The organism is Vibrio minamisatsumaniensis, assembly GCF_050337445.1.
GTDB classification, from domain to species: Bacteria; Pseudomonadota; Gammaproteobacteria; order Enterobacterales; family Vibrionaceae; genus Vibrio; species Vibrio artabrorum.
The window spans coordinates 1-57671 of the sequence record NZ_JAKJSY010000016.1 but is presented as its reverse complement, the minus strand read 5'-3'; the positions used below and the strand labels follow the sequence as shown (position 1 = coordinate 57671).

Here is a 57671-nt window from a genome sequence, read left to right as displayed (position 1 = left end):
TGCCTGAAGATAAGCCTCGTTACCTGATGGGTGTAGGCAAACCGGAAGATTTAGTTGAAGGTGTTCGTCGTGGTATCGACATGTTTGACTGTGTAATGCCAACGCGAAATGCTCGTAACGGCCACCTATTTGTCACTGAAGGTGTGATCAAGATCCGCAATGCGAAGCATAAAACGGATACAACACCACTAGATTCAGAGTGTGACTGTTACACTTGTCAGAACTACAGCAAATCTTACTTACACCATTTGGATCGTTGTAACGAAATCCTAGGCGCTCGACTGAACACGATTCACAACTTGCGTTTCTATCAACGAGTTATGTCTGACATTCGTCAGTCTATCGATGACGATCGTTTTGAAGAGTTCGTTGCGGAGTTCTATGCAAGAATGGGACGTGAAGTGCCACCACTAGGTAAAGAGTCTTAGTATTGCTTTTTTGCGAGGCCCATCTCTCTTCCGAGCGTTGGGGCTTGAAAATAAAGGGATGCAACCCAATTAGACAATCAATTACAAAAATATAATAGAGGATGTTTTAAATGTTTATTATTTCTCAAGCTCACGCAGCAACAGAAGGTGCACCAGCAGGCGGCGGTTTCGAAATGCTAATCATGCTAGGTATGTTCGCTGTGATCTTCTACTTCATGATCTACCGCCCACAAGCTAAGCGTGTTAAAGAGCACAAGAACCTTATGTCTTCAATGGGTAAAGGTGATGAAGTTCTGACCAGCGGTGGTCTAATCGGCAAGATTACTAAGATTGCAGAAGACAGCGACTACGTTGCTATCGAACTGAACACAAGCAATGAAGTTGTGATCAAAAAAGACTTCATTACAGCAGTGCTACCAAAAGGTACTCTGAAATCTCTATAAACAGCTAGAGGATCCTCGCTGTGCTAAACCGTTATCCGTTATGGAAGTATTTAATGGTGATGTTTACCATCGCTATTGCTGCGTTGTACGCACTTCCAAATATATACGGTGAAGATCCAGCAGTTCAAGTTACAGGGGCGCGCGGCGCCTCTGTAGATCTGTCTACGCTGGATGCTGTCACCGATGCTCTTAAAGCAGAGAGTCTTTCTACTAAATCCGTTGCTCTAGAGAACGGTTCAATTCTTGTTCGCTTTAACGATACAGATACGCAAATTAGCGCTCGTGATGTCATCACAGAAGCGTTAGGCGATGATGTTATCGTTGCTTTAAACCTTGCGGCTTCAACGCCCGATTGGCTTGAATCTATTGGTGCTGCACCAATGAAACTCGGTCTTGACCTACGTGGTGGTGTTCACTTCTTAATGGAAGTGGATATGGATGCTGCAATGGAAAAACTGGTTGGCCAACAAGAGGAAGCGTTCCGTAGTGAACTTCGTGAAGAAAAAGTGCGTTATCGTGCGATTCGCCCATCAGGTAAAGATGCGGTTGAAGTGATCTTACGTAACGAAGAGCAGCTCGCGCAAGCGAAATCGCTACTGCAATCGAAACACCAAGATATGACGTTCGTCGATTCTGCATCTAATGGTCGTTTCTCTTTGGTTGCGAACTTCACAGAGGCTCGTCTTCAAGAAATCCGTAACTACGCAGTAGAGCAAAATATTACTATTCTACGTAACCGTGTTAACGAACTGGGCGTTGCAGAACCTTTGGTTCAGCGTCAAGGTGCTAGCCGTATCGTAGTGGAATTGCCTGGTGTTCAAGACACCGCTCGCGCTAAAGAAATTTTAGGTGCTACGGCAACTCTTGAATTCCGAGAGGTGGACAGCAGTGCCGATTTGGCTGCCGCTGCTTCTGGACGAGCGCCTGCGGGTAGTGAAATCAAGCAAGATCGTGATGGTCGCCCTGTGGTACTTAAGAAGCGCGTTATCTTAGGCGGTTCTAGCATCACAGATGCAAGCTCAAGTGTTGATGAATATGGGCGCCCGCAAGTTAACATCTCGCTTGATAGCGAAGGTGGTAGCAAAATGTCGACATTCTCTCGTCAAAATATCGGTAAGCTAATGGCGACCGTATTTGCAGAGTATAAAGACAGCGGCCGTAAAACACCTGAAGGTCGAGTTATCTTAAGTAAACACGAAGAAGTGATCAACCAAGCCACGATTCAATCTGCACTTGGCCGTAACTTCCGTATTACAGGTATCGACTCAACGGCTGAAGCTCATAACCTGGCGCTTCTACTTCGTGCTGGTGCACTGATTGCACCTATCTCGATTGTTGAAGAACGTACAATTGGTCCATCTATGGGTCAACAAAACATCGATATGGGAATCATGGCGATGGTTTGGGGTATGGCTGCGGTAATGCTATTTACACTGCTTTACTACCGTACTTTCGGTCTGATTGCGAACGTTGCGCTGATGGCGAACTTGGTGTTGATCATTGGTGTGATGTCGATGATTCCTGGCGCGACCATGACGCTACCCGGTATCGCCGGTATCGTATTGACGGTCGGTATGGCTGTCGATGCCAACGTGCTTATCTTTGAGCGAATACGTGAAGAGCTTCGAGATGGACGCAGTCCACAACAAGCGATTCACCAAGGTTATGCAAACGCATTTAGCACCATCGCCGATGCCAACATCACCACGCTACTAACAGCCATCATTCTATTCGCTGTGGGTACGGGTGCGATTAAAGGCTTCGCGGTAACGTTATCTATTGGTATCTTGACTTCAATGTTTACAGCTATTGTCGGAACACGTTGTATCGTGAACCTGATGTACGGCAGTAAACGCGTTAAGAAACTGTCGATCTAAGGCTAGGAATTAATATGTTTCAGATTCTAAAAGCAGAAAAAATGATCGACTTTATGCGTTGGTCAAAGGTTGCCTTTCTATTTTCTATCTTGATGATTGGTACTGCTATCTTTACCTTAACAACGAAGTCGTTGAACTGGGGTCTAGACTTTACTGGCGGTACTTTGATTGAGGTAGGTTTTGAGCATCCTGCAAATCTACCGGATATCCGTAGTGCACTAGAAGCTGAAGGTTTCGGTGATGCAACGGTACAGAACTTTGGTTCTGCACGTGAAGTAATGGTTCGTCTGCGTCCACGTGAGGGGGTTGCTGGTGAAACGCTTGGTAATCAAATTCTGTCTGCAATTAAAGTCGGTACTGGTGAGCAAGTTGATATGCGCCGTATCGAGTTCGTTGGTCCAAACGTAGGAGACGAACTCACGGAAGCGGGTGGCCTTGCTATCTTGGTTTCTCTTATCTGTATCTTGATCTACGTTTCGGTGCGATTTGAATGGCGATTGGCAGCAGGTGCGGTATTAGCACTGGCACACGACGTTATCATTACACTGGGTGTCTTCTCTCTAATGCAAATTGAGGTGGATCTTACCATTGTGGCAGCCTTGCTGACCGTGGTTGGTTACTCCCTCAATGATACCATCGTTGTATTTGACCGGATTCGTGAGAATTTCCGTAAGATACGTAAAGGTGAAGCCGCAGAAGTATTGAACAGCTCAATCACACAAACATTGAGCCGGACATTAATCACTTCTGGCACGACGCTATTTGTAGTTATAGCTCTGTTCGCACAGGGCGGCGCTATGATTCACGGCTTCGCGACTGCACTTCTATTGGGTATTACGGTAGGTACTTACTCTTCTATCTATGTTGCATCTGCACTGGCGATGAAGTTGGGTATTACGCGTGAGCACCTCATGCCACCAAAAGTGGAAAAAGAAGGTGAGGAGTTTGACGAAATGCCTTAAGCCTCGGCTCAACAAGTTTCGTTAAACAAAAAAACCGCTAGGCAACTAGCGGTTTTTTTATGTCGGTATTTTATGGGCAAGTTTATGTATCTGAACGATGCTGCCCACTCTTTCCAAGATGAATCAAATCACATGAGTGGATGTTCTAAATGGGACAGATCTCCGTAGTGAACGAATGTTGAGTCGCAGATACAAAAAAGCCTCGCAATCGCGAGGCTTTGAAAGTCTTTGGCTCTTAATTAAAGAGCATTAACATAAGGTCTGAATTACTTCAGCATACCTTCGTTTGAGTTCTCACGAACATGCTTAAGAATTGACTTAACACCACGAGCGCTTGAAGCAACAACATTGCCAGACGTCATGTAGTCAGTACCGCCAGCAAAGTCAGTCATGATAGCACCAGCTTCACGAGCGATGAGATCACCAGCAGCTAGATCCCATGGCTTAAGGCCAAGTTCTAGGTAACCGTCAACACGGCCAGCGGCTAGGTAACATAGATCAAGAGCTGGAGAACCAGTACGACGGAAATCAGCACAATCTACGAATAGTGCTGAGATGATCTTCATGAAAGATTCAGAGTGTTGTTTTTGCTTGAATGGGAAACCAGTCGCTAGAACCGTACCTTGAAGGTCTTTAAGTTGAGTGACACGCATACGAGCATTGTTAAGTTGAGCGCCAGCGCCACGTTGAGCTGTGAATAGCTCGTTTAGCATTGGGTCATAAACACAAGCCACTTCTGTGCGACCGTTCATGCGAACAGCGATAGAAACAGAGAAGTGAGGGAAACCTTTTACAAAGTTGTTGGTGCCATCTAGTGGGTCAACGATCCATTGTACGTCAGAGTCTTTACCTTCAGTTAGGCCTGACTCTTCAGAAATAATGCTGTGCTCTGGGTAAGATGATTTGATTGTCTCAATGATCATGTACTCAGCTTCTTGAGCAATGTTCGTAACGTAATCATTGTTACCTTTTAGAGACGATTCGATCTTATCAGTTGTTTCTAGAGATTTAGCAATATGGTTGCCAGCTTTACGCGCAGCGCGTATCGCAATGTTTAGCATTGGATGCATATGGTTTTTCCCACAAGATGTTAAAGAACAGTTTAAAGCGGCGGCGAGTATACCAAAGTTTCCGCAAAAAGGAAGTGGTTATTTTTTGAACTCTTGGTTTCACATTCCGTTAAGGGTCTGACCATTTTACTTTGCTATGTGTTAATATCTCGCGATTATTTTTAAAGTGGTGTCATATAGCATGTTAGACAATGTAAAAGTCGTTCTGGTCGGTACGTCTCATTCGGGAAATATCGGTTCAGCAGCTCGCGCAATGAAAGTGATGGGTTTAAGTCAATTAGTTCTTGTCGACCCTCAATGTGAAGTTGACGAGCAGACCTTAGCACTGGCAGCGGGTGCGGGTGACATCGCAGAAAGTGCAACCATCGTTTCAACGCTTGATGAAGCGGTGAAGGATTGTGGTTTAGTGGTTGGTTCAAGTGCTCGCTCAAGAACACTTGAATGGCCAATGCTTGAGCCTCGTGAGTGCGGACAAAAGTTTGCAATTGAAGGTCAAAAGCACCCAGTTGCATTAGTGTTCGGCCGTGAACGTACTGGCTTGACTAACGATGAACTTCAAAAGTGCCACTTCCATGTATGTATCCCAGCTAACCCTGAATACAGCTCGCTAAACCTAGCGATGGCAGTACAGACTCTGAGCTACGAAGTGCGTGTCGCTCACCTTGATATGGTGGCGAGCCAATATCAGCCACAGCAACAAGATGAGTACCCTCGTCACGAAGAACTAGAAATGTTCTACGAGCACCTTGAAAAAGTGATCATTGATACCCAATTTATCTCTAAGGATAAGCCGGGTCAGGTGATGAATAAACTACGCCGTTTATTCAGCCGTGCTCGCCCAGAGTTACAAGAGATCAATACGTTGCGCGGTATTTTGACGTCGATTGAGAAGCGTCAAAAAAGCCAATAAATGCCGCATAAAGCTTAGGGATAAATACCTGACCAATATAGTCAACTAAATACTTGACCAATTTGGTCGGGTATGGGAAGATTCCATCCACATAAACAATGTGGATACGGCGTGATATGAAACTTACATCTAAAGGAAGATATGCGGTAACAGCTATGCTAGATGTAGCACTGCATTCGCAAAAAAGCCCGGTTCCTCTGGCAGACATTTCAGAGCGACAAGGCATCTCGTTATCTTACTTAGAGCAACTCTTTTCTAAGTTGCGTAAAGCGGGCTTAGTGGCTAGTGTTCGCGGACCTGGTGGTGGTTATCGCTTAGGCGCTGAAGCGCACGATATTGCTGTCGGAACAGTGATTGCTGCAGTCGATGAATCTGTTGATGCAACTAAGTGTCACGGTCGAGCTGATTGCCAAGGTGGCAGTCGTTGTTTAACGCACACTCTGTGGCGTGATTTAAGCTCCCGTATTAGCAGTTTCTTAAACGACATTACGCTCGGTGAGCTAATGAAAGATAACGAAGTTTTACAAATTTCGGATCGTCAAGATATCGATCTTGCGGTCAATAATGGTTTTGCACATAGAAATACGAGCACTACAACGATTAGTGCAGCACCTCACGGTGTTAATGCCCGCTCTTAGCGGTCAGTTTTTACATTGGAGTAGAAAATGAAACTGCCTATTTACTTTGACTATTCAGCTACATGTCCAGTCGATCCACGTGTTGCTGAAAAAATGGTTCAGTGTATGACGATGGACGGTAACTTCGGTAACCCTGCATCTCGTTCACACCGTTACGGCTGGCAGGCAGAAGAATCAGTAGATAATGCTCGTGAGCAAATTGCCGATCTACTAAATGCAGACCCACGTGAGATTGTTTTCACGTCAGGTGCTACAGAATCAGACAACCTTGCGATTAAAGGTGCCGCGCACTTTTACGAGAAGAAAGGTAAACACGTAATCACGTGTAAAACCGAACACAAAGCGGTTCTTGATCCCTGTCGCCAACTAGAGCGTGAAGGTTTTGAGGTGACTTACCTAGAGCCTGAAGCCAATGGCATCATCGATCTAGACAAGCTACAGGCAGCAATGCGTGAAGATACGGTTCTTGTTTCTATCATGCACGTAAACAACGAGATTGGTGTCATTCAAGATATTGCTGCAATCGGCGAACTGTGTCGTTCACGCAAGATCATTTTCCACGTTGATGCGGCGCAATCTGCGGGTAAAATCCCTCTAGATGTAAAAGAGATGAAAGTTGATCTTATCTCTCTTTCTGCGCACAAAGCATATGGCCCTAAAGGCATTGGTGCTTTGTACGTTCGTCGTAAGCCGCGTATTCGTCTTGAAGCGCAAATGCACGGTGGTGGCCATGAGCGTGGTTTCCGTTCTGGCACGCTTGCGACTCACCAAATCGTGGGCATGGGTGAAGCGTTTGCTATCGCCAAACAAGACATGCAGAAAGATTACGACCACGCACTCGCACTTCGCGAACGCCTATTGAAAGGTGTTCAAGATCTAGAAGCAGTAACAGTAAACGGCGACTTAGACCAACGAGTACCACATAACCTTAACGTGAGCTTTGCTTTTGTTGAAGGTGAGTCTCTGCTTATGTCTTTGAAAGATCTAGCGGTATCATCGGGTTCTGCATGTACATCTGCAAGCCTAGAGCCTTCATACGTTCTACGCGCTCTTGGTTTGAACGATGAACTGGCACACAGCTCAGTACGTTTCTCATTCGGCCGTTTCACAACGGAAGAAGAAATCGACTACGCGATTGCACAAATTCGTGTAGCGGTAAATAAATTACGCGACATGTCTCCTCTATGGGATATGTATAAAGAAGGGATTGATTTGAACACGGTTGAGTGGGCTCATCACTAATCTCACGGAAATAGAGGATTCGAGGTAACTATCATGGCATATAGCGAAAAAGTAATTGACCACTACGAAAACCCACGTAACGTAGGTTCGTTTGATAAAGAAGACCCAAGTGTAGGCAGTGGCATGGTTGGCGCTCCAGCTTGTGGTGACGTAATGAAACTGCAAATCAAAGTATCTGCAGAAGGGATTATTGAAGACGCAAAATTCAAAACTTACGGTTGCGGTAGTGCAATCGCTTCTAGCTCACTCGTCACCGAGTGGGTTAAAGGTAAAAGTATTGATGAAGCTGCGGCAATCAAAAACTCTGAAATCGCAGAAGAGCTTGAGTTGCCACCAGTGAAAGTTCACTGTTCAATTCTTGCTGAAGATGCAATCAAAGCGGCGGTTGCGGATTACAAGAAGAAGCACTAATCGCTTCGACGAACGTAATCACTTTTAAAAAATAAGTAATATTTGGGAGCACCCTTTGTGCTCCCCCTGAGTTCTCAATTTATATAAAACACAAGGTTGTAGTATGGCCATCACCATGACAGATACGGCAGCGAGCCGAGTTCAAGCTTTCCTAGATAACCGTGGTAAAGGTATCGGGTTGCGCTTAGCGGTAAAAACGACTGGCTGTTCGGGTATGGCGTACGTACTAGAATTCGTTGATGAGCTTAACGAAGAAGACCAAGTGTTCGAGCATTCGGGGGTTAAGGTCATTATTGATTCAAAGAGCCTCGTTTACCTAGACGGTACTGAGCTTGATTACGTAAAAGAAGGCCTAAACGAAGGTTTTGAATTCAACAACCCTAACGCGAAAGGCGAATGCGGTTGTGGTGAGAGCTTCAATGTTTAAACGCCTCGCTCGTTAAGCGTTGTAAGCGAAGAATAAAATTAGGCTCTGGAACAAGAGCCTAAACTTAGGACCACCGTTACATGAATCATTTCGAATTATTTGGGCTACCACTTCAGTTTCAACTGGATGGTAGCCTTCTTTCTTCTCAATTTAGAGATCTGCAACGCCAATTCCATCCTGATAAATTTGCTACGGCTTCTGAGCGCGACCGCTTATTGGCCGTACAAAAAGCGGCACAAATCAATGATGCGTATCAGGTATTGAAGAATCCACTCAGCCGAGCTGAATACCTGTTAGTGCAACATGGTGAGGATATTCGTGGTGAGCAGCAGACCCTGCAAGATCCTATGTTCCTAATGGAGCAAATGGAATTGCGTGAAGAGCTTGAAGACATCGCCGACAGTTCTGATCCTGAAGATGCTTTGTTTGCATTTGAAGGAAAGGTTAGCAAGATGTATAAACAACAATTAACTGCTATCCAACAAGAACTCGATAGTGAGGCTTGGTTAGAAGCTGCAGACCGAGTGAGAAAGCTTAAATTTATTGCAAAATTAAAGAATGAAATCGAATTAGTTGAAGATCGTCTGATCGGCTAGTTTGTATAACAAGGACACCATCCATGGCACTACTTCAGATTGCAGAACCAGGGCAAAGCGCCGCTCCTCACCAGCATAAGCTTGCTGTGGGTATTGATTTAGGGACAACAAACTCGCTGGTTGCGTCAGTGCGCAGTGGCAAGGCGAGTACACTCAAAGATCCACAAGGTCGAAGTATTTTACCTTCCGTTGTTCACTACCAGTCTGAATCTTATACGACTGGCGATGAAGCGCGTGCAAATGCGCAGACAGATCCTAAAAATACCATTATCTCAATAAAGCGATTAATTGGTCGCTCATTGTCGGATATTCAACAGCGATACCCGTCTCTGCCTTATCAGTTCGAAGAGAGTGATAATGGTTTGCCAGTGATTCGTACAGAGCAAGGCAATAAAAACCCAATCCAGGTTTCTGCCGATATTCTGCGAGCGCTCGGGCAACGTGCTGAGTCTACCTTAAGTGGCGAGTTATCTGGGGCTGTGATTACGGTTCCTGCGTATTTTGATGATGCACAACGTGCGGGCACCAAAGACGCGGCGCAACTGGCTGGACTTCACGTGTTACGTCTTCTCAATGAACCCACTGCCGCTGCGATTGCTTACGGTTTGGATTCTGGTAACGAAGGCGTCATCGCTGTTTATGACTTAGGTGGTGGTACGTTTGATATCTCTATCTTGCGTTTATCGAAAGGTGTCTTTGAGGTGCTGGCTACGGGCGGAGATTCAGCATTAGGCGGCGACGACTTTGACCATTTAATTGCGGAACATTTCCAAGAGAAAATGGGCTTATCAGCACTAACGGCGGAACAGAACCGTATTCTTCTCGATGCAGCAACAGAAGCGAAAGTTGGCTTATCTGAAGATGAAAGTGTTGATGTTGACGTGTTAGGTTGGTCTGGTTCATTAACTCGTGAAGAGTTTGAAGAGATCATCAAACCGCTGGTTAAGAAAACACTGCTTTCTTGCCGTCGTGCACTTAAAGATGCGCAAGTTGATGCGGATGAAGTACTAGAAGTCGTGATGGTCGGCGGTTCAACTCGCACATTACTTGTACGTGAAATGGTCGGTGACTTCTTTGGTCGTACGCCACTAACCAGTATTAACCCTGATGAAGTGGTTGCGATTGGTGCATCGATTCAAGCGGATATCTTAGTCGGTAATAAGCCTGACTCTGAAATGCTACTACTGGACGTTATCCCGCTGTCTCTTGGCATTGAAACCATGGGGGGATTGGTTGAAAAGATCATCCCACGTAACACGACAATCCCTGTTGCTCGCGCACAAGAGTTTACCACGTTCAAAGACGGCCAAACGGCAATGACAGTACACACGGTACAAGGTGAGCGTGAAATGGTCGACGACTGTCGTTCACTGGCTCGTTTTGCCCTCAAAGGCATTCCACCAATGACGGCTGGTGCTGCACATATTCGTGTGACTTACCAAGTGGATGCTGACGGTCTGCTATCGGTTACCGCGATGGAGAAGAGCACCGGCGTACAAGCTGAAATTCAAGTTAAGCCTTCTTACGGCCTAAGCGACAACGAAGTTGCTAATATGCTGAAAGATTCGATGACGTTTGCAAAAGAAGACATGCAAGCACGTGCTCTTGCTGAGCAGCGTGTAGAAGCGGATCGCGTGATCGAAGGCCTGATTGCTGCCATGCAAGCCGATGGCGATGAACTGCTTGATGAGCAAGGCAAGCAACAACTGGTTCAAGCGATTGAAGCTCTGATTGAAGTGCGTAATGGCGACAATGCTGATGCCATTGAACTCGAAATTAAGAACACCGACAAAGCAAGCCAAGACTTTGCTTCTCGTCGTATGGATAAATCAATTCGTGCTGCGCTGTCAGGTCAGTCAGTCGATAATATTTAATAGTTAGAGAATAGATAAACATGCCAAAGATTATTGTTTTACCTCACGAAGATCTATGTCCAGAAGGCGCTGTTTTAGAAGCAAAAACTGGTGAGACGGTTCTTGATGTTGCACTGAAGGCCGGTATTGGTATTGAACACGCATGTGAAAAATCGTGTGCATGTACAACATGTCACGTTGTGATTCGTGAAGGTTTTGATTCTTTAGAAGAGAGTGACGATCTAGAAGACGACATGCTAGATAAAGCATGGGGCTTAGAGATGGAATCTCGCCTTGGTTGCCAAGCTAAAGTCGCTGATACCGATCTTGTTGTTGAGATTCCAAAGTACACGTTGAATCTCGCGTCTGAAGATCATTAATCATTTAGCTAACTAAGCTAAATGTGTGAGTAAAACTGGCAGAGAATATAGATCATCACAGATAAATATAAGGAAATATTATGAGTTTGAAGTGGATTGATTCGCGAGATATTGCGATTGAGTTATGTGATTTATATCCAGATACGGATCCTAAAACCGTACGTTTTACCGATCTACATCAATGGGTACTGGACCTTGAAGAATTTGACGACGAGCCGAACCACTCGAATGAAAAAATTTTAGAGGCTATTATTTTGTGCTGGATGGATGAGATGGATTAGTCATGACTTCTCATGATTTGGTCGCAAGGTGGCATCAAGCCAAGGTAAAACGCAGCCAAGTTAACAATTTTTGTCAAAAAAAGCGGACCTTATGGTCCGTTTTTTTATCAACGTGACATTTTACGCCTACATAATGGTAACATCGGAGGATGGTAAAGAAATATAATCAGAATCACTCACACAGGGTGGTTCATGACAAGGAGAAATCATGTCTACACAGATGTCAGTATTTTTAAGTCAAGAAGCTGCCCAGCCTCAGTGGGGAGCAAGAGCTATTTTGTCGTTTTCTGAATCGGGCGCGACAATTCACATTGGTGAAGGCCACGATTTAGGCGCAGTTCAACGTGCCGCTCGTACGCTTGATGGGCAAGGCATCGCATTCGTTTCACTTCGTGGTGAAGGTTGGGATTTAGAAAGCGTTTGGGCTTTTTACCAAGGCTACCGTGGACCAAAGAAAAAGAATGTACTGGAATGGGATACACTTCCAGAAGTCGATCAAACTGAGCTTGAATCTCGTATTCGTGCGACGGATTGGACACGTGACATTATCAATAAAACCGCTGAAGAAGTCGCCCCTCGCCAACTTGCGGCAATGGCGGCTGAATACATCAAGTCAGTGGCGCCAGCTGGCACCGTTACAGCGAAAATCGTTAAAGATAAAGATCTCCTCACCGAAGGTTGGGAAGGCATCTATGCGGTAGGCCGCGGCTCTGAGCGTACTTCTGCAATGCTGCAACTGGATTTCAACCCAACCGGCGATGAAAACGCCCCTGTATTTGCTTGTTTAGTCGGTAAAGGTATCACTTTCGACTCAGGCGGTTACAGCATCAAGCCAGGTCAATTCATGACAGCAATGAAATCGGACATGGGCGGCGCAGCAACGATTACCGGTGGATTGGGTCTGGCGATTGAACGTGGCCTGAACAAGCGCATCAAGCTTATCTTATGTTGTGCAGAGAACATGATCTCTGGTCGAGCCCTGAAACTAGGCGACATTATTACCTACAAAAATGGTAAGACGGTTGAGATCATGAACACTGATGCGGAAGGTCGCTTGGTGCTTGCTGATGGCTTAATGTACGCAAGTGCACAAAACCCAGAGCTGATCATCGATTGTGCAACGCTAACAGGTGCGGCTAAAAATGCACTAGGTAACGACTACCATGCACTATTAAGCTTTGATGATGAGTTATCTCACCAAGCGCTAACGGCGGCAAATCAAGAGAAAGAAGGCTTATGGCCACTGCCACTTGCTGATTTCCACCGTGGCATGCTGCCTTCAAACTTTGCTGATCTTTCTAACATCAGCAGTGGCGATTACACTCCGGGTGCAAGTACGGCTGCTGCCTTCCTATCTTACTTTGTTGATGATTACAAAAAAGGTTGGATTCACATGGATTGCGCAGGGACTTACCGTAAGTCTGCAACGGATAAATGGGCAGCGGGCGCAACGGGCATGGGGGTTCGTACATTAGCTCGTCTTCTTATTGACCAAGCAAAATAATAATAAGAATAAACGGCATTTCGATGCCGTTTATTCACAAACTCAGATTGAATGATCTCAGTATTTAATAACAAAAATGAAGTGAAGGAATCCCTATGGCTCTAGAAAGAACGTTCTCAATTGTTAAGCCGGATGCAGTTAAGCGTAACCTTATTGGTGAGATCTATCACCGCATTGAAAAAGCGGGCTTAGAAATTATTGCCGCGAAGATGGTTCGTCTTAATGAAGATCAAGCGAGCGGTTTCTACGCAGAACATGAAGGTAAAGAATTCTTTCCAGCTCTTAAAGAGTTTATGACTTCTGGTCCTATCATGGTTCAAGTACTTGAAGGCGAAAACGCAATTGCTCGTTATCGTGAACTCATGGGTAAAACAAACCCTGAAGAAGCGGCATGTGGCACAATTCGATCTGATTATGCCATCAGCTTGCGTTATAACTCAGTACACGGCAGTGACAGCCCTGAATCTGCGGCTCGTGAAATCGAGTTCTTTTTTCCTGAGTCTGAAATTTGCCCGCGTCCAGCTCAATAATCGGCACTGCAAATTATTCCAAAGGCTTCACTTCGGTGAGGCCTTTTTCGTATGTGGACTTTGCATTCTCGATAATCAACTTAGTCGTCATTCCCGAGAGCAACGGAGGAGCGTAGTCGGGAATCTGAGTTTGTTATTGGAGATTCCAGATATCTCGTTCCTCGATTCTGGAATGACGAGCAAGTCGTGTTAGTTGGAAGGCGGGGGAAGGTAACGGGTAGCGTTAGTTGGAGAGCGGAGAAAGGCTCGAATATTCGGTGGTTAAAGCCCGTCATTCCCGAGAGCAACGGAGGAGCGTAATCGGGAATCTTTTCTTTAATTTAGGTATTCTCAGACCGAACAAAACAATTGTTCAAGTTTTAACCGCTTAACTTTGAATGTCTTAGTAAACTCAGGCTTTACAGAGCTTGTTGAAGTTGCGTAAAGGCTGTACAATTCGCGCCCTTAATTATTGTTCCGTCATTGAGAGGCATCATGACCACAGCTAAAGTCAATCTACTCGATTTTGATCGTAAAGGTCTTCGTAAATTTTTCACAGAAGAACTGAATGAGAAAGCGTTTCGAGCAGAGCAAGTGATGAAGTGGATTTATCACTTCGGTGTCGATGACTTCGAAAAAATGAACAACATCAACAAGAAGCTACGCGAGAAACTGCAGCATCGCTGTGAGATTGTTGCACCGACGGTTTCTGAAGCACAGCACTCAGCAGATGGCACCATTAAATGGGCGATGAGCGTGGGTGACCAAGACGTTGAGACGGTATACATCCCTGATGGTGACCGTGCGACGCTATGTGTCTCTTCGCAAGTCGGTTGTGCTCTCGAATGTAAATTCTGTTCAACCGCGCAACAAGGCTTCAACCGTAACCTGAAAGTTTCAGAGATCATTGGCCAAATCTGGCGTGCTGCACGTGAAATTGGTTTAGAGAAAGAAACCGGTCGTCGCCCAATCACTAACGTGGTCATGATGGGAATGGGTGAACCTCTTCTCAACATGAAAAATCTCATACCATCATTAGAAATTATGCTGGATGATTTAGGATTTTCACTGTCTAAGCGTCGTGTGACGGTATCAACGTCTGGCGTGGTTTCCGGCCTTGATCAAATGACAGACAATATCGATGTGGCATTGGCTATATCTCTACATGCGCCTAATGATGCACTACGTAGCCAAATTATGCCGATCAATGATCGTTGGGATATCCAAGACTTCCTTGCGTCTGTTCGTCGTTACATTGCATCGTCAAATGCTAACCGCGGTAAAGTAACAGTTGAGTACGTGTTATTGGATCATGTGAATGATGACATGGATCACGCTCGTGAACTTGCAGAGCTAATGAAAGAGACACCTTGTAAGATAAACTTGATCCCATTTAACCCTTACCCAGGGTCGCCTTATAAGAAGCCAAGTAACTCTCGCATTGATCGTTTCCAAAAAACACTGATGGAATATGACTACACAGTCACAATTCGTAAAACTCGTGGTGACGATATTGATGCCGCATGTGGCCAGTTGGTTGGTGATGTTATTGACAGAACCAAGCGTACCAAAATGTTGAAAGCCGCTTCTGAAGCTAACTTAGTCGCAGGTGATGTGATTCAAGTTAAAGCGGTTTAAATACCCTTTCGATCTAAACAAGCCAGAGGGATTCCTTCTGGCTTGTTGCTTTTCTGGAAGGTGCATTTCCAATAATGGGATTTTTTTCCTCCGCTTTTTTACATTTTTCGTTAAATTTTGGACAAAACCATGAGCTGACGGTAAATTTTGTTTAAAGTGTTTTTGCCTTGCAACGGCATTCGCTTATGATTGACTCATCTTAAATTAACTTAAGTGCTCGCTTGCTACTGATCATCAACCGGTCTATTTAGGTCGACGATTTGATAAACTGGCTTCCTGATAATATTGCTCGTAACACGATGACTGATATTTGTCTTTAAGGGTTGATGATTCAAGTAGCAGAAATAATTTCATATAAAGTAGGTTGCTAGATTGAGCTTAAATGATAATAAGAAAATGCTCTCATTAACCTACGATAATACATTAGAAGTTCACCCTCTATGAACACAGAACAGAAGACACAAACACCAGAAATGGTTGTACCGGCTTTGGAAGCTGGAACATTGCTTAAAAATAAACGTAAATCTCTTGGGTTAACACAAAAACAGGTTTCTGACCGTTTGAGGTTACGCGTTACTTTGATTCAACAAATTGAAGAAAACCAATTTGAATCAGATCAAGTGGCGACGTTTATGCGCGGCTACGTTCGTTCATACGCAAAATACGTTAACCTTGATGAGAAAGTGGTGTTGAGTGCGCTTCATCATACTGGTGATGCTCAGCATCAAGAGCAAGAAATGCTAAGCTTTTCAGGCAAGACAAAAACTCAAAAGCACAACAGTCGTATTATGCTTCTAACTTGGAGTATTTTTGCGGTTATTGCTGGTATCTCTTCACTTTGGTGGTGGCAGAATCAACAGCAAGATACCTTATCTCAGTCTTTGGTTAATACTGAAAGTTCAGAAGAACAGTTGCTAGAAAAAGCGATTGATCCTGAATTAACTTCGGTAGAGGTGATTGAAGCCGATCAAAACACAGAGGCCGCTCCAATTACTGAAAATACGACTGAAGATTCCAGTACGCTTGAGCCAGAGAAAGAGACGACAGAGATTGCCCCTGTTGCGACACAATCAGAGCCAGCAACGACTGAATCTGTGACCAACGAACTCGTGATGCAGTTCTCTGCAGATTGTTGGATCCAAGTGAAAGATGCAACGGGCAAAACCTTGTCGACAGGCATCAAAAAAGCGGGTCAGTCGCTAAATCTATCAGGAACTGCGCCATACAAAGTGATTCTGGGAGCACCAGAGGGCGTATCAATGACATTTGCAAGTGAACCTGTTGACCTTTCTGGGTATACTTCAGGCAAAGTCGCTAGAATAACCTTACCTTAGAGTTTATATGCAACACGAATCTCCTATTATTCGTCGCAAATCAACCCGTATTTATGTGGGTGATGTGCCGATCGGTGATGGTGCACCTATTGCTGTGCAATCCATGACCAACACAAGAACAACCGACGTCGCCGCGACCGTTGCTCAAATTAGAGCGTTAGAAAAAGTTGGCGCTGATATTGTTCGCGTATCTGTACCGACTATGGATGCCGCTGAAGCCTTTAAGCTAATCAAACAGCAGGTCTCTGTTCCTTTGGTTGCCGATATTCACTTCGACTACCGTATTGCCCTTAAAGTGGCAGAGTACGGCGTAGACTGTCTGCGTATCAACCCTGGTAACATTGGTAACGAAAGCCGCATTCGCTCCGTTGTGGATTGTGCTCGTGATATGAATATTCCGATTCGTATTGGTGTTAACGGCGGTTCTCTTGAGAAAGAGATCCAAGAGAAATACACAGAACCGACAGCTGAAGCGCTTGTTGAATCCGCAATGCGTCATGTCGATATCTTAGATCGCCTGAACTTTGATCAGTTTAAAGTCAGCGTTAAGGCTTCTGATGTATTCCTTGCCGTTGGCTCTTACCGTTTGCTGGCTAAGCAGATTGATCAACCTCTTCACCTGGGTATTACTGAAGCAGGCGGTGCGCGTGCTGGTTCAGTGAAGTCCGCTGTCGGTTTGGGCATGTTATTGTCTGAAGGTATCGGCGATACATTACGTATCTCGTTAGCGGCCGATCCTGTTGAAGAGATCAAAGTTGGCTTTGATATTCTCAAATCTTTGCGTATTCGCTCACGTGGTATCAACTTTATTGCTTGCCCAAGCTGTTCTCGTCAAGAGTTTGATGTAATCAACACCGTTAATGCACTTGAAGAGCGCCTAGAAGACGTGATTACCCCAATGGATGTATCGATCATCGGTTGCGTGGTTAACGGCCCTGGTGAAGCTGAAGTGTCTCATTTAGGTCTAGCTGGTAGTGCTCGTAAAAGTGCTTTTTACGAAGATGGCCAGCGTCAGAAAGAACGCTTCGACAACGATGATCTTGTCGACAAACTTGAAGCTAAGATTCGAGCAAAAGCATCCGTGCTCGATAAAGCAAATCGCATTGATGTCGAAAACTTAGAAAATTAATACAACGCGATGGGGTGTGATGGTCTATTCGCACTAACACCTGGTCGTGAGAAATTATGGAATAAATACTGTGGCTAAAAATATCCAAGCAATTCGAGGCATGAACGACTGCCTTCCAACTCAATCACCCCTGTGGCAGAAAGTAGAAAGCGCAGTTAAAAAAGTGGTGAGTGCATACGGCTACAACGAAGTACGTATGCCTATCGTTGAAGAAACGAAGCTATTTAGCCGTGCGGTTGGTGAAGAGACTGACGTTGTTTCAAAAGAGATGTACACCTTTGATGACCGTAACGGTGATAGCCTATCGCTGCGCCCGGAAGGCACAGCCGGTTGTGTTCGTTCATGTATTCAAAATAGCCTTATCAACCGTGATGAACAGCGCCTATGGTACATGGGGCCAATGTTCCGTCACGAGCGTCCTCAAAAAGGTCGTTACCGTCAATTCCACCAATGTGGTGTTGAGGTGTTTGGCCTAGACGGTCCAGACGTAGACGCTGAGCTTATTATGATGACAGCACGTTTATGGCGTGAACTCGGTATCGATAAGCATGTTCGCCTAGAGCTAAACTCAATTGGTTCCCAAGAAGATCGCGTAAGCTACCGCGCTGCGCTAGTGGCTTTCTTAGAGCAACACATTGATGTGCTGGATGACGACTGCAAGCGTCGCATGCACACGAACCCTCTGCGTGTACTTGATACTAAGAACCCAGATGTTCAAGCTATTTTAGGTGATGCACCTCGATTGTCTGAATATCTAGGTGAAGAATCAAAGCAACATTTTGCGGGTTTGTGTGAACTTCTTGACGCAGTTGGTATCGAATACCAAGTTAATGAGCGTCTAGTCCGTGGCCTAGATTACTACAACCGCACCGTATTTGAGTGGATCACGGATAGCCTAGGTGCGCAAGGTACAGTCTGTGGTGGCGGCCGTTACGATGGTCTTGTCGAGCAACTAGGCGGTAAAGCGACCAATGCTGTCGGTTTTGCAATGGGGTTAGAACGTCTGGTTCTGATGATGGAAACACTCGAGCTAACAGAGGTTCGCCGCAGCGTTGATGTATACGTAGTTGCTGCTGGCGAAGGTACGATGCTCGCGGGCATGCAGTTAGCGAATCAATTACGCGACACCGTTGAAGGTGTGCGTGTTATGAACCACTTTGGTGGTGGTAGTTTCAAGAAGCAATTCAAACGTGCTGATAAAGTCGGTGCTGTTGTCGCGCTGGTACTGGGTGAGAACGAAGTGGCTGACAATACCGTTGTATTAAAAGATCTGGTTGGCGGCGAGCAAGAGACCGTGTCTCAAACGGAAGTTGCAGAGAAAGTTGCTGCGCTAATCTAATCCGCCATTGAGCAAACCACAATAAATACTAACGTCAGCACTATGCTGACGTTTAAAGAATTAAAGAGGACAGGAAGTGGAACTTTACGATAGCGAAGAGCAACAAGTTGAAGCCATTAAAGATTGGTGGAAAGAGAACGGCAAAGCCGTCATCTTTGGTGCGGTTATTGGTCTGGGGGGGCTATTTGGTTGGCGCTACTACCAAGATTCCGTTGTTGAAGCACGCGAAGCCGCTTCAGAAAACTACACCTCTGTTATTTCGACTCTTGCTGCTAAAGGCGTTGATGCTCAATCTGATATTCAAGCTTTCATCGACGCAAACAAAGACGCTGAGTACTCAGTACTTGCTGCGATGCAATTAGCAAAAGTACAAGTACAAGCGGGTGAGCTAGCGGCTGCACTAGAACAGCTTGAGTGGGCAAAATCGGCCACTAAAGATGTGGCACTTGAGCCACTGCTGACTTATCGTGTCGTTCGTATCAAAGCTGAGCAAGGTGAATTTGATGCAGCATTGAAGGATCTAGAATCGCTTAAGGATGAATCTTGGAAAGGCCGAGCAGCAGAACTGCGTGGTGATATCTTACTTCGTAAAGGTGACACCGCTGCAGCTTACACCGCTTACTCTGAAGCACAGCAAGCTGCTGATGCGAGCCAAACGCTTCAAATCAAACTTGACGACCTAGCTAAATAAGGCACTTGGCATGAAGAAGATCTTTCCAAAAGTGGCGTTGTGTGCGATTGCTCTTAGCTTATTAGCTGGCTGTGCGAGCGAAGAAGACACGGTTATCATGGCTCCCTTACCAACAGTCAATAGTGAGTTCACGCCTCAACAGGAGTGGTCTACATCGGTTGGTGATGGAGTAGGTCATTATTTTTCAAAACTAACGCCAGAATTGGCTTACGGCAAAGTGTTTGTTGCAAGCCGTGAAGGTATGGTTAAAGCGCTTGACCCTGAAACAGGCAAAGAGCTGTGGAAAGTCGATCTTGAGAAAGAAGTACAGGCTCGTTTATCGGGAGGCTTAACAGCAGCATACGGTAAAGTGTTTGTTGGTTCTGAAAATGGCGAAGTGATCGCGATGGATGAATCAACGGGCGAAGAGCTGTGGCGTGTACCAGTAAAAGGCGAGGTGCTTGCCTCTCCCGCGACCGATAGCAATATGGTACTCGTTCACACGAGTCGCGGTATGATGATCGCATTAGATCAAGAGAGCGGTGAGCAAAAGTGGACAATCAGTACTGAAGTGCCAAGCTTAACACTGCGTGGTGACAGTACACCTGTTGCGGTTTCTGGTGGTGTATTCTGGGGGACAGCAAATGGTCGTTTAGCTGCTGCTATCATTGACCATGGTCAGTTAATTTGGCAACAGCCTGTCGGTACACCTAAAGGGGCAACGGAAATTGATCGCTTGGTTGATGTTGATGCATCTCCCGTCGTTCTTGGTGGTACTTTGTATACCGTTGGCATCAATGGGCAGCTGATTGCTATCGACCTTCGTTCTGGTAAGCCGATTTGGAAACGGAACTATTCGTCTGCAATCGATCTTGCCAGTGATGGTAGCCGTTTGTTTGTCGTGACAGATAAAGATCATGTGGTTGCCGTTGATGCTCGCAGTGGTACTGAACTTTGGAGTACTTCATTGCTAGAAAATCGCTTACTGACAGCTCCTGTTATCATTAACGGTTATGTCGTTGTGGGCGACAGTGAAGGTTATCTGCATTGGTTAGATCGTTCATCTGGCGAGTTTGTTGCTCAACAATTCGTTGATGATAGCGGCTTTTCAGTTGCGCCAATTGAATTACCGGAAGGCTACTTAGTGACAACTCGCAATGGCGATGTGAAGAAACTGACGATTAGCCAATAAAAGCGTGATATAATTCACAGTCGGCTCCTGGTTGGTAACAGTCAGGAGCCGTTTTGTTGTTAAAAATTAATAAACCGTGTGGTTATAGGTAAGAGTTTAAACTTGCGAACAAGTGCTTACCTATAACTACATTTAGAGAAAAATTGTAGAGGTTGTTATGGTACCTGTTGTTGCTCTAGTAGGGCGTCCAAACGTAGGAAAATCTACGTTGTTTAACCGATTGACTCGAACTCGTGATGCATTGGTTGCGGATTTCCCTGGCTTAACGCGTGACCGTAAATATGGTCACGCTCATTTCAGTGAGCATGACTTTATTGTTATTGACACTGGTGGTATCGACGGTACTGAAGAAGGCGTTGAAACGAAAATGGCTCAACAGTCGCTAGCAGCGATTGATGAAGCTGATGTCGTTCTATTTATGGTCGATGGCCGTGCAGGTCTAACACCGTCTGACGTAGCGATTGCAAAGCACCTACGTCAACTAGAAAAGCCTTCAATGCTTGTCGTAAACAAAGTTGATGGTATCGACCCTGATGCAGCAAGTGCTGACTTTTGGCAACTTGGTGTAGAAGACATGTACCAAATCGCTGCGGCGCACGGTCGTGGCGTTACAGCACTCATCGACCTTGCGCTTAATCCATTCGCAGAAGCACTAAAAGCTGAGAATGGCGAAGTAAGCGATTTGACTGAGTTTGAAGACGAAGATGAAGAAGAGCAGGTTGAATTTACTGAAGAAGAAGCTGAAGAAGAATTCAAGCGCCTTCAAGATCAACCGATCAAACTCGCGATCATTGGCCGTCCTAACGTAGGTAAATCAACGTTAACAAACCGTATTCTTGGTGAAGAGCGTGTGGTTGTTTACGATATGCCAGGTACGACTCGTGACTCTATCTACATCCCAATGCAGCGTGATGAGCGTGAATACGTTCTAATCGATACTGCGGGTGTTCGTCGTCGTAAAAACATCAACGAAACGGTAGAGAAGTTCTCAGTGGTTAAAACACTGAAAGCGATTGAAGATGCTAACGTTGTATTGCTGCTTATCGATGCTCGCGAAAACATCTCTGATCAAGATCTAAGCTTGTTAGGCTTTGCGTTGAACGCTGGTCGTTCAATTGTTATTGCCGTAAACAAGTGGGATGGCCTAGATAACGACGTTAAAGAACGCGTTAAGAAAGAGCTAGACCGTCGCTTAGGTTTCGTTGACTTCGCACGTATTCACTTTATCTCGGCACTTCACGGTACCGGTGTGGGTCACTTGTTTGAGTCTGTACAAGAAGCTTACAAGTCAGCGACGACTCGTGTTGGTACTTCGGTTCTCACTCGTATCATGAAGATGGCGACGGATGATCACCAACCGCCGATGGTTCGTGGCCGTCGTGTCAAACTGAAATACGCACACGCTGGTGGCTACAACCCACCGATTATCGTTATCCACGGTAACCAAGTTCGTAACTTGCCAGATTCATACAAACGATTCTTGATGAACTACTACCGTCGTTCACTAGAAATTATGGGTACCCCTATTCGCATTCAATTCCAGAACAGCGAGAACCCATTTGAAGCTAAGACAAACAAGCTGACAATTTCTCAAGAACGTAAACGTAAGCGTATGATGAGCATGGTTAAAGGTCGTAAGTAAACCTTTCCAATAGATTTGATACCCGAGCCTGCCTCGGGTATTTTTTTAAGCAAAATTCACGTTAAGCCATAACAATATTTTTTTATCATCATGGCTTAACGAATCCGACTAGATTCCAAAAGAAGAACGATATGACAACTAGCGATTCAATAACCTCAACGACTGCCGTCACCCCAACTATCACTCAGTTTTGCCATCAAACTTGGCAACTTGATGCTAAGGTATTGCATATTGACAGCGATGAGAGCAAAACTTATCTGATCACAGATATGACTCCTTTTCATCCTGTAAGCCATATTTGGCCAGATCATCCAGCAGACAAAGGTGTTGTGAGTATGGGTGACACGCACTACCAAGTCGAAGATTGTCTGGTTGGTGCAGTAGAACAATCCACTGGAAAACTTTTTGTATCAGCAGATATCTCTGTTAAGCGCGATACGGAAGGTTGGGCGTTCGTGGTTGTCCATCAGTTACCGCCATCCGCTTCTATGATTCATGTTAACGACGAAGTCATGTTATCCGTTGATAAAGCGTATCAAGCCAGTTTGAGCCGTGGTCATAGTGCTGGCCACATCGCTTTCTTAGCATTGAATAGAGTATTGGCTGAAAGCTACTGGCGTAAAGATGCGGACCGAAAAGATCCGTTAGGTAACTATGACTTTAATAGTTATGCGCAAGTGACCAGTTTTGTAACACCAGATCTGTGTACCGATAAGTATCGTTTAGGCAAAACTTTGAAGAAACGTGGTTTGAATGTCGCTAATATGCTGGAAAACCTTGCAGGTATTGAAGCGAATGTGAATCAAGTGATTGCTGACTGGCTTGCCGAATCAACGTCAGTCGCAATGAAGTTAGAGGGTCAGGCACTGACCGATTCTCGTTACTGGGAATGGCAACTTGATGCTGACACTTTGGTCTCCATTCCTTGTGGTGGAACCCATATTGAGCGCATGTCAGAACTTAAAGCACTATCGGTAAGGTTAACCCAGTTAGATGAGCAGCATATTGAAATGCTCACGCATGTAATTCGATGATTCAACGTATCACTCGAAATTACTTATTCTGTTTTTGTGGTTTTTAACTAATGTTTTTAGTTTAAAAGTCTGTTAAAAATTGAAATGCAGCACATGTAACTTATGCTTTCGGTGAGTGGTGATATAAATGTTCTTTTTGGAGTAGATCGCTGATCAAAATAGATAAAGCAAAAGATCAACCAATGATCTTCGATCTAACATGCCACTTATTTCGTGTGTTATTATTAACCAATAACAAGTTTGCATCAGAACAAGCATGAATCCATTGACACAATTGAAAGCTTTAGCCAATGAAACAACAATTTTTATTAGAAGGACATCGCGCGGTAAACAGTTTACTTCGAAAGCTTGCTCTTGGAATGGATCGTCAGGATTTAAACCATAAGATCATTCAGCTTACCGAACAACTTTTTGGGCAACGTGTTGCTTCAATATTACTGCTCAACTCAGAGTCGAATACCTTGCACCTCGAATGTGCTCCTAACTTGCCCGATTTTTATAATCAGCAGATAGAAGGGATCGAAATTGGTATTGGGGTCGGTTCTTGTGGAGAGGCGGCAGCACTTAAGAAAGGCGTTATTGTCTCAAATATTAATACCCATCCAAACTGGGCACCTTTTTTAACCCTAACCAATCAAGCAAACTTACACGCTTGTTGGTCAGTGCCCATAATCTCATCCCATGGCCAAGTGTTGGGTACATTCGCGATTTACAGTCGCACTCCCTCTAACCCTCATGAGTTTGAATTAGAGATCTTGGAGCTACTGGCTTCCTTGTATTCGGTAGCGTTAGAGAAGTATGAACTTGAGAACCAGCTTAATTTTTTTGCTAACCATGACTCTCTAACCCATTGCTTGAATCGCCGTGCACTGCTAAGTGAAGTTGAGAAAGTTTTAACGAAACGGTGTTTTGCGAATAAAGAGTTGGCGTGCTTGTTTGTTGATGTCGATAAATTCAAATCAATAAACGATACATTTGGTCATAGTTTTGGTGATAGGGTGCTATTGATTATCGCTAAAGTTCTTGATGAGGAAACCTCAACATGTTCTAAAATTGGCCGTTATGGTGGGGATGAGTTTGTGGTGTTTTCTTGTTTTGATAATCAAGCCAGCGTAGTTAACTTCTATCACGGCCTACAGCGAGCCTTGGAGCAAGCACTCTTTATTAACGGTACTCAGTTTACAGTCAGTATGGGTTTTTCTTATACGAAGGATCCGGAGTCGTTAGAAGCTTTGATCGCACAAGCGGATCAGAGCATGTACCAAATCAAGCAAGCTAAATCTCAGCAGCCGTAGGTTGTAACAATAGTAATGAATTAGGAAATGCTAATGAGTGAAAATATCTGCCCTAAATGCCAGTCGGAATTAGATTGGGATGGTAAGTACCATTGTGGAAATTGTCAGGTCCACTTTAATAAAATTGGTTTTTGCCCAGAGTGCAACGATCAATTAGAGAAGCTTCAAGCTTGTGGGGCTGCAAGCTACTTCTGTAACGGCGATTGCAACGAACTTAAATCTAAGTCGCGAGTAAAATTCGAATTTCAACAAACTGAGTAGTCTTATCTAGCGATTGCAGGACGATAATCAGTGATGCTTTTTGAGGCCCAATATCAAGTTACTGGGCCTTTTTGGTATTATTCTGGTTGCGCTGGTATTCATGTGCACATTGTTTGTACGTTTACATGTGTCTGTTGAATTGAGAGCTAGGCCTTGGCAACTCTTGCTGTCACTTGCGATTCAATCACACCGTCTTCAACTTGGGTCGTGATCACTTCACCCACCTCCACATCGTTGATGGATGACACTGTCTTGCTCGATGCCGAATGAGTAATGCTGTAGCCACGCTTGAGGGTTGCCAGTGGGCTCACCGTCTCTAACTTCTCAGCGGCCATGGCTAAGTGGTGGCGAGTAGTCAATAAGGTCTTATCCATCGCATCCAACAGCTTTTGCTCAGAGCGTTGCAAATGCAGCTTTTGTTCACCAAGGCGTTTTACTGGCGAGTTTAACTGAAGCTGATGTTGCTTGCGCTCAACACCTTGTGCATGTTGCTTTAGGTATTGAGCCATACCACGACGCAAACGCATGTCTAAGTCATCAAGCTGCTGACTCTGCTTTTGCAGTTGATAGCTCGGGTGTTGTTTTTCTAAGCGGTATTTCAACGTTTGAGTGGATTGCGCTTGTTTGATTAACAGATGACGAATCGCACCAACTAAGCAAGCGCGTTTCGAGGCAAAGGCTTGCTCTTTATGACTGTTGTCACGGCTAACCAATTCAGCAGCGGCTGACGGCGTTGGCGCACGCATATCGGCAACGAAATCAGCGATAGTGACGTCCACTTCGTGGCCAACCGCACTGATAATCGGGATCTGGCTTGCTGCCATTGTGCGAGCAACGATCTCATTATTGAAGCACCATAAGTCTTCTAATGAACCACCGCCACGACCCACAATCAACACATCACACTCATTGCGCTCATTGGCACGTCCAATCGCTTGAGCAATCTGAATGGCCGCTTCTTCGCCTTGAACCATGGTTGGGTAAATCACAACTGGTAATGAAGGATCGCGTCTTTTCAGGACATCAAGAATATCAAACAGCGCAGCGCCTGTTTTTGAGGTGATAACACCAACGCGTTTTGGGTGTTCAGGAAGCGGTTGTTTACTCGATTGAGCAAAGAGTCCTTCTGCTGCCAAGCTCATCTTCAGCTTTTCAAACTCTTGCTGAAGCTTACCGTCACCTTCTGGCTGCATGCTTTCGATGATCAGTTGATAGTCACCGCGTGGCTCATAAAGAGACAGACGAGCTTTAACGAGAACTTGATTGCCGTTCTGGGGCTTAAAAGTGACACGGCGGTTATTGCCACGAAACATCGCGCACTTAACTTGAGCGCGAGAGTCTTTAAGCGTGAGGTACCAGTGACCAGAGACCGGTGCCGAGAAGTTTGAGATTTCACCAACGAGCCAGACTATCCCCATTTCGTTTTCTAATAGGAGACGAACCTCTGAGTTGAGGCGAGAAACAGTGAAGATGTTTGGATTAGTCATAGAAGCACTATCTTTCCTTGAAGGAGGCTCTTTCTTGGAATCTCACAGGGCGTGAGTATGGAAGATAGCGGCAATATAATACATAGCAAGGGGGTAAATGCAAATTAAAAATACAAAAATGTGTAGCCAAGCGATTTCGCCGTGCGTATAATCCGTCTGCAATATCAAATCCAAATCACTTTATTATGCGAAACGATAAAGTTGGATTTACTCCTTTTAACACCTTTGTTGTGAGATATTGCAAATGCTACGAATCGCAAAAGAAGCTTTAACTTTTGATGACGTTTTACTCGTCCCAGCACACTCAACCGTTCTTCCGAACACCGCTGATCTTCGCACTCAGTTAACGAAAAACATTTCTTTAAACATCCCAATGATCTCTGCATCAATGGATACTGTTACGGAAGCGCGCCTAGCAATTGCCCTTGCGCAAGAAGGTGGTATTGGCTTTATTCATAAGAATATGTCAATCGAGCAGCAAGCTGAAATGGTTCGCCAGGTTAAAATTTACGAAGCGGGTGTGGTCTCTCACCCAGTAACCGTAAGCCCTGACGCGACAATCGCTGATGTTATCGCCCTTACTCAAAAACACGGCTTTGCCGGTTTCCCTGTTGTTACTGAAACAAACGAACTTGTCGGTATTATTACTGGCCGTGACGTTCGCTTTGTGACTGACCTTTCTAAGAAAGTGGATGTTGTAATGACACCTAAAGCTCGCCTTGCTTCTGTTAAAGAAGGTGCAACTCGTGAAGAAGTTCAAGAGAAAATGCACGAAGCGCGTGTTGAAAAAGTGCTTGTTGTCAATGATGACTTCCAACTGACTGGAATGATCACTGCAAAAGATTTCCACAAAGCAGAACGTAAACCAAACGCTTGTAAAGATGAGCGCGGCAGCCTACGTGTTGGTGCAGCTGTTGGTGCTGGTGCTGGTAATGAAGAGCGCGTTGCTGCTCTTGTTGAAGCGGGCGTAGACGTTCTACTTATCGACTCTTCACACGGTCACTCTGAAGGCGTACTTAACCGTATCCGCGAAACTCGCGCTGCATACCCTGATCTACAAATCATCGGTGGTAACGTCGCAACTGGCGCTGGCGCTCGTGCTCTTATCGAAGCGGGTGTTAGTGCGGTTAAAGTTGGTATCGGCCCGGGTTCAATCTGTACGACTCGTATCGTTACGGGTGTTGGTGTTCCTCAAGTAACAGCAATCGCAGACGCGGCTGAAGTGGCTAACGAATATGGTATTCCAGTAATCGCAGATGGCGGTATCCGCTTCTCTGGCGATATCTGTAAAGCGATCGTTGCTGGCGCATCTTGTGTGATGGTTGGTTCTATGTTCGCGGGTACGGAAGAAGCACCGGGTGAAGTGATTCTTTACAACGGTCGCTCGTACAAGTCTTACCGTGGTATGGGTTCTCTTGGCGCTATGTCTCAAGGTTCTTCTGACCGTTACTTCCAATCTGACAACGCTGCAGACAAGCTTGTTCCAGAAGGTATTGAAGGTCGTATCGCATACAAAGGTCGCCTCAAAGAGATCGTTCACCAACAGATGGGCGGTCTACGCTCAAGCATGGGCCTAACCGGTTCTGCAACGATTGAAGATATGCGTACTAAAGCTGAGTTTGTTCGTATCTCTGGTGCGGGTATGAAAGAATCTCACGTACACGATGTTCAAATCACAAAAGAAGCACCTAACTACCGTTTAGGTTAATAATACGTCCAAACGTTTGAATAATGTGCTGATTTAGTCGGCACATTATTTTATCTACCGCCTGTTTTGTTTAGAGAGTGATTTTTGCAAAACATCGCTTTACAGATAACCTAAGAAAACGTTTGCTTTATATCTTGAAGAGTTAATCTGAGGTGAGTAAACTCGCCTCCGTTTTATCACATAGCCAATAAGACTGCTTACAATGACTAAAAATATTCATGACCAACGTATTCTAATTCTGGACTTCGGTTCTCAATACACACAGCTAGTCGCTCGTCGTATTCGTGAGATCGGTGTTTACTGTGAACTTTGGAGCTGGGACGTAGAAGAAGCGGATATTCGTGAATTCAAACCAGACGGTATCATTCTATCTGGTGGCCCTGAAAGTGTAACGGAAGAGAACTCTCCGCGTGCACCTCAGTACGTATTTGATTCTGGTGTTCCTGTTTTCGGTATCTGCTACGGCATGCAAACCATGGCTGAGCAACTTGGCGGTAAAGTCGCAACGTCTACCGAGCGTGAGTTCGGCTACGCAGCGGTACAAGTGACGGGTGAATCGGCACTTTTCGCTGACCTTGAGTCGACTCAAGATGTTTGGATGAGCCACGGTGACAAAGTGGTTGAGATCCCTGCTGATTTCACAAAGATCGCTGAAACAGAGACTTGCCCATACGCAGTTATGGCAAATGAAGAGAAGAAGTACTACGGCGTACAATTCCACCCAGAAGTAACACACACTAAGAACGGCCTAAAAATGCTTGAGAACTTCGTTCTTAACATCTGTGGTTGTGAAGGTCTGTGGACTTCAGCTTCTATCATTGAAGATGCCGTTGCACGTATTAAAGAACAAGTTGGTGACGACGAAGTTATCCTTGGTCTTTCTGGTGGGGTTGATTCATCTGTCGTTGCGATGCTGGCTCACCGCGCTATCGGCGACAAATTAACATGTGTATTTGTAGATAACGGCCTTCTTCGTCTGAACGAAGCTGAGCAGGTTATGGAGATGTTCGGCAACAAGTTTGGCCTAAACATCATCAAAGTCGATGCAGAGCAACGCTTCCTTGACGCTCTAGAAGGCGAAGCTGAACCAGAAGCTAAGCGTAAGATCATCGGTCACGTATTCGTTGATATCTTCGATGAAGAGTCTAAGAAACTGAAGAATGCTAAATGGCTTGCTCAGGGTACTATCTACCCAGACGTCATTGAGTCTGCTGCATCTAAGACCGGTAAAGCACACGTAATCAAATCTCACCACAACGTTGGTGGTCTTCCTGATGATATGGAAATGGGCCTTGTTGAACCTCTACGTGAGCTATTCAAAGATGAAGTACGTAAGATCGGTCTAGAGCTTGGTCTTCCATACAACATGCTTTACCGTCACCCATTCCCAGGTCCAGGTCTAGGTGTTCGTGTACTTGGCGAAGTGAAGAAAGAGTACTGTGATTTACTGCGTCGTGCTGATGCTATCTTCATTGACGAGCTTCACGCTGCTGACCTTTACCACAAAGTATCTCAAGCATTCACGGTATTCCTACCAGTACGTTCTGTGGGCGTAATGGGTGATGGCCGTAAGTACGATTGGGTTGTCTCTCTACGTGCTGTAGAAACTATCGACTTCATGACTGCTCACTGGGCACATCTACCATACGATTTCCTAGGTAAGGTATCTAACCGTATTATCAACGAAGTTAACGGCATTTCACGCGTTGTTTACGATATTTCTGGTAAGCCACCAGCCACTATCGAGTGGGAATAATCTCTTAGAGATTTAACCAACTTTGACTAAGATCTTAAGCCTCGAACTCAGTTCGGGGCTTTTTTTATTAGGACTCAAAGCATGAAGGGGCGGTAACTGACGATCAGAAAATCAATCGTTCGGAAACTCGATATCGCTTTAAGAAAACATGAGATGTACCGTTGCGTTGAACGAAACATAAAACTATCACTCGCACTTTTTATAAATTCATATCGCAACGACTAGGCCATTTCACATGTGCGGCATACTCTTTAATGGACTTATTAAGGACAGATAAGAGAATCCATCATGTTAAAAATCAAATATTTGGCAACAGTGGTTGGCTGCACATTGGCAGCACACAGTTACGCGTCTTTGAATATCCAACCTGATCCGCAAAATCCGAATGGTTACCTTGTTGAAAAGTCAGCCCTACAAGCGGCTGAACAAGCGAAAACGTCCGATCCTATGTATGCGATTTGGTCACAAGCACTGCAGACTCGCCCCAACAGTATTGTTGAAGCGATTGAGCCTGGCTTAGCCTCTAACCCCGAAAACGTGAAACGAGTCGAGCGTGTATTCCCTCAATCTGAATGGGATTTTCTCACTCAGATGGCAGCACCAGAATATACTTATACTCGCTTTTTACGTGCGATTGGTAAATTTCCCGCCTTCTGTGGAGAGTATACCGATGGCCGTGATTCCGACGCCATTTGTAAGAAATCCATTATCACGGCCTTTGCTCATTTCTCACAAGAGACGGGCGGCCATATCGCGATAGACAACACCTCTGATAACCCATTAGCTCTCGAAGAGTGGCAGCAAGCGCTAGTGCATGTTCGTGAAATGGGTTGGTCGGAAGGCCAAGAAGGTTACACCACAGGTTGTGGTCAGAACGATTGGCAGAATACTCGCTGGCCATGTGCTGCGGGGCAGGGTTACTTCGGACGTGGTGCTAAACAACTTTCTTACCATTTTAATTACGGCGCGTTCTCTGAAGTGATGTTTGATGGTGATGCGACGGTGCTTCTCAATAATCCGGGCTTAGTGGCGGACTCTTGGTTGAACTTAGCTTCTGCTATTTGGTTCTTCCTTACCCCTCAAGCCCCTAAACCCGCTATGCTGCATGTTATTGACCGCACATGGGCGCCATCTCAACGCGAATTGGATGCCGGCATTGGTTATGGGTTTGGTACCACAATCAACGTGATTAATGGTGGTATCGAGTGTGGGGAGCAGAACAAAGATAAAGGCCAACCCGTTAACCGCATTCGTTACTGGGAAGGCTTAGCAGCGCACTATGACATCCCTATAGAAGCGGATGAAGTCAATACTTGTTGGCAGCAAACGCCTTACGGAAGCTTGAACCTCAACGGTGCAACCGATGTGCTATATACCAACTGGGATGGCAACTGGAAATACTATGCAGATCGTCCTGAAGGTTATTCGTTTGAGTGTGATCTTGTTGGTTTCCAAACGGCATACTCCGCCCTGGTGGCTGGCGATTACGAGAAGTGTGTGACCAATTTTTATGGGTCACATGCGAGTTGGCCGGAAGTGAAAGTGGTCGATAAGCTGGATCCGGTAGACCCTGGAACGGATCCGGGTGGTAATGGTTGGAGTGCGACCAAGGTTCACAACGCGGGTGACCAAGTGACTCATAATGGCGCAACCTACGAAGCGAAATGGTGGACACAAGGGGATGACCCTGCCAACGGCGGCCCTTGGAAATTAGTGGCGGGTGAGCTACCACCGCCAGTTGTAACAGACCCCGATCCTGTCGAGCCGAATCCGGTAGACCCAACACCTGTTGACCCATCGGTGTTTATCACTTGGCAAGCGGGTGTTAGCCAGGTGAGTAACGGGGACAAAGTGACACATAACGGTAAGTGCTTCGTGGCTAAAAACGGCCCGGGTGTATGGGAAAGCCCAGTTCAATCGAATTGGTTTTGGGATGAAATCAGTTGTCATTAATGCCTGAACTCACAGAGTTTTTGCGCCATTAGTTTCTACTTTGAGTTATCTGACGCATTTTTAAATTAGCAAAAGCCGGAAGTATTCAACTTTCGGCTTTTTGGTCTACGCATCGAGCTGCAAATGTTGTGTTTAAGCGGGATATAACATTACCTATTATTCCGTTAGACAATATTGATGCCATCGTCGGCGGAGTGGTTATATGCTTCACGGATATCATCACGGTATAGCGATAAATAAAGGGGGCTAGGGCACGGGTCATCAAAAAAATGCCGCTATTAGGGCGACAGTCTCGTCAGCCTTCAAACTGGTATTTCAACCGTCATTTCTCACCACGAGGGGAGGGATTTTAGTGAGCAGAATTGGCGTATTATGACACTGTATTTTTAATGCGTGTATTTGTGCAATCTTAGTTTGCGTTTGATCTGTTACCTAATTGTGTGGTTTATCGATTAAAATTTTCTTACAACTATTATCGGTTTTTTTTAATCAATCATTTCAATAAGGTAAATTCGCAATGTCGACCAAACTAGCTAACCCAGCGCCATTAGGCTTAACGGGTTTCGGTATGACCACCATTCTTCTTAATATCCACAATGCAGGTTTCTTCCCAATGGATTCAATGATCCTTGCGATGGGTATTTTTTATGGTGGTTTGAGCCAAGTTATCGTGGGCACTATGTGTTTCAAACGTGGTGACACGTTCGGTACAACAGCGTTTACTTCTTACGGCCTATTCTGGCTGTCTTTAGTTGGATTGATTGTAATGCCTTACATGGGGCTACCAGCAAGCCCGGCAAGCTTCATGGGTTGGTACCTATTGTTATGGGGTATCTTTACCGGCTTCATGTTCATCGGTTCTCTATGCTACCCAGTAGCGAAGCAAGTGGTATTTGGTTCATTGACCATCTTGTTCTTCCTACTGGCTGCGAATCATTTCACAGGCAACGCACTGATCGGCACTATCGCTGGCTTTGAAGGTATCTTCTGTGGTGCTTCTGCTATTTACTTTGCAATGGCACAAGTGATCAACAACGAATACGGCCGTACCGTTCTGCCTATTGGTGAGAAGAAAGCACCTCAACTAGCACCTCAAGAAATTGCAGCGTAAACGCTTAATATTGAGAAAAACGGTTTATTGTGAACAATCCATCGTTTGACGAGTGACTGGTAACAGAGAAAATAAGAGGGGTTAGCCGAAATGGTTAACCCCTTTTTTATGTGCGAGGGAAAGTTCTCAATTTATTAAATCGTTCGATGTATTCAAACAATCTTAAGATGCGGGTTGCTTACCGGTTGAGTGTTTACCGCCTCTGCTTCAGGAGACTTATCGGTTTTAAACTACGCTAAAACCTTTTCTGACCAAAGCTTGAGTGAAATCCGATTGAGTATTTGGCTCACCGTGGATCAAATGCACCTCTTTTGGCTGAACAGATATCCCCTCTATAAATCGACAGAGATCCTCTTTATCCGCATGAGCCGAATAACCAGACATGCCATGGATTTGAGCGTTAACCTCAACGTCTTTGTTATCAATAACAACCTGCATTTCGCCTTGTTGCAGCTCTCGCCCGAGGGTGCCGTGCGCTTGATAGCCCGCTAAGATGACATCGGTCCTTTTATCGGCAAGTAAGGCGGATAAGTAATTCATTATTCTGCCACCCTGACACATGCCAGAAGCGGCGACCACAATCGCGGGTTCACCTGTCGACTTGAGGCGATTCACGATTTTCTTGTGCATCCGATGTCCATCAACCGTAATGCACTGCTCAAAAGCAAGAGGGTGACGTTTCATTTCTAGGCGCTGCTTAGCTTCTTGTCCCCACAACTCTTTAAAGCGTCGGTAGGAGCGTGTCACTTTCTCTGCCATAGGAGAATCGAGGATGATAGGAATATCGCGACTGAGTTGATGCTCAAAGATCAGGTGTTCGATATCAAACAGCAGCTCCTGTGTTCTGCCAATGCTAAAAGCTGGAATGAGGATAACGCCACCATCGAGTAGGGAGCGATCAATGATCGCCTTAAGACGCTCAGACCGTGTCGCAATATCATCATGTGTACTGGTGCCATAAGTGGATTCGATAAACAGATAGTCGGCTTGTTGTGGTGGCTTTGGATCCGGCAGTAGTGGTGTGTTGCTCGGGCCTAAGTCTCCAGAGAAGACCACGATCTCTTGGTTTGGTAACTGTATCTCGATATAGGCGGAACCTAAGATGTGCCCTGCAGGTTGAAAACGGGCATAAAGAGTATTTAGCCTATGATGATCCTTACCGTTATTCGGCTGTTTAGACGTGATTGGAAACCATTCCCCGTAAGGTTTGGGAACAATTAACGAATGAATCTTTTTGATTATCAGCTTCGACTGTTTATTGCTGAGTCCTTGCAGCTTTAAGCCATCCTCAATCATTAAAGGGGCGAGTTCAGCGGTGGCTTGCGTGCAATAAATGGGTTGGTTAAATCCACTGGCAAGTAACCAAGGTAAGCGGCCAATATGATCAATGTGAGTATGGGTCAGCAGCAGAGCGTTAAGGTGGGACGTTGCAAATTCAATATCAAGAGGGCGAGCATCCGCACCTTGAAGCTTTTTATCTTGAAGATCTAAACCTTGAAAAAGGCCACAATCGATGAGCACCGCTTGGCCTGAATCTCTTAGCTCGTGACAAGATCCGGTGACGCTATGTTTGCCGCCATGGTGAATCACTTCCATCGTTTACTCCCATTGCTCGATAAAGCTGTGAACGCCTATTTTTATTTTGCGGATAAGCGCCAGCATGTAAAACAAGAACAATGAGAGTTGCGATCCTTGAGCGTCTTTTTAAGTAATTGAGCGATGACTCAGTGGTTTCGTTGCGAGTTAGTTTGTAGAAGAATGATCTGAATCCAATTCAGGGTTTTGCTGCGCCTCTAAACGAGCGACTTCGGCATCCAACGCCGCTATTTTCTCAGCCATCAGTGCGTGGCAACGATCGGCCAACTCTCTTGCATCACTGAGCTCGTACCCTGTCACATCGATAGGCTCCAGCATCTCGGTGATCACGATGCCATTATTGGCTCGATTAAAGTCGATCTTATTGTGTGTGGTGCTGGTACACATTGGGGTGATAGGCACGCCAGCTTGAATCGCCATTCGAAAAGCGCCCGTTTTGAACGGCAATAATCCGCGCCCTTTACTACGGGTTCCTTCTGGGTAAATCCAAACAGACAGATCTCTCTGATGAATCGCTTCAGACACTTGCTTGATGGTATTACGCGCTTTGGACTTGTCTTCGCGGTTAATCAAAATGTTACCGGTGATCCAATACAATAGGCCAAAGAAAGGTACGTACAATAAATCGCGTTTGCCTAATGAAACGGTGCGAGGTCTTAGCATTCCTGGATCGGTCGCAAAGTCCAGTATGCTTTGGTGGTTAGAGATGTAGACGCTTTTTTCGGGAGTCGGCGCATTGTCTAGGCCGCGCTGCACCAGTTTTACGCCGATGATCTTGTGGAGCTGATTGAACCAGCGGCAGAAAACGTACACATGCTTAGGGTTCTTAGGGCTAAATAAGCAGTAAACAAAAGCACATAGCGTGGTGAAAATAATAAACACCGTAGCCAAAATAATACGAAGAACAGCAAGCACAATTCACTCCTTACTCACCGCAAGATGGCAGTGATTAAATAGTTTAGGTGTTTAAAGTTTTCACTCTATTTAACTGAATTGCAATAATTAACTGTAATAGGGGGCTATTTTTAGATTTTTATATAAAACAAGCACTAAAATGAGTGTTTGGCTTAGCAGTCAAGCTTACACGTGTTCACCAGTAATGGCTTATGATCACCAATACTGTTTATTTGGATCCGATTTTTCTACCCATTCCGGATCTTGACGCGATTCTAAGTAGAGTTGTAGGCCGTTATAAGACATAAAAGCAGCAGGACCGCCGAGGTGTTCGAAATAGTCAAAATACTCATCTTCGAGAGCACACAGGTGGGCTAAATCTTTAACCTTGTTAGCCAGCGCCCACTGAATGGCAAATACAGGCGCTATTGCCCCTGAAATATTCACCTCTTCGACGTTTGGGTTAAACATGGAATTCGCTTGTTCAAGCAATACCTCTTCTTGTTCAGACTCCTGTTGCAGCACTTCTTCGATGATCTCCGAGCGCTTGGTATTGGAGACACTCTTGTTGAGCTTGGCGATCCGTAGTGCGTAGCTAAATCGGTCTGAGGAAACGATGTCGACAAGCTGCGACAACAGCTCTTTGTCTACGCCCGCTGCTTTGGTGAAATAGTCGATACATGAATTGATTGAGGCATAACGCGTACCGTCAAACTCAAAGCCACTGGTTTCGTCGTATACCTCAAGTGGGATGTCATCAACCGACAAAGGCCAGCCTTTATAATCGACGCGTTGCTTGGCAATTTGATACATCTTCCAAGCACTGCGCCCAAACCCACCAAGCGTTGAACCCGAGAAATCAGAATCAATAAGCTCTTGCTCCGTCCAGTTCTCACCAATGCCAAGGTGCTTAGCGTACTTGTCTATCAGAGTGTGTTTTATCTGATCGCGCACCGACCAAATTGAGGTCAGATTCTTTGAATAGTTAATTCTCGCACACTCATTACAAGCCGGCAGTGCGATTGGTGAATGGCCTATCTTGGCAACAGCCTGAGCGGTCTTAGGAAATTCAACAAGGTTACTGGAAGGTTCACCACAAAACCAACAGATGTGGCGCAGGTTGAATGGGGTATCTATGTGCGAGTATGTGTTCATTAGTCTTTATCAGCTAGGTGCTTGAGGCGAGTTAATCATCTTCAAACAATTATCTCTGTTCACACGTCACCTTGCACCTTGTTTGTTTTTGTTTTGCTGACGAAACTGATTCTCGATGTGACTCGCCTGATGAGTTCATTCGGTGGATATTGATATAAAACAATCACTAACGATTAATGTTGATTGGTGTAGCTGAACTTACATGAGCTGCTAGCAATCACCCAAGCTCCCGATTACTATTGAGACAGACTCCTTACTCTAATGGCGCATATGTCCTCATCGATTCCTTTTTACGATAAAAATGCTCACACGCTTTGTGAACAATACAACTCCGTGACATTTGAGGCGGTGCATAACAGCTGGCAATCTTATTGGCCTTTAGAGGGCGATAAAGTGTTAGATGTTGGTGCGGGATGCGGTCGTGATGCGTTGTGGATGCACAAAGCAGGGGCTGATGTTATCGCGATAGAACCAAGTATTTCATTGCTTGAACAAGGCTCGAAATATACAGGTGCAAGCGTTACCTGGATTGACGATTCACTTCCCTCGCTTAGTCGCACTGAAAACCTCGGAATGCGGTTTGACTTGATATTGGTGAGTGCGGTTTGGATGCATCTCGCCCCGTCTCATCGAGAGCGTGCATTTAGAAAGCTGTCTAACTTACTCGCTCCAAACGGCAAGTTGGTGATCACTCTGCGTCATGGGGAGTTTCAAGACAGTCGACAAGGCTATCAAGTATCGGTTGAAGAGCTTGAGCGTTTATCAAAAAACAGTGCCTTGTTAGTTCGTCATGTCGATGATAGCCAAGATACATTGAACCGCAGTGAAGTGTGGTGGCAAACCGTGGTGATGACATTGCCAGATGATGGCTCCGGTGATTTGAATAAGGTGCGCCACATTATTGTGAATGACAACAAGTCGGCCACATACAAGTTGGCTTTGTTGAGAACATTACTGCGAATTGCGGATGCGCATTCAGGCGCTGTGATTGATCGAACGGATGGAAAAATTTCTCTACCAGTGGGTTTGGTCGCTCTATATTGGGTTAGGCAGTTTAAGCGTTTGATTGATATCGATATCGGTGGTACTGGGATTCAGCAAAATAGCAACACGAGTAAAGGCCTCGGATTTGTAAAAGAGGATGGTTGGAACAAACTCAAGCACCTCAGTGCCGATGATCTCGCTATTGGTGCGATGTTTTTCGGCGAAGAAGCTAAGGCGCTACAAAAGCTATTTTCACAGACGATCAGCACCATTAAATCGGGGCCTGTGACTTTTATTTATCAAGGCTCGAAAGACAGCCGACTATTTGATATATACCCTCCTCAGAAACGACGGAAAAATCGAGAATCATTGGTCATTGATAGTGATTTCTTAGCAAGCTTTGGTTATTTCACTCTCGATGAAAGCTTGTGGGAGTGCTTTAGAATCTACCACTCTTGGATTGAACCGCTGGTGGTCAATCAATGGGTCATGGAGATGCAGCGTTTCGAGTTGAACCGACAGCGAAGTATCTCACTACAGACTTATCACGACTGCTTGGTATGGATCGATCAAAACCACGATACTCGTGATGTGCGTAAACGTGTCGAGCAACTTAGAGCTAATCATGCCGACATTGTCAGCGTCTGGAGTGGAAAATCATTAAAAAATGAGTATCACGTTGATCACTGTTTGCCTTTCGCTTACTGGCCAAATAACGATAAGTGGAACCTCTTTCCAACGACGAGCAAAGAGAACCTAAGCAAAAGTGATAAAGTTCCAACCGCAGAAAAGCTGCGCTCGTCTAAGTCGCGAATTCTAGCGTGGTGGCAACTCGCATGGAACGATTCTGCTCATTTTGAACAACAATTCTTTTCAGAAGCAGTGCTTTCGCTGCCTAATATTCCAGCGCAGTGTCGAGATTTTGAAGAGGTGTTCGATGCGATGGGATTGCAAGTGCGTGGAGTAAAAAGCCGACTGTTGATTAGTGAGTGGCACTGATCATTAAATGGGTTAGCTATCTCAAATCGCCCTCAACAAACTCATCATCGAGAACATAATGAAATACATCGGAATTGATGGCTGCAAGGCCGGTTGGATCGCTTGGATTGTCTCTGGCAATGAGCTACCTACGTTCAAAGTGATAAACACGCTCGATGAGTTGGTTAATGATCTTACGGGAGCAACTACGTTAATCGATATGCCGATTGGCTTTAGCGATTCACTGACTCCTGATCGATTATGCGATAAAGCGGCAAGGCGTTTTCTCACCAGCAAGCGTGGTTCTTCCGTGTTTCCAGTGCCGTGCCGAGAGGCGGTTTACCAAACCGATTACATTGCAGCGTGCAGCGCTAATGTGCAGCAGCTTGATAAGAAATTTTCTAAACAGACTTGGGGCATTGTGCCTAAGCTCCGCGAGCTTGATGAACTCATTGAAGCTTATCCCAACCTTTCGATAAGAGAGTCACATCCTGAGGTAGTGTTTGCAGCTTTGAAAGGGGAACCGCTGACCTTTTCCAAACGAATACAAGAAGGCAAAGAGGAACGGCTTTCTATTATTCAGCAACTCGCCCCCAAGTGGTGTGAACGCTTGTCGTTGGCCATTGCAAACACCAAGCGTAAAGACGTTGCGATAGACGATATTTACGATGCGTTGGTGCTTATGTTGGTTGCCTATTACGCTCCGCAATTATCAACCTTACCAGAGCCTTCTGATGTTGGTGGAAAAGCGGATGTCGACCAGAGTGGACGAGTTCGAGAGATTGTTTATTGGGACAAAACGCGCTAACAAAGCGTGCGCTCAACTTGGCCTAATATGCTATTTTCCAACTTATGCTATTTTCCAACATCTGCTACTTTTCACACTTACTATTTTGAGTCTTTGATATGAAACGTTTTATTGTCGGCTGGCTGGCCACTGTGCTCAGTGCTGCGAGTTATGCCCAAGTTGCCCCCATATCTCAATGGCAATGCGACATGATGAAAAAGAACCATGTCTTGAGTAGTGGTGCGCCTGTTGGTTGTGAGCGATTATCCAAAGTGGATTTCGATTTCATTAACTTCAAAGGGGAAACGCAACAGGGCAATATGATCGTGCTTGATGTGGTTGCGCCTGCTGTTGAACAAATCTTTTCAGAGCTTAAACAGCGTAATTTCCCGCTTCATTCCGCTCGCCTAATGCGTGAGTTTAAAGGGGACGACAACGCCTCAATGGACGCAAACAACAGCAGTGCGTTTAATGCTCGTCCTATCACGGGGAGAGGGGGCTGGTCGAAGCATGCTTATGGTGTGGCGATAGACATCAACCCAGTTCAAAACCCTTTCTTAGAGTTCGATAGCCACGGAACAATCACGGTAAAGCCAGCACAAGCTGCGACAAGCTATGTGAACCGTACTCGCTTTCGTGCGCGTGATGAAATAGAACGCCGTGGCATGGCTGAAAGTGTGGTGGCGCTGTTTGCCGATCACGGATTTATGATCTGGGGAGGGGATTGGAATAGCCCAATCGATACTCAGCATTTTGAGGTCGGCTCAAGAAAGTTCGTTAACCAACTGCTCTCTAAACCACAACCTGAAGCCAAAGTACTATTTGAGCGCTATATCGAATCTTATCGACAGTGTTTTAATAGCAATAAAGGCGAGGGCGCAGAAAAAGCTCGTGCTATCTGTGCCAAGAAAACCGTCAGAACTTTTTAGTGTTATGTTTACCCAGAGCCGTTTGTGCTTTTTGCATCTTTTGTTTCGATTTTTAGAGTGAGATTGAATGCGTGGACGAGCTTGAACATGGTTGAAATGATTTCTCATGTTTCATCAATTCAGTCACTTATATCGATGTTACCTATTTGGTGTTACATCAATTTCCTACTGAAAAAGGAACTGAACCCGTGTTCGCTTATTTCTAATTCATTTAAAAAGATTGAGTTTTTATGACAACTCAATCTAAAACAAGCAAGCTGATACAGGACATTTTACTGAGCCTCACCATCTATTAATAGCGATTTTAACACATCGGGAGAAGACGGTAGCATTCCGACTTTTAAGCCAAATGGTTTGAATACTTTGTTGAGAATCTCTGTATTGTAGCTACCCCGATCGTTCTCTATATCTGAGAGTGTTTTTCTTGAGACATCGACAAGTCTTGCGAACACATCCTGTTTGAGTCCCAGTATATTAATGCGTAAACTTTTCAACGCTTGGCCTTGTGTTAGCTCTCCAAGCAATAAGTGTTTGATGATTTTGTTTGCCTCGGTTTTGCGTTCTGCTGCACTGACTGCTTTGGCGTTTTTTGAGGCTTTCGATCTAGTCGGCGTATTAAATTGCGATCGTTCTTTGGTCGAATGAATTGCATTCGTCCCAGTCTTGGACTGATGTTGATTTCGGTTTGCTCTTAGACGAGCGACCGTATCTTGTACGGACTCTTTATTGCTTGGCTTATTCATAGTAACCCCCATTTAGTGAGCTTTTCTGATATATGATTGAGTCCAACGGCTGGCATCTCCAAGATTTGTTCTGGTACTCCTCGTAATGTTAGTCTCTGCTTTAAGTCAATGCATTTACTTGCCGTAACCTTTAGCTCTTGTAATAACACTTTCTTTGGCACGAGATCAGATAAGGTGTCTGCTATTCCGACGAAGTCGTAAGTTCCGCCCACCTCTAGTGGGGCTTTCCATTTTGTTGTTCTTGGAATGCCTTCGGGATCAGCTTTCATTGGTGCGAAGTCGTAAACGGGAGCAAGCTTTATGACGCCATCACCCTTTAAGAATGAAGTATTTCTGCCATGGTTGTCACTATTACCAAACAAGATGTTGAGTAGATCTCTCTTCACCCATTCAATGACGAAAGCTTGGGTATCAAACCTATACCCTTGGTGTTTAACCATATTGCTTTCAGTCATTTTTTCTATGAGAGCTCGGATGGTCGTTTCGTGATCAAGAGTGACCCCAGCGCCTTTGTTCAAAATGGAATACACAGATTCCATGCCAAATCTCTCTATTTGTTGATCAATAATTTGAACATCAAATCGAGGAAGCCATAAGGAAGGGTAGTTTAATCCTTCCTCCAAGCGCATACCGTCGGTGGCGATCGTTTCAACGCCCATTTCAGCTAGCTCGTGGTAGAAGTAGAACTCAGCTCTTAGAATATTACAGTCGATGGTGCTTCTTGAGCCTCTAGGGTACTTTACTAAGTAATGTAAGTCGTGGTTGCTATTGTCATCTTGGTATGGATCAATCCATATTTTTTCGCTGCCAGATCCGTGATCGAAACCATATCGGAGGATCAGTTTTGGCGCTTCACCTCCAGCCCCTGTTGCACCACCTGCGGCTGCCCCTCTTTGTTGTGCATAGTCGAGGAAATCACCGGCTCGATTTTTAACATCATCAACAGAGAAGTAGAGGTTGTCTGCTACTTTGTAGCGCTCAGGAAGAGAGTCTTTTATTCTTAAGTTACCAATAGGCGACATTGTGCCAAACTTGAGCAAAACATAGTCTTGTTCATCAGAACTAAGATCTTCAATATCTAGGTGTTTGACCCAGTATCGTCTACTAGCACCACTAGGCATAATATCGTCTAGAAACTTTAACCATCCAGGTTTACCCATGTCATCAAAAAAGAATGAGACAGGATGGTTTAGTGAAACAGCGTGAAAGTCATCTTTATCGTGATGTTCTAGCGCATAGTCGCTGAGGTAGTTGAGTTCAGTTTCTCGGAAATTATATTGGCTACTTTTAGGGAGTGAGATGATACCAATATCTATCCATTCACCTCTGATAAAAGCTTGTACGGTTAGTTCTTCCATCGATAACACCTCTACTTATCAATGAGTAAAACTTTACTCGTAAAGTCGTTTTTTTGCAAGTTGTGAGTGATTATTTACTCATTAGTGTGTGGTGAGACTCTTTGTGAGTAAATTATTACTCATTACTTGTAAGCCAAAATTGTTGATGAGCTGAATGGATTGTTTTAGCTATGAAAGCTGCGATAGGGGGGGCGTTAATTGTTTGTTCAAACAAAGCCCGATTAGTTGGAGATATTTGATATCGGAATTGCCAAATTCCAGATTTTGAGATGTGTAAGTAGTGCATGTTTAGTACCCAAAGTTAGTACAAACTGATCTGCACCAGCAATACTGGACACTTCATTAAGCGACATTTTGATTTTTAAAGTTAACTGGGCTTGGATACCCAAGAGCACTGTGCCTTCTTGTCCGATTATAATCAACTTCTATGTATGTGAGCTGGTTTAATCGACGTGTAAAAGCGGTTTTAACCGATAGCAGAGAGTTGCAAGTCTCGAATGTTATTTCAAAAAGAGGATTTGAAAGCGAGTTACGTAACCTTTTAGCCCCATGTTGGCAAGCCGGCCTACGTTTGCTTTGATGAAGATGTAGCGTCGATTGCTAATATTGAATGTGACTGGGATTGATCTGCCTCTGCGTGTTTATTGAATTAGTTGGTTTGGTGGCAGATGAAAAATAGAGCCTTCATTTATTAATTAAAAGGTGAACTATTCACATTAAAGAGAACGTTATTACTTCGGGTTTGTTACCTGATAATAGCGACATGATCCCAACTGTGTGAGTGAACCATGAATCCATTAGACTACACCTTCTATACTTTAAACGCGAAACAGTACTTACCGGAACCACCTCAAACGATGACAGTGATACAAGCTCAAAGCCGTCCTCGTTTGTCTGGTATAGTTTTCTTGGTGGGATTCATAGTCGGCCAGATAGTCCATATCTATTAATCTCGGCCTGCGAGATCATAAACACACTATTTTATGTTATGTCGCCAAGTCACAGAGTGAGCCGTCGTTTCTAATGAAGATAATTTTGAGGTTGACATGGTAGGTTCTCAGTTGTTGTCCACGAGTCATCTACAACGCTTAAAGCAACTCGAGAAACATTTTTCTCGCAATGAAACTTATGATGTCGATATCGTCACCCTTGCTGAAATTCTGGTCTGTTCAGAAAGGTACGTGAGTAAGCTAATGGCTGCTTTCGAGAGTTTTGGGCTTATCCATTGGGCTTCGGGTCAGGGACGTGGCCACCGCTCTAAACTGACACTACTCAAGAGTTTTGAGGCCTCACTGCTGACTCAGCTAGAGCAGATGGCTCGGTCTGGCAGAATGAATCAGGCATTTCGGCTAGCCACTCAATTTGGCGAAGTCCGCCTATTTCAAGATCACATACCTCTCTGGTTAGGGGACGCGCAGCAGGAACTGAAAAAGCAGAACACTTTAATGTATTTAGTGCCATATATGCTGCCTGAATGGCGTCCACATTTGGCACAGTCCGCTCGTTCTATTTTATTGATCGAAAGTGTGTTCGACACCTTAGTCCGCTATGACCACGTTCAAAATGATATTGTGCCTCACATCGCACACCAATTTCATTTCAGCGACAAGCAAATCCGTCTTCGCATCCGCAATGACATCATGATGCACAATGGAGAAGCGCTGACACCGGAGCTGGTCAAAAAAAATATCGAGATGCGTCTCAACACGCCGCACCCATATCAAATTCTATTTCGCCATGTAGAGCGTATTGACATAGATAAACAGTGGGTAATTTTTTCTATGCGTCAATCTGACCCCGTTTTCCTGCATTTGTTAGCCGACTCACACAGTGCAATTTTTGATTATCAGGCTTCAAAACCTATCGGGTGTGGAGCATATCGGGTCGAAAATCTGGAAAAACAATATTGGAGTTTAGTTCGCAACAACCACTATTTTGGTTTTGGTGGCCATATTGAACGAGTAGAGTTTTGGTGTAGCGATGCCCAACCTCAAATGCCTATGCACGTGGCAGAACCGCTCTATTGCGAATCTCAACCCGCTCAGCCACAAAAAGTCGATCGCAGTGGGTGTACTGTTTTGCAGTTTCATCATCATGCAAACGCCTTGTCCGCTCAAGAAAGAGCTTGGCTTGTTCATCATAGTCGACGCTTTACACTTGATAGCCAGAAAAGAGCAGCGAACAGCGTGATGGATTGCCATCAAGATAAGGGATTTCACTTGTTCAATCACGACATGAAACTGCCAGCTCGTCCGGTGGTCATTGAAGTGATAGACAGTCATATGAGGGAGTTGCAACCTTTGCTTGATGCGTTGTCTCAAAAAGGGGTTATTTGGCAGGTATGTCTTCAAGGACAGTCTCAAGATGTGGCTGTTGATGTCTCCTACGACTGTTACGTATTTGGCGACGACCTGACGTTTCAGTATTACGAATGGCTACTTTGCGGCAATGTGTTTAGCCTATGTTTGCCTGAACGTGGAAAACAAAGCCTATTAACCTTTATTGATATGCTCATGCAGGAAAGTAACGACAGTGAGGAGTTTCTGCACAAGCTGTATCGAGCGGAGGATTGGCTTATCCAGAACTATTATTATTGTCCTCTGTGGCGCAATCATTTCACCGTCACTCGCGCAGACAATCTGTATGGTACCGAAACCAACAATATGGGTGTCATGTCGCTGTTCAATATGTGGTTGGAGTAATCGCGGGTATGGTAGTGTATCTGTAGCGATATGATTTGCAGTGTTAAACGAAAAATTAAGGATAAAAAATGGACTTTAACCTTTGGCTCGGCTTTGTCGTGGCATCGCTCATTCTTACCGCGACACCAGGGCCTAGTATATTTTTAGGTATTGCACATGCTCTGAGATATGGGCACAAACGCGTGCTATATACCGCCCTTGGCGACATCTCAGCTAACTTTATTCAAATGGTGTTAGTCGCCTTGGGTTTAGGTGTCATCCTTGCCAATTCGGTAGTGGCATTTACTGTCATCAAAGTCTTTGGTGTGATCACCTTGGTTTACATGGGGCTAAAAATGCTCCTCGCTAAACCAGCACAAGTTGAGCACTTAAACCTTAACAACTCAGATTTACAGGCCTCAAACAAAAAGTTGTTTTACTCTGGCTTTTTAGTCGCGGCAGGCAATCCCAAAGCCATCCTATTCTTCTCGGCTTTTTTCCCGCAATTCATCAACCCCGACTTACCCGTATTCCCTCAACTATTAGTGATGTGCCCAACCATGGCATTGCTTGATTTCAGCTTAGTGATGTTTTATGCGTTTTCGGCCAGGCGGATTGTTGATGCGAGCCGACTATCTCTTACCGCTGTGACCAGAGGAAGTGGTGCTTTACTGCTGGGAGCCGCAGGTATTCTAGCAGTTAAAGAACCCACTTAATCTCGACTAAGAACCGCGATCAAGATCGAACATACTGTGCAAAGCACAACCCTTACACCTATTTAGCAACTCTTGGAGTAAAACACCTATGATCACTTTTTACGAACTGTGTGGGGACGATGGCTTAAAATTCAGTCCTTATTGTTGGCGAACGAAAATGTGCTTGATACACAAAAATATCGCGTTTGACACCTCAGACCTCTCTTTTGTCGACATTCAGGCTCAGTTTAAGGCGCAGTTTTCTACGCTCCCCGCTATCAAAGATGGTGAAACAGTGCTCTCTGATTCGTTTAACATCGCTGATTATCTCGAGGCCCACTACCCTGAATCACCTTCATTATTTGGCGGTGAAAAAGGGCGTTTAATGGCACTTTTTTTCCATGAGTGGGCAGCATCATTACATTCGGACATCGCCAAAATCGCCATCTTCGACATTTACTGCAAGCTAAAAGAGCGCGATAAAGATTACTTTCGTTCCTCTAGAGAGAAACACTTTCAGGACAGCTTAGAAAATGTACAAAGCTACAACCAAGAGTTAGCAAAGGCCGACTTACTCAAAAAAATGAGAGTACTGGAATCTTATTTAGCTAAGACGCGATATTTATCGGGCGATACGCCCATGTATTCAGACTATATCGTCTATGGAACCTTGAAGTGGCTGCTGTCTACGAGTAACGCTTTTACGGAGGAAATGCTGACTAGCCATGTTTTGAATTGGTATGACAGCCTAGATAGGATTGGCACTGGAAACTAAACATGCTTTAAGACAACGATGGAAATGTGAATACATCGCATAGTTTGCGTTTAAATTTATTGGGTGTTACATATTAATTTGTTACGATTTATTTCCGCACATTGCCTCCAATATGCAACGTATGGGGTAAGTGTTTATTTCAAAAAGTACTAGAGGGTATCGTATTATGATAACTAAAGTTGTTCCTCTGATGTTGTTAGTTTCGTGTTCAAGCTTTGCATCAAGTGAGATTGTCGATAATTTTTCTCATATAGGATTTGGTTATAAAGGAGCTAGTTTTAAGTCAGGAGCGTTAAAACCTTACCTTAACGATAAGTATGACAATACAGAGAATAAGACGATGGGAGGGTTATACTTAGATGTCAGCGCTCAAGTTTTCGACTATGTATTCATCGAAGGAAAAGCAGATTTTCTCACTCGATTTAGTTCGGAGGTAGATAGTTGGCAAGCCGGCGGAGGACTCATTGGGCGTTTGGGAGGGGCAATGGCAAGCTCTTTATCCTGTGGAGCAGTAAACTATCGTGCAGATAGTGATTACAGTTCACCATATTCCGAGCGTGGAACATACTGTCAAGCGATGGTTAGAAAACAAATAGCTAATCATTGGCTGATGGGTGTCTCCTATCAGCATGACTTCTTGGATTTAGCAAGAGATGAGTTTAAATGGAATAATGTCTTTCAATTCGGCTCAGTGTTTGGTTTAGTTGCAAATTTAGAATATGCAGAGCGTGAGAAAGCAGAAGTGAGCTATGAGCTTGGGTTGCAGTTTTCATTTTAACGTATGTGCTTCGCAATAATTGACGCGTTATGGATGTGAATATTGGGGCTATAGTAAGCTAGACTTAGCCACTACTTGAAAATCATCTCTATATAAAATCGTACCTATATCCGAATATTGTAATACTGAGACCTTGGTATCATACTCCTCTAATATGTACTTTAACTCGTACATGAACGATATGTATTGGGTACTAGAGTCTAAAAACCAAGAAATTGCATTTCGTGGCCATGATTTTTCTTCAAATGGTGGACAGGGTAAAGAGGAATTAAGTTGAGAAAATATTTCTTCGATATGTTCTCTATGATACTCATGAAGTATTAACTCTTCCTCGAGCATTATTCTCGCCTGTGTAATGATGCCATGAGTATGCTGCAAATGCTTTTCCTCATTTCTACTAGCAATAAATCTAATGTACATAACCTTGCTACTTGTTTGGTTAGTTGATGCCTAAATTGAGATGAGGCGGATAGCGTTCTAGAAATTGTAACATAATTTATGGGAGGCAATACACGCATGAGAACAAGAATAGATGAAGCCATCTTGCTAAGAAAGAATGGGGATTATAAAGAGTCTCGACGGTTATTACGCACGGTGTTAGCTAGTTCTTCCTATGCTGCTTCCGCGCATTTGAATATTGCTTGGTCCTACGATAACGAAGGTAAGGAACAACAAGCTATAGAACATTACCGGTTAGCATTAAAGGGCCCGCTTTCACCGAACGAGCGATTTGATGCATTGTTTGGTTTAGCGAGTACTTACAGAAGCCTCGGTTGTTATGAAGATGCGCTGGATTACTTTCAACAAACGATTACCGAGTTCCCAAATAATTTAGAAGCTCAGCCTTTTTATGCGATGTGTTTATATAACTTAGGCAGACATAAGGAGGCAACCGCTTTGCTTCTTAATTTGTTGGTATCGACAACTGACAATCAGTCAATAAGAGAATACCAAAGGGCAATACTGCTGTATGCAGAAGATCTTGATAAAAAGTGGTAAATATTGCGTTCCTACGTATATTTATTCGTCTAACAGTGGAGTAGACACAATAGCGTGGTTCTAGTGATGAATTCTAAGGTTTTGGAGCTCGATAACTGATTAAGCTGACAAGGAGCGATGAATGAGAATACAGAGACGATGTGCTGATATTCAAAGTGAGTTTAATAATGACCACTCGTAAGATTACTCATTTTGTTGTGGGAGGCGCATCTGCTGGCATTTTGAATTATCTTCTTGCACCAGATGAAAAGAAGCGGGTGGTAGAGCTGTGTGACCCGTTGGCTTATGGCCCTCTAATGAATTATGGTACTGTGCAGGGAGGTGCTCTACGTAGCAATTGGTTTAGGAGGGTATGTAGTCTTATTAATGAGCCAGATTTATGGCCATGGTTATCCGACCATATAGGACTGCCCATATTGCAGAGCTATCAGGATCTCGAACGCGATGGCGATTATGTTGTTTGGGTTGGTCAGTCAGTGGATGAGCAATTAATGTTGCGATTACTGTGCTCAGTATTGCCGGAACACAGTTTATTTTTAGCCGATGTAACGACAGGTCAGTTGGATAAAGGCACCATACCAATCGTTGGAGCCTGTTCAACTAAAGAGCTTACCTCCATCATTCCGGTGCCTATTGATATCTTTCAGCAAGCTAAATTAGCAAAAGAATGGGATAGTATTCTTGTGTGCAGGAATATGGTTCGAACTTGGAACGGTTCCGCAATTGTATCCCATGATGAGACGTTTTTTGATGAGGCACTTCTTTCCGCGATTGGGTTACGAGTTTGTGTTGCAGCAGAAGCCATTGGCCGTGTACTTGGCGATTATGTAGGGCAAGTCGGTGATACTTTTCTTTGTTATAGATTGCGTGTTTTGATATTGAAAGGAATAGTGTGTGCGGTTGGTGAAGGGCCTTTCTTTAGGCGTCAGTTGAGTCGAGCGTTATGATATGGGAAGTTCAAACATTTAGTGAAAATATAGGGAGAGAAAAATACAACGGAAACGTAACTGAGAGTAAAGCTCACACTTTGCCTATCGAACACTCATTCCTAGTGTGCGTGCTATAACTAAGTAAAAATTTAAATTCTCATTCTCATCACCGTAGCCTCGGATATTAACGAAGGGAATGTTTTTATTTTCGAGCTATGGAAACAGCCGCGAGTATAAACCATTACAGCATAGTTCTGATTGCGTACCAAAAATTACCAATTGCAGTGTTCATACAGGGATTCGACACATTCTATTGATCTGAATTGAGCTTCATCAATATCAGTTTGGCTTAAGTCATCAAATATTATTCCTTTCATATTTTGAATATCTTTTCCGTTGTATTGACTGATATTTAACCACATATAGCTTGTAACAGGCGTTGTTGCCTAAATCAGTTGAACCTTTTTCGAGTCTTGCGATCTGATCCTTTATGATGGTTAGAGCGGTGGTGACATGGGTAAGGCAAAAAAGAAGATAACTAACTGGGCGGAGTACAATAAGGCTCTGTGCAAACGGGGTTCGGTTACGTTCTGGATAGATGATTCAGCCGTAGATGCATGGCGATGCAAAGCCCATCATGGTAAGCGTGGTAGAGGCTTCCAGTACTCTGATACAGCGATTGAAACTGCATTGATGATTAAGAGGGGGTATTCTCTCTACCATTGCGGGCTCTTCAAGGTTTTATCGACTCTATCTTTGAGCTACTGGAGGTTCCACTGACGCCCCCTGACTACACGTGTATCAGCAAACGCTCGAAGACAGTTCAGGTCAAATATCGTAACAAATCCAGAGGAGCTATTCGCCATATCGCTATTGACTCGACTGGTCTCAAAGTCTTTGGCGAAGGTGAGTGGAAGGTGAAAAAGCACGGCGCCGAAAAACGCAGAACTTGGCGCAAACTGCACTTAGCCGTTGATGTAGAAACTCATGAGGCCATTAGTGCAGAAGTCAGTCTTGTAAGTGTTGGCGATAGCGAAGTGCTGCCAACATTACTCAACCCTTTACGTAGAAAGGTAGATACCGTATCTGCCGATGGAGCGTATGACACAAAAAGTTGCTATGAGACCCTGCAAAATAAGGGCAGTACTCCGTTGATACCGCCTCGAAAGAATGCGGCGCTTTGGGAAGAAGGGCATCCCAGAAATGAAGCAGTAAAGGCTTTGAAAAACGGAACAATAGCGGAGTGGAAATCTGAGTCGGGTTATCACTATCGCTCAATATCTGAGACCGCAATGTCTCGATATAAAGGACTAACCAGCGGTAAATTGAGCTTGAGATGTTATAACGCTCAAGTGGGAGAAATCATGGCGAATGGCAAAGCTATAAACAAAGTCATAGGACTAGGTATGCCTGTTCGAAACTAACGGCGAGTCACATATGGCGTCGTTGGTCTTTAAACCGATTTGATCAACAACGCCAGCTTCCGTATCATTCATCGTTGACTATGGAACAGTTGGTATTTTTTAGGCGATACACCAATAACCTTTTTAAACAGACGAGAAAAGTAAAACTGGTCATTTATACCAACCAATGATGAGACCTCTCCAATAGTTCTACCTTCAAGCAAATATTGAATCGAAGAACTGATTCTTATTGAATTTAATAGAGTTTGAGGTGGTAGCCCTGTATGTATTGTAATGCTCTTTCTAAGAAACTCATAAGAAATACCCATATCTTCAGCCATAGATCTGAAATCATAATTAATTTCTGGTGCGATTTTCATTTGAATTACTCTTTTAGATATTGCTTCTTTCATGGTTTCCGATGAGCTAAAATCTGGCGTTTCGAGGATGCTCATTATTTCATAGATTTTACTCGATACAGACATAAGTTGACGATGATTGTTTAAATAAGCGGCACTAAGTATTTCAGTAAGTTTGTTATATACCAAAGACATATCACTTAATTTATATATTGGTTGAGATTTTTTTATATCCCCATGCTCTAGCAAATTATCAACTGTCGAACCAGAGAAAGTTATCCATAGTTCTTCCCACCCAGAGTTTTTATCAGATGTATATTGATGCCATTCACCAGGAAATAGAAATAGGGCGTTGCCAGGCTCAATTTTAGTTTTGCTTTTGTTCTGGCTCTCGAAATTTCCAGTGCCATTTAATAACAATACTATGGCGTAACTTTCTAAGGTTCTTTTACGATCGATTTGCTTGAACAATTGTGTGTCGTAATGACCACAGCCCAATAAACGGATCCCGAAAAAAGTTAAGTTTTGTTCATAAAAATACTGGTTAAAGAATGTGATGCTCTTCGGGTTATATATCAATGTTCTGTTTTACTCCTTTGTGTGTAAATGGCTGATAAGTATAGCTAATAAAAAGGTAATGTTGATTATGTGAACTTGTCAATGCCAAATCGTCCATGTTTTAGTGCAGCTTACATGTAGATTGATTGATTTTCAAACAATAATGAATCTAAACCATTTATGAGGTAAGCAAATGAAAAAAGAGCTAACAATCCACAGTTTTAAATTTACTGAGGTTATGGTCCCTGCTAAAAGCAACACTGTTAATTCTCCTTCGTTGAACAAACCGTTACACAAACTTCCAGTGGCTGGTCAAGTTGGTTGGAGTAAACAGTTTGATGAGATGACAAAGCTGGTTGTAGAGATGCAACTTGATAATGGTGTGGTCGGTTTAGGTGAGTTTTATCGAGATGCAGACAGGCAAACAGTCAATGACATTGCACATTTGCTAATTGGGAAATCTTTGGAAGATATGTCTTTGCAAGAACTGCCGATAAGTTGGTGTCGAGAATATGATGGTTTTGAATGTTGTATTTGGGACGCATACGCCAAATCTTTGGGAATCAGAGTTGTTGATCTACTTGGAGGGCAGGTTCAAGAGAGTATTAAGGTGGGAGCATGGACTGGTCACAGAGTAAAGGGTGAAATAGGTGAACTGGCTACGCACTTTGCTTCACAGGGATTTGAGACATTCAAATTCAAATGTGATCTATCTGACGACATCGCAGGGTGGTGTCAAGAGGTTGCCCATGCTGCTCCCAATATGTCTATAATTCTTGATCCAAATGAAAGGTGGGAAAATCTTGCTAATGTTAAAAGGATAATTCCATCCTTAGAAGAGGTTGGGAATGTTCTCTGCCTTGAAGACCCGATTCCGAGATGGCAATTGCTTGAATATGAAAAACTGAGAATAATGACTAACATTCCTATTTTTATGCATGTGTCATTACCATATGTATACTTTGGTCAACGTCCATATGATGCTATTAATGCGATTGCACATAATGCGGTTGATGGCTTCAATTTTAACTGTGGTCTTGCGAATTTCAGGAAGCTAGATGCCATTGCTGATGTCGCAAACATGAACTGTTGGCATGGCTCTGAAGTAGACCTTGGCATTCTTGAGTCTATGTATGTTCACTCTGTTGCAGCTGCGAAATCCTGCACTATGCCTTCAGATATATTTGGAACCATGATAAGAGAGCATGACTTACTATCGGAGTCATTAAATATAAAAGATGGGAAAGCATACGTACCTCAAGGCCCAGGACTTGGTGTATCGCTAGATTTTGATGCGTTAAATAAATATAAGATACATTCTTGGAAAGTTTAAGGAGAGATATATGTTTAAAAATCCATATGATATAGATAATGACTTTGATAGACATAAAATATGGGAAATATTAATTCTTAGAGATATAGCCGCATTTGTCGCTAATGATTGGTCAATAACTGAGCCTGACTTTGATGAATTTAGTTTCTATGGAATTGATGCATTTAAGTCATCAAATTCAGATGACTGGAAAGTTAAATATCATAAACTATCACAATATCGTGATGAATGGTTAAGGCAGCGTGCAGAATTTAAATTAGAAAATTGTAAGAATGATCCGGCAGTTGAACTTTTTGAATCGCAAAAATTAAGTGATATTGAAATTACAGGAAATATAGCGATCGCTCATAAAAAATTTAATGGGAAAATATCTCTCATTGAGGGGGATGATATACCACTAATATGGAAAACCTTATATTACTTATCAAAATCTTCGGGGACATGGAAGGTGACTGGTTTTACTGGCTATATGCCAAATGATGAAAGACAAAGATGCAAACATACACCCGTTGGCGTACGTCAGCATGTCACTGCTGGTCCATATAGCCCAGTAATAGAAGTAACAGGAAGTAAACTTGTTGTCATTTCTGGACAAGCGGCCATAAATCTAGCTGGTGATGTTGTTGGAAATACCATTGAAGAGCAAACGACGTTGACTCTCAAAAACTGCCAACAACAACTCGCGCAAGCTGGTGCTGGTTTGGAAGATGTATTTAAGGTCAATGTCTACTTGCGTGACCTTAATGATTGGGATGCATTTAACCAAGTCTATATAGGGTGGATGTCCAAGCCCTATCCTGCCCGAACCGCAGTGCAGACAGAGTTACTGATGACACTCAAAGTAGAAGTTGAAATGTGGGCAATGTTACCAGAATAGGAAATAAATTATGTACTGGTCGAATTTATCTAGTGAAGCGTTATCACAAACTGACAAATGTACTCCGGTTGTTTTGCTTACGGGGGCAATAGAGCAACACGGAAAACATTTACCTCTGGTTACCGATACGCTTATTGCATCTCACATATCAGAATGTATTGAGAACGAACTCAAGGAAGACGTGCTGATACTTCCCACAATGAGTGTTGGATACTCCCAGCACCATATGAAATTTTGCGGCACCTTATCTTTGAGACACAAAACGTTAATAGGACTCTATCGAGATATTCTTGAGTCAGTGATTTCTCATGGGTTCAAAAATATTCTGGTCTTAAATACCCATGGTGGAAACCAAGCATCGATTAGCGTGGTGTGTGAGATGTTAGGGCACAAATATCACGACAACAACATCATTCACACTTCATGGTGGAAGCTCGGAGCAGAACAATTACTTGAACTAAATGAAAGTGGTTTTGGTGGTATAGGACATGCAGGAGAATTTGAAACCTCATTGATTGAATACATTGATGCAAGGTTCTATCAAAGGGAGCTTTCTCTAGTGGGAGGAAACCGAACAATTCAATCAAACTACCCTGATTGGTCATCTGCCGATATGTTGAGAGGATCAAAAGCGGTGGTCGTTCAGGATATTAAGAAGCAAACAGGTAATGGTGTATTTGGAGACCCTAGTTATGCGAATTATGAAAAAGGAAAGCAAATATTGAACATCATAATCGCTGAACTCCGCCAAATTATCAAAGATATGAAAGAATTAAATTAAGGATAATTTCATTATGAATAATATAAGAGTAAGAATGATATTGGTCGTTGCCACCGCAGCAATGGCCGGAGCGTTATACGGATATGATCTCGGTATTATTAATGCCGCGATGCTATATATTGGCGTTGATATTCCAATGACTGATGCGCAATTGTCTGTTATTGCTTCCGCCGTATTTGGTGGAGGTGTCATCGCTATTTTTGTGTCGGGTCCCCTTGCAGATAAATTCGGCCGAAAACCGATGATGTTTGTTGGTACTGTAATATTTCTCATCGGCGTAGCTTTTTTGGTTCATGCAGAGAGCTATACATCTTTGCTTCTAGGTCGTATTGGTCAAGGGTTAGGTGTGGGCACTATGACTTTGGTTATTCCGCTGTATCTAGCCGAAGTTACTCCTACTGCTATACGTGGACGCAGCACTGCCACATTTCAACTAATGCTAACAGCTGGCATACTGATCTCTGCCTTAGTCGGTTATTTCTATGCTCAAGGTGATGGTGATTGGCGTTCAATGTTCCTTTCCTGTGCGTATCCTGCGGTTGTGTTTGGTGTAGGTTGTTTATTCATCCCGGAATCGCCACGCTGGTTGGCACAAAAAGGTCAGTTATCAAAAGTCAAAGAAGCTTTAAAAAGCTGTCGCGTGAGATCTGAAGTCGAAAGTGAATATGAGGCAATTGTCACTGCATCAAATAATACTAAAGAAAAAACATCTTTCAAAGCGTTGCTAAATCCTCGTTATACATTCCCATTATTTATTGCTATTAGTATCGCAATATTGAATCAACTTACTGGTATAGCCCCTATTCTGCAGTTTAGTGCTGTTATTCTAAAAGAGTCGGGTTCTAGCTCCAACATGATCGCAATTATTGGTTCAATTTGGATCACAGTGATGAACTTTGGCGCGACGATTGTTGGGATGGTTTTGGTGGACAAATTGGGTCGTAAGCCACTATTAAGCATAGGGACACTTGGTGCAGCCCTATCTCTCTTGGTGGCGGCCGCGGCATTTTTTGGAATGTCGTCAGGCGGTAGTCAATCATTGGTTGTCATTGGTTCAATCATGATGTTCGTTGTTTTCTTCGCAATTGGTCCTGGGGTATGCGTTTGGTTGGCGTTATCAGAATTACTGCCTAGCGCGGTGCGCTCTAATGGTATGGCATTAGCATTAGCCCTCAACGCACTAGCGGCTTCTACGTTCTCTGGTTTATTCTTATACCTCGGCCAAACTATCAGTTTCGGCTTCACATTTGTGCTCTGTGCAGTTTTCTGTCTGGTTTATTTTGCCATCGCAAAATTCATCATGCCAGAAACAAAAGGCAAGACCCTCGAAGAGATCGAGTGTTATTTCAATGAACGTTATGATGCAAAAAATCGCACTGAGTCTTCAGTGGGGGGGGGTTCAAATGATTGAATTACAAGGGAAAAATATTCTAATAACCGGTGCGGCGGGTACCGGAGTTGGTTCCGGTATTGCTAATGTGGCCTACCAAGCAGGTGCGCACGTGATTATTCACGATATGAATGAAGATATGTTCACTGATGAGTTAAAAGCAAAATATCCAGAAGCCGACTTTGTCGCTGGTGATCTGAGAGATGAAGAGTTTGCTAAAAACTTGTTTTCAGGTTTCGAAGCCAGAGGCATGCTACTGCATTGTTTGGTTAACAATGCTGGAATTGGATTAAGCAAACCTGCACATGAGGTCGAGGAGACCGAATTTACCGACTTGTTTGATGTAGACCTCAAAGCCGTTTGGCGATTGTCAAAGTACTTTGTTCATCAGTGTCTGAATCATGGTATTCAAGGAAGCATTGTCAATATTTCTTCTGTTCATGCTCACTCTACCATACCCAGATATGCCATTTATGCGTCAGCAAAAGGCGGGGTTGAAGCTTTAACTAGAGGTATGTCTATTGATTATGGTAGCCAAGGTATTAGGGTAAATGCGATTGCCCCTGGTTATGTTCATTCAGATCAAAATTATGAGTTGATTGCGACTTGGTCAGATGACCCTGTTGAATGGGTAAAAGAGCACTCAAGAAGTCAGCAATGTATCGAGCGAGAGGTGACTACACAAGAATGTGGCTACTTGGCTTCTTTTTTGATGTCTGATCTGGCACAAACTATTACTGGTCAAGTTGTTCGTATTGATGGTGGCTCAACAGTTTTACTCTACAACAAGGATTTTTTGTAATTGTCCTGGACAGCTTTAAGCGGTCCAGACCTAAATCAGATGAAAAGTTTGGTTTGGTGGGCTTACAAAAAGATGTCCCTTTTAATATTGAGTATTCTATTTCTACCGAAAAGATTAAGGAATAAAAATGACTGTACAGTGGAACAATGATCAGGAACTTTTCCAATTAGCAAAAGATAAACTATTTGTTGCTCTAGTGGGGGATATTCTGGATCAACTGGGATATCAGCACCAATTTTTGTCACCGAACTTAAAACCGTTACGTAATGACATGGTCATTATTGGTCGTGCTATGACAGTGCTAGAAGCTGATTTTTTTGGTGATCATAAAGGGCACTCAGCCCTTTCAAATAAGCCATTTGGACGTATGTTTGAGGCGTTGGATGACTTAAAAGAAAATGAAGTGTATATCTGTTCTGGCAGCTCACATCGATATGCTCTTTGGGGAGGATTAATGTCGACAAGAGCGATTCAATGTGGCGCAGCCGGTGCTATTGTACATGGCTTCCATCGTGATACTAACGAGATTGAACATCTTAATTTCCCCATCGCTTCTTTTGGTAGTTACGCTCAAGATCAAGGTGTGAGGGGGAAGGTGATTGACTGGCGCATCCCAATTGAAGTCGATGGAGTGTTGATTAATGATGGTGATATTCTTTTTGGTGATAGAGATGGAATACTTGTTGTGCCGAAAGACGTTGAAGTTGAGGCTTTTAAAGGGGCTTTTGAAAAAGCAGAAGGAGAGAATCAAGTCCTTCTAGCCTTGCAAAATGGCATGACAACCGTCGATGCTTACAATAAGTTTGG

General features: G+C 44.0%; 51 protein-coding genes and 3 pseudogenes (1 of these 54 running past the window's edge). 46 read left to right on the top strand and 8 right to left on the bottom strand.

Going from position 1 to position 57671, the window contains the following annotated elements:
- The 4 genes from tgt to secF form a co-directional block, all read left to right on the top strand.
- A protein-coding gene (gene tgt / locus L4B77_RS04940) for a tRNA guanosine(34) transglycosylase Tgt (RefSeq protein ID WP_261838958.1) crosses the window boundary here: on the top strand, positions 1-428 show its end. The gene continues 709 nt to the left of window position 1, outside the view; 428 of the gene's 1137 nt are visible here — the last part of the coding sequence; its start codon lies off the left edge, out of view; its stop codon occupies positions 426-428.
- 110 nt (positions 429-538) lie between these two features.
- Entirely contained in the window at positions 539-871 is a 333-nt protein-coding gene (gene yajC, locus L4B77_RS04935) for a preprotein translocase subunit YajC (protein WP_261838959.1), read from the top strand.
- Between the two features lie 20 nt (positions 872-891).
- Complete coding sequence (gene secD / locus L4B77_RS04930) at positions 892-2748, top strand: protein translocase subunit SecD (protein ID WP_372039463.1); 1857 nt, start codon at positions 892-894, stop codon at positions 2746-2748.
- 14 nt (positions 2749-2762) lie between these two features.
- Positions 2763-3710, top strand: a complete 948-nt coding sequence (gene secF / locus L4B77_RS04925) for a protein translocase subunit SecF (RefSeq protein WP_429748870.1) — start codon at positions 2763-2765, stop codon at positions 3708-3710.
- Positions 3711-3976: 266 nt separating this feature from the next.
- Here the strand turns inward: secF and suhB are convergent, their stop codons facing one another.
- Positions 3977-4780 carry an inositol-1-monophosphatase gene (suhB, locus tag L4B77_RS04920; protein WP_261838962.1) on the bottom strand — a complete coding sequence of 268 codons (804 nt, stop codon included), beginning with the start codon at positions 4778-4780 and terminating at the stop codon, positions 3977-3979.
- A 181-nt stretch (positions 4781-4961) separates the two neighbouring features.
- Between suhB and trmJ the strand changes: the two genes are divergently transcribed.
- The 22 genes and pseudogenes from trmJ to L4B77_RS04810 all read left to right on the top strand — a co-directional run bounded on the left by trmJ (position 4962) and on the right by L4B77_RS04810 (position 25065).
- Positions 4962-5690 (top strand): tRNA (cytosine(32)/uridine(32)-2'-O)-methyltransferase TrmJ, encoded by a 729-nt coding sequence (gene trmJ / locus L4B77_RS04915; RefSeq protein WP_261838963.1) that lies wholly within the window; start codon positions 4962-4964, stop codon positions 5688-5690.
- Positions 5691-5806: 116 nt separating this feature from the next.
- Positions 5807-6328, top strand: a complete 522-nt coding sequence (gene iscR, locus L4B77_RS04910; RefSeq protein ID WP_261838964.1) for a Fe-S cluster assembly transcriptional regulator IscR — start codon at positions 5807-5809, stop codon at positions 6326-6328.
- Positions 6329-6355: 27 nt separating this feature from the next.
- The gene (locus tag L4B77_RS04905; RefSeq protein WP_429748866.1) at positions 6356-7570 is read left to right on the top strand and encodes an IscS subfamily cysteine desulfurase; all 1215 of its coding nucleotides are present in this window, start codon (positions 6356-6358) and stop codon (positions 7568-7570) included.
- 33 nt (positions 7571-7603) lie between these two features.
- Positions 7604-7981, top strand: coding sequence for a Fe-S cluster assembly scaffold IscU (iscU, locus tag L4B77_RS04900; protein WP_004735094.1), 378 nt, complete (start codon positions 7604-7606; stop codon positions 7979-7981).
- A gap of 103 nt (positions 7982-8084) precedes the next feature.
- Positions 8085-8408 carry an iron-sulfur cluster assembly protein IscA gene (iscA, locus tag L4B77_RS04895; protein WP_261838966.1) on the top strand — a complete coding sequence of 108 codons (324 nt, stop codon included), beginning with the start codon at positions 8085-8087 and terminating at the stop codon, positions 8406-8408.
- Between the two features lie 80 nt (positions 8409-8488).
- A complete protein-coding gene (gene hscB / locus L4B77_RS04890; RefSeq protein WP_261838967.1) occupies positions 8489-9004 on the top strand; it encodes a co-chaperone HscB in 516 nt (171 codons plus the stop codon).
- 23 nt (positions 9005-9027) lie between these two features.
- The gene (gene hscA, locus L4B77_RS04885; RefSeq protein WP_429748861.1) at positions 9028-10878 is read left to right on the top strand and encodes a Fe-S protein assembly chaperone HscA; all 1851 of its coding nucleotides are present in this window, start codon (positions 9028-9030) and stop codon (positions 10876-10878) included.
- A gap of 20 nt (positions 10879-10898) precedes the next feature.
- On the top strand, positions 10899-11237 hold the full coding sequence (gene fdx / locus L4B77_RS04880) for an ISC system 2Fe-2S type ferredoxin (protein ID WP_010440525.1): 339 nt from the start codon (positions 10899-10901) through the stop codon (positions 11235-11237).
- An 80-nt stretch (positions 11238-11317) separates the two neighbouring features.
- Complete coding sequence (gene iscX, locus L4B77_RS04875) at positions 11318-11518, top strand: Fe-S cluster assembly protein IscX (RefSeq protein WP_004740335.1); 201 nt, start codon at positions 11318-11320, stop codon at positions 11516-11518.
- 208 nt (positions 11519-11726) lie between these two features.
- The gene (gene pepB / locus L4B77_RS04870; RefSeq protein ID WP_429748851.1) at positions 11727-13022 is read left to right on the top strand and encodes an aminopeptidase PepB; all 1296 of its coding nucleotides are present in this window, start codon (positions 11727-11729) and stop codon (positions 13020-13022) included.
- 95 nt (positions 13023-13117) lie between these two features.
- Entirely contained in the window at positions 13118-13552 is a 435-nt protein-coding gene (ndk, locus tag L4B77_RS04865; RefSeq protein ID WP_429748849.1) for a nucleoside-diphosphate kinase, read from the top strand.
- A 474-nt stretch (positions 13553-14026) separates the two neighbouring features.
- Positions 14027-15169, top strand: a complete 1143-nt coding sequence (gene rlmN, locus L4B77_RS04860; RefSeq protein WP_429748847.1) for a dual-specificity RNA methyltransferase RlmN — start codon at positions 14027-14029, stop codon at positions 15167-15169.
- A gap of 440 nt (positions 15170-15609) precedes the next feature.
- Positions 15610-16200: pseudogene (locus L4B77_RS04855) on the top strand (helix-turn-helix domain-containing protein); the annotation flags it as partial.
- Between the two features lie 51 nt (positions 16201-16251).
- Positions 16252-16503, top strand: a pseudogene (locus L4B77_RS04850) (RodZ domain-containing protein); the annotation flags it as partial.
- 7 nt (positions 16504-16510) lie between these two features.
- Positions 16511-17632: a flavodoxin-dependent (E)-4-hydroxy-3-methylbut-2-enyl-diphosphate synthase gene (gene ispG, locus L4B77_RS04845; RefSeq protein WP_429748845.1), complete on the top strand. Its 1122-nt coding sequence runs from the start codon at positions 16511-16513 to the stop codon at positions 17630-17632.
- Between the two features lie 70 nt (positions 17633-17702).
- Positions 17703-18971, top strand: coding sequence for a histidine--tRNA ligase (hisS, locus tag L4B77_RS04840; RefSeq protein WP_429748843.1), 1269 nt, complete (start codon positions 17703-17705; stop codon positions 18969-18971).
- 76 nt (positions 18972-19047) lie between these two features.
- Positions 19048-19662, top strand: a complete 615-nt coding sequence (locus L4B77_RS04835) for a YfgM family protein (protein WP_261838976.1) — start codon at positions 19048-19050, stop codon at positions 19660-19662.
- A 10-nt stretch (positions 19663-19672) separates the two neighbouring features.
- Positions 19673-20833: an outer membrane protein assembly factor BamB gene (bamB, locus tag L4B77_RS04830; protein WP_261838977.1), complete on the top strand. Its 1161-nt coding sequence runs from the start codon at positions 19673-19675 to the stop codon at positions 20831-20833.
- A gap of 157 nt (positions 20834-20990) precedes the next feature.
- Complete coding sequence (gene der / locus L4B77_RS04825) at positions 20991-22475, top strand: ribosome biogenesis GTPase Der (protein ID WP_261838978.1); 1485 nt, start codon at positions 20991-20993, stop codon at positions 22473-22475.
- Between the two features lie 131 nt (positions 22476-22606).
- Positions 22607-23509, top strand: a complete 903-nt coding sequence (locus L4B77_RS04820; protein WP_429748840.1) for an alanine--tRNA ligase — start codon at positions 22607-22609, stop codon at positions 23507-23509.
- Between the two features lie 290 nt (positions 23510-23799).
- Positions 23800-24804, top strand: coding sequence for a sensor domain-containing diguanylate cyclase (locus tag L4B77_RS04815; RefSeq protein ID WP_372039469.1), 1005 nt, complete (start codon positions 23800-23802; stop codon positions 24802-24804).
- A 33-nt stretch (positions 24805-24837) separates the two neighbouring features.
- Positions 24838-25065, top strand: coding sequence for a zinc ribbon domain-containing protein (locus L4B77_RS04810; RefSeq protein ID WP_429748838.1), 228 nt, complete (start codon positions 24838-24840; stop codon positions 25063-25065).
- Positions 25066-25211: 146 nt separating this feature from the next.
- On the opposite strand, the gene xseA is transcribed toward L4B77_RS04810, so the two are convergent.
- The gene (gene xseA, locus L4B77_RS04805) at positions 25212-26483 is read right to left on the bottom strand and encodes an exodeoxyribonuclease VII large subunit (RefSeq protein WP_429748888.1); all 1272 of its coding nucleotides are present in this window, start codon (positions 26481-26483) and stop codon (positions 25212-25214) included.
- Positions 26484-26796: 313 nt separating this feature from the next.
- On the opposite strand from xseA, the gene guaB reads away from it, so the two are divergent.
- The 4 genes from guaB (at position 26797) to L4B77_RS04785 (ending at position 33080) form a co-directional block, all read left to right on the top strand.
- Complete coding sequence (gene guaB / locus L4B77_RS04800) at positions 26797-28260, top strand: IMP dehydrogenase (RefSeq protein ID WP_261838983.1); 1464 nt, start codon at positions 26797-26799, stop codon at positions 28258-28260.
- A gap of 202 nt (positions 28261-28462) precedes the next feature.
- Positions 28463-30016 (top strand): glutamine-hydrolyzing GMP synthase, encoded by a 1554-nt coding sequence (gene guaA / locus L4B77_RS04795; protein WP_429748835.1) that lies wholly within the window; start codon positions 28463-28465, stop codon positions 30014-30016.
- Between the two features lie 288 nt (positions 30017-30304).
- Positions 30305-31969, top strand: a complete 1665-nt coding sequence (locus tag L4B77_RS04790) for a chitinase (protein ID WP_429748833.1) — start codon at positions 30305-30307, stop codon at positions 31967-31969.
- 517 nt (positions 31970-32486) lie between these two features.
- Positions 32487-33080, top strand: coding sequence for an acetate uptake transporter (locus L4B77_RS04785; RefSeq protein ID WP_261838986.1), 594 nt, complete (start codon positions 32487-32489; stop codon positions 33078-33080).
- A 225-nt stretch (positions 33081-33305) separates the two neighbouring features.
- Here the strand turns inward: L4B77_RS04785 and L4B77_RS04780 are convergent, their stop codons facing one another.
- The 3 genes from L4B77_RS04780 to L4B77_RS04770 form a co-directional block, all read right to left on the bottom strand.
- On the bottom strand, positions 33306-34676 hold the full coding sequence (locus tag L4B77_RS04780) for an MBL fold metallo-hydrolase (protein ID WP_372039471.1): 1371 nt from the start codon (positions 34674-34676) through the stop codon (positions 33306-33308).
- A gap of 147 nt (positions 34677-34823) precedes the next feature.
- Complete coding sequence (locus tag L4B77_RS04775) at positions 34824-35591, bottom strand: 1-acylglycerol-3-phosphate O-acyltransferase (protein WP_429748830.1); 768 nt, start codon at positions 35589-35591, stop codon at positions 34824-34826.
- A gap of 195 nt (positions 35592-35786) precedes the next feature.
- Positions 35787-36725, bottom strand: a complete 939-nt coding sequence (locus L4B77_RS04770; RefSeq protein WP_429748828.1) for a hypothetical protein — start codon at positions 36723-36725, stop codon at positions 35787-35789.
- Positions 36726-36995: 270 nt separating this feature from the next.
- Here L4B77_RS04770 and L4B77_RS04765 point away from each other — a divergent pair, with 270 nt between their 5' ends.
- The 3 genes from L4B77_RS04765 (at position 36996) to L4B77_RS04755 (ending at position 40403) form a co-directional block, all read left to right on the top strand.
- Entirely contained in the window at positions 36996-38708 is a 1713-nt protein-coding gene (locus L4B77_RS04765; RefSeq protein ID WP_429748826.1) for a class I SAM-dependent methyltransferase, read from the top strand.
- Positions 38709-38766: 58 nt separating this feature from the next.
- Entirely contained in the window at positions 38767-39495 is a 729-nt protein-coding gene (locus tag L4B77_RS04760) for a DUF429 domain-containing protein (protein ID WP_429748824.1), read from the top strand.
- Positions 39496-39593: 98 nt separating this feature from the next.
- On the top strand, positions 39594-40403 hold the full coding sequence (locus tag L4B77_RS04755; RefSeq protein ID WP_429748822.1) for a M15 family metallopeptidase: 810 nt from the start codon (positions 39594-39596) through the stop codon (positions 40401-40403).
- 272 nt (positions 40404-40675) lie between these two features.
- Here the strand turns inward: L4B77_RS04755 and L4B77_RS04750 are convergent, their stop codons facing one another.
- Complete coding sequence (locus tag L4B77_RS04750; protein WP_429748820.1) at positions 40676-41158, bottom strand: helix-turn-helix transcriptional regulator; 483 nt, start codon at positions 41156-41158, stop codon at positions 40676-40678.
- A complete protein-coding gene (locus L4B77_RS04745) occupies positions 41143-42504 on the bottom strand; it encodes a type II toxin-antitoxin system HipA family toxin (RefSeq protein ID WP_429748818.1) in 1362 nt (453 codons plus the stop codon). The genes L4B77_RS04750 and L4B77_RS04745 overlap by 16 nt, the downstream gene beginning before the upstream one ends.
- 1046 nt (positions 42505-43550) lie before the next feature.
- Between L4B77_RS04745 and L4B77_RS04735 the strand changes: the two genes are divergently transcribed.
- The 7 genes and pseudogenes from L4B77_RS04735 (at position 43551) to L4B77_RS04705 (ending at position 50785) form a co-directional block, all read left to right on the top strand.
- On the top strand, positions 43551-45206 hold the full coding sequence (locus tag L4B77_RS04735; protein WP_429748816.1) for an SgrR family transcriptional regulator: 1656 nt from the start codon (positions 43551-43553) through the stop codon (positions 45204-45206).
- Between the two features lie 68 nt (positions 45207-45274).
- The gene (locus L4B77_RS04730) at positions 45275-45901 is read left to right on the top strand and encodes a LysE family translocator (protein WP_429748814.1); all 627 of its coding nucleotides are present in this window, start codon (positions 45275-45277) and stop codon (positions 45899-45901) included.
- An 88-nt stretch (positions 45902-45989) separates the two neighbouring features.
- Positions 45990-46655, top strand: coding sequence for a glutathione S-transferase N-terminal domain-containing protein (locus L4B77_RS04725; RefSeq protein WP_429748812.1), 666 nt, complete (start codon positions 45990-45992; stop codon positions 46653-46655).
- 166 nt (positions 46656-46821) lie between these two features.
- Positions 46822-47433, top strand: a complete 612-nt coding sequence (locus L4B77_RS04720) for a hypothetical protein (RefSeq protein WP_072610181.1) — start codon at positions 46822-46824, stop codon at positions 47431-47433.
- 516 nt (positions 47434-47949) lie between these two features.
- Positions 47950-48432 (top strand): tetratricopeptide repeat protein, encoded by a 483-nt coding sequence (locus L4B77_RS04715; protein WP_072610179.1) that lies wholly within the window; start codon positions 47950-47952, stop codon positions 48430-48432.
- Positions 48433-48599: 167 nt separating this feature from the next.
- Positions 48600-49379 carry a DUF3658 domain-containing protein gene (locus L4B77_RS04710; RefSeq protein ID WP_429748809.1) on the top strand — a complete coding sequence of 260 codons (780 nt, stop codon included), beginning with the start codon at positions 48600-48602 and terminating at the stop codon, positions 49377-49379.
- 495 nt (positions 49380-49874) lie between these two features.
- A pseudogene (locus tag L4B77_RS04705) lies at positions 49875-50785 on the top strand (IS5 family transposase).
- 68 nt (positions 50786-50853) lie between these two features.
- On the opposite strand, the gene L4B77_RS04700 reads toward L4B77_RS04705, so the two are convergent.
- Positions 50854-51594, bottom strand: a complete 741-nt coding sequence (locus L4B77_RS04700) for an AraC family transcriptional regulator (protein WP_429748807.1) — start codon at positions 51592-51594, stop codon at positions 50854-50856.
- A gap of 280 nt (positions 51595-51874) precedes the next feature.
- Between L4B77_RS04700 and L4B77_RS04695 the strand changes: the two genes are divergently transcribed.
- The 6 genes from L4B77_RS04695 to L4B77_RS04670 all read left to right on the top strand — a co-directional run.
- On the top strand, positions 51875-53014 hold the full coding sequence (locus L4B77_RS04695) for a mandelate racemase/muconate lactonizing enzyme family protein (RefSeq protein ID WP_429748805.1): 1140 nt from the start codon (positions 51875-51877) through the stop codon (positions 53012-53014).
- 10 nt (positions 53015-53024) lie between these two features.
- Positions 53025-53891 (top strand): RidA family protein, encoded by an 867-nt coding sequence (locus L4B77_RS04690; protein WP_429748803.1) that lies wholly within the window; start codon positions 53025-53027, stop codon positions 53889-53891.
- Between the two features lie 10 nt (positions 53892-53901).
- Positions 53902-54672, top strand: coding sequence for a creatininase family protein (locus tag L4B77_RS04685; protein ID WP_132980848.1), 771 nt, complete (start codon positions 53902-53904; stop codon positions 54670-54672).
- Between the two features lie 13 nt (positions 54673-54685).
- On the top strand, positions 54686-56083 hold the full coding sequence (locus L4B77_RS04680; RefSeq protein ID WP_429748800.1) for a sugar porter family MFS transporter: 1398 nt from the start codon (positions 54686-54688) through the stop codon (positions 56081-56083).
- Positions 56076-56864: an SDR family NAD(P)-dependent oxidoreductase gene (locus L4B77_RS04675; RefSeq protein ID WP_429748798.1), complete on the top strand. Its 789-nt coding sequence runs from the start codon at positions 56076-56078 to the stop codon at positions 56862-56864. The genes L4B77_RS04680 and L4B77_RS04675 overlap by 8 nt, the downstream gene beginning before the upstream one ends.
- Positions 56865-56991: 127 nt before the next feature.
- Positions 56992-57671 (top strand): RraA family protein (locus L4B77_RS04670; protein ID WP_429748796.1); only part of this gene is annotated, 680 nt, incomplete at its 3' end.

Bases quoted from the DNA above. Each gene is read 5' to 3' on its own strand.
- yajC (WP_261838959.1), top strand. From the start codon at position 539: ATGTTTATTATTTCTCAAGCTCACGCAGCAACAGAAGGTGCACCAGCA.
- secF (WP_429748870.1), top strand. From the start codon at position 2,763: ATGTTTCAGATTCTAAAAGCAGAAAAAATGATCGACTTTATGCGTTGG.
- suhB (WP_261838962.1), bottom strand. From the start codon at position 4,780: ATGCATCCAATGCTAAACATTGCGATACGCGCTGCGCGTAAAGCTGGC.
- trmJ (WP_261838963.1), top strand. From the start codon at position 4,962: ATGTTAGACAATGTAAAAGTCGTTCTGGTCGGTACGTCTCATTCGGGA.
- iscR (WP_261838964.1), top strand. From the start codon at position 5,807: ATGAAACTTACATCTAAAGGAAGATATGCGGTAACAGCTATGCTAGAT.
- L4B77_RS04905 (WP_429748866.1), top strand. From the start codon at position 6,356: ATGAAACTGCCTATTTACTTTGACTATTCAGCTACATGTCCAGTCGAT.
- iscU (WP_004735094.1), top strand. From the start codon at position 7,604: ATGGCATATAGCGAAAAAGTAATTGACCACTACGAAAACCCACGTAAC.
- iscA (WP_261838966.1), top strand. From the start codon at position 8,085: ATGGCCATCACCATGACAGATACGGCAGCGAGCCGAGTTCAAGCTTTC.
- hscB (WP_261838967.1), top strand. From the start codon at position 8,489: ATGAATCATTTCGAATTATTTGGGCTACCACTTCAGTTTCAACTGGAT.
- hscA (WP_429748861.1), top strand. From the start codon at position 9,028: ATGGCACTACTTCAGATTGCAGAACCAGGGCAAAGCGCCGCTCCTCAC.
- fdx (WP_010440525.1), top strand. From the start codon at position 10,899: ATGCCAAAGATTATTGTTTTACCTCACGAAGATCTATGTCCAGAAGGC.
- iscX (WP_004740335.1), top strand. From the start codon at position 11,318: ATGAGTTTGAAGTGGATTGATTCGCGAGATATTGCGATTGAGTTATGT.
- pepB (WP_429748851.1), top strand. From the start codon at position 11,727: ATGTCTACACAGATGTCAGTATTTTTAAGTCAAGAAGCTGCCCAGCCT.
- ndk (WP_429748849.1), top strand. From the start codon at position 13,118: ATGGCTCTAGAAAGAACGTTCTCAATTGTTAAGCCGGATGCAGTTAAG.
- rlmN (WP_429748847.1), top strand. From the start codon at position 14,027: ATGACCACAGCTAAAGTCAATCTACTCGATTTTGATCGTAAAGGTCTT.
- ispG (WP_429748845.1), top strand. From the start codon at position 16,511: ATGCAACACGAATCTCCTATTATTCGTCGCAAATCAACCCGTATTTAT.
- bamB (WP_261838977.1), top strand. From the start codon at position 19,673: ATGAAGAAGATCTTTCCAAAAGTGGCGTTGTGTGCGATTGCTCTTAGC.
- der (WP_261838978.1), top strand. From the start codon at position 20,991: ATGGTACCTGTTGTTGCTCTAGTAGGGCGTCCAAACGTAGGAAAATCT.
- L4B77_RS04820 (WP_429748840.1), top strand. From the start codon at position 22,607: ATGACAACTAGCGATTCAATAACCTCAACGACTGCCGTCACCCCAACT.
- L4B77_RS04815 (WP_372039469.1), top strand. From the start codon at position 23,800: ATGAAACAACAATTTTTATTAGAAGGACATCGCGCGGTAAACAGTTTA.
- L4B77_RS04810 (WP_429748838.1), top strand. From the start codon at position 24,838: ATGAGTGAAAATATCTGCCCTAAATGCCAGTCGGAATTAGATTGGGAT.
- xseA (WP_429748888.1), bottom strand. From the start codon at position 26,483: ATGGGGATAGTCTGGCTCGTTGGTGAAATCTCAAACTTCTCGGCACCG.
- guaB (WP_261838983.1), top strand. From the start codon at position 26,797: ATGCTACGAATCGCAAAAGAAGCTTTAACTTTTGATGACGTTTTACTC.
- guaA (WP_429748835.1), top strand. From the start codon at position 28,463: ATGACTAAAAATATTCATGACCAACGTATTCTAATTCTGGACTTCGGT.
- L4B77_RS04790 (WP_429748833.1), top strand. From the start codon at position 30,305: ATGTTAAAAATCAAATATTTGGCAACAGTGGTTGGCTGCACATTGGCA.
- L4B77_RS04785 (WP_261838986.1), top strand. From the start codon at position 32,487: ATGTCGACCAAACTAGCTAACCCAGCGCCATTAGGCTTAACGGGTTTC.
- L4B77_RS04780 (WP_372039471.1), bottom strand. From the start codon at position 34,676: ATGGAAGTGATTCACCATGGCGGCAAACATAGCGTCACCGGATCTTGT.
- L4B77_RS04770 (WP_429748828.1), bottom strand. From the start codon at position 36,725: ATGAACACATACTCGCACATAGATACCCCATTCAACCTGCGCCACATC.
- L4B77_RS04765 (WP_429748826.1), top strand. From the start codon at position 36,996: ATGTCCTCATCGATTCCTTTTTACGATAAAAATGCTCACACGCTTTGT.
- L4B77_RS04760 (WP_429748824.1), top strand. From the start codon at position 38,767: ATGAAATACATCGGAATTGATGGCTGCAAGGCCGGTTGGATCGCTTGG.
- L4B77_RS04755 (WP_429748822.1), top strand. From the start codon at position 39,594: ATGAAACGTTTTATTGTCGGCTGGCTGGCCACTGTGCTCAGTGCTGCG.
- L4B77_RS04750 (WP_429748820.1), bottom strand. From the start codon at position 41,158: ATGGGGGTTACTATGAATAAGCCAAGCAATAAAGAGTCCGTACAAGAT.
- L4B77_RS04745 (WP_429748818.1), bottom strand. From the start codon at position 42,504: ATGGAAGAACTAACCGTACAAGCTTTTATCAGAGGTGAATGGATAGAT.
- L4B77_RS04735 (WP_429748816.1), top strand. From the start codon at position 43,551: ATGGTAGGTTCTCAGTTGTTGTCCACGAGTCATCTACAACGCTTAAAG.
- L4B77_RS04730 (WP_429748814.1), top strand. From the start codon at position 45,275: ATGGACTTTAACCTTTGGCTCGGCTTTGTCGTGGCATCGCTCATTCTT.
- L4B77_RS04725 (WP_429748812.1), top strand. From the start codon at position 45,990: ATGATCACTTTTTACGAACTGTGTGGGGACGATGGCTTAAAATTCAGT.
- L4B77_RS04720 (WP_072610181.1), top strand. From the start codon at position 46,822: ATGATAACTAAAGTTGTTCCTCTGATGTTGTTAGTTTCGTGTTCAAGC.
- L4B77_RS04715 (WP_072610179.1), top strand. From the start codon at position 47,950: ATGAGAACAAGAATAGATGAAGCCATCTTGCTAAGAAAGAATGGGGAT.
- L4B77_RS04710 (WP_429748809.1), top strand. From the start codon at position 48,600: ATGACCACTCGTAAGATTACTCATTTTGTTGTGGGAGGCGCATCTGCT.
- L4B77_RS04695 (WP_429748805.1), top strand. From the start codon at position 51,875: ATGAAAAAAGAGCTAACAATCCACAGTTTTAAATTTACTGAGGTTATG.
- L4B77_RS04690 (WP_429748803.1), top strand. From the start codon at position 53,025: ATGTTTAAAAATCCATATGATATAGATAATGACTTTGATAGACATAAA.
- L4B77_RS04685 (WP_132980848.1), top strand. From the start codon at position 53,902: ATGTACTGGTCGAATTTATCTAGTGAAGCGTTATCACAAACTGACAAA.
- L4B77_RS04680 (WP_429748800.1), top strand. From the start codon at position 54,686: ATGAATAATATAAGAGTAAGAATGATATTGGTCGTTGCCACCGCAGCA.
- L4B77_RS04675 (WP_429748798.1), top strand. From the start codon at position 56,076: ATGATTGAATTACAAGGGAAAAATATTCTAATAACCGGTGCGGCGGGT.